This window comes from Pseudovibrio sp. W74, from assembly GCF_001623085.1.
Lineage (GTDB): Bacteria > Pseudomonadota > Alphaproteobacteria > Rhizobiales > Stappiaceae > Pseudovibrio.
This window is the reverse complement of sequence record NZ_LMCJ01000008.1, coordinates 288,382-346,052: the sequence shown is the minus strand read 5'-3', so window position 1 is coordinate 346,052 and position 57,671 is coordinate 288,382. Positions and strand designations below refer to the sequence as shown.

Genomic DNA, 57,671 nt, shown 5'->3' with positions numbered 1-57,671 from the left:
CACGGCAGCGTAGACGCTCAGCAACTGGCAGAAGACCGGCCCTCTATTTCTTATTGGGGTCTCGTCGTTCGTCGCTTCATCCGTAACAAATACGGCATGGTAGGTTTCATCGCCTGTATGCTGATCTTCCTGACAGCTATTTTCGCGGGCTTCATCGCGCCGTATGGACCGCAAACTGCCAACCGGGCAGCGCTGTACTCACCACCGCAAACGCTCCATTTCTTCGCGCCTGATGGCAGCCTGACAACGCCGTATGTCACGGGCTTCAAAGAAGAAATGAACATGCAAACCTTTGAGATCACGTTTATTCCTGATTTTGATAAAATCTCGCATGCCGCTTTGTTCGTGGAAGGAGAACCCTGGCAGTTTCTGGGTCTCACCTTCACAACACATCTGTTCGGCACAACAGATGGCAGCAAGTTCCATATCCTCGGCACTGACAATCTGGGCCGTGACGTCTACTCACGCATGATCTTTGGTACACGTATCACACTGCTCATGGCGCTCATGGTGATGGGGGCCGCTTGCGTGATCGGGATCATTCTTGGAGTGAGTTCAGGATACTTCGGTGGCCTGTATGATCTTGTGGTCCAGCGAATGGTCGAGTTCATCAAGGCCTTCCCCGATCTCCCGCTTTATCTGGCTTTGGTCGCCTTGTTGCCGCGCCGTGCGGAACCGGTCACGATCTTCATCATGTTCGCCTGCATCCTCGTCTTGCTCAGATGGGCAGATCTGTGCCGCGAGCTGCGCGGGAAGGTCTTTTCCATGCGCAATCTGGAATACGTCCGCGCAGCAGAAGCCGTTGGCGCCTCAAGTAGCCGTATCATTGGCGCACATATCGTTCCCAACACATCTTCGCACATCATTGTCTGGGCAACCTACCAGCTACCCGAGATCATTCTTCTGGAGAGTTTCCTGTCGTTTTTGGGCGTGGGCATTCAGCAGCCGATGGTGTCCTGGGGCAGCATGCTCAACCAGATTCTCGACTTCCAATCGTTTAGCGCTGCGCCGTGGATGATGGCTCCAGTCGGCATGATCATCATTTCCGTACTTGCCTTCAACGCCGCTGGCGATGGCCTTCGTGATGCAATGGATCCCTACAGCAATGCCTAGTATCGACCAAACACAACACAAAGACCTGCTCACCATCCGCGATGTAGCCGTCACCTTCAAAACAGTGACCGGAACCGTTGAAGCGGTGAAAGGAGTGAGCTATGCCGTGGCAAAAGGCGAGACATTGGCCATTGTCGGGGAGTCCGGTTCCGGCAAATCGGTCACCGCCCGCGCAATCATGGGCATGCTCGCCGAAAACGCGACACTGGCTCAAGGTTCCATGATCCGTTTCGAGGATCGAGACCTGACGACCACGAGTGAGTTGGAGCTGCAAAAGATCCGCGGCAATCGCATCTCCATGATCTTTCAGGAACCTCTGACAAGCCTCAATCCAGTGTACCGGATTGGGGACCAGATCATTGAGATGATCCGCTCACATCGCAAAATCTCCAAGACTGATGCTAAAAAAGAAACGCTCCGGCTGTTGGATGAGGTGAAGATCCCAGACCCAGAGGCCAGATTCAGTCAATATCCGCATCAGCTTTCCGGCGGTCAGCGCCAGCGTGTCATGATCGCGATGGCACTGGCAAACGAGCCTGACCTGCTCATTGCAGATGAACCAACCACCGCTCTTGACGTGACTGTCCAAGCTGAAATCCTCAAACTCATGCGAGAGCTGCAAGAGCGTCACCGCATGGCGATCATCCTCATCACACATGATCTGAATGTGGTGCGTCAGGTGAGTGACCGTGTCTGTGTGATGCGCGCAGGAAAGATTGTTGAAACCGGACGCACCCATAAGGTCTTTGAGACACCATCTCATCCATATACTAGGCACTTGATTGAAAGTGAGCCATCCGGTGTGCCAGATAAACTGGAGGAGGGCCTCGATGAGCTATTGGATGCAGATAAGGTCCGTGTCACGTTCACCTCAAAACATGGTGGCTTGTTCAGGCGCAAAACCAAAGAACTGGTGGCCGTCAACGACATCTCGCTCAACATCAGATCAGGCGAAACGCTTGGCATTGTTGGCGAGTCAGGTTCCGGAAAGTCCACATTGGGCATGTCCATCCTTCAGCTCTTAAAAGCAGATTCTGGCACTATCACCTTTGATGGAAACAGGGTCGACAACCTCACCAGAAAAGAGCTGAAGCCTCTCAGAACTGATCTGCAGGTTGTGTTTCAAGACCCGTTTTCCTCGCTTAATCCCCGCATGGTTGTGGGGGAGATTGTGGGTGAGGGCCTTAAGGTCAACGGCATCGGTGGAAGCCATAAGGAACGGCAGGTCATGGTGGCCGAAGCGCTAGATGCTGTGCAGATGCCACGCAGCACCATGGACCGCTTTCCCCATGAGTTCTCAGGAGGTCAGCGCCAGAGGATCGCTATCGCACGCTCCATCGTTTTAAAGCCGAAATTCATACTGCTGGATGAGCCGACCTCTGCGTTGGACCTGTCCATTCAGGCGCAGATTATCGAGCTGCTGAAAGACCTGCGAGAGAAGCTGAAGCTGAGTTATCTCTTCATCAGTCATGATTTGAAAGTGGTGAAAACACTCTGTCACAACGTCATGGTGATGCAGCACGGAAACGTTGTCGAAGCTGGCAATACGCTCGATGTTTTGCATCGGCCGCAGACAGAATACACACAGCGACTGGTCTCAGCGGCTTATCTGTAAATGTTCAGGATGGCGGCGATAACCGTCGCCATCAAACTCTAGTGTGCAGCTTTCAGCCTTCTCAATGCGTACCAAAGCACACCAACCACCAGCGGCACAGATGCGGCCATACCAACAGCCGGATCAAGCGGGGAGCCAACAGCCTTGGCACCTTTCAAAGCGTATCCGATCAGGCTGATGACGTAGTAAGAGATAGCAGCAATCGAAAGCCCTTCCACCGTCTGCTGCAATCGAAGTTGAAATTTTGCACGCTGATCCATCGACTTCAGTAAGTCTCGGTTTTGTCGTTCAAGCTCCACATCCACCCGGGCGCGCAACAGACCGACAGCTCGTGTCAGCTTTCGCGAAAGGTTGGCTTGTCGCTCTTCAATAGCACGGCACGTCTGCATAGCTGGCGCGAGCCGGCGGTTGAGAAAACGCCCAATCATGTCGTAACCAGAGAGGTTGCTCTCCCCAAGAGTGTCCAGACGCCGCCCGACAATATCGGAATAGGCCCGTGTTGCCCCAAATCGGAAAAGGCTTTCCATCGCAGAAGCTTCAAGATCTGCCGCAAGAGAAGAAAGATCTGCCAGCAGCTCCTCGTTGTGCGCCAGAGAATGTGCTTCTACGTCTCCTGAATTGCGCAGTTGAGCGGTTATGCCCACGAGTTCCTGCTCAATGCGGCTTACAGCGGTCTGCTGCTTCCGCGCTTCATAAAGCCCCAACAAAGAGAGAGTCCGGTAAGTCTCCAGTTCCAGAACACGCCGCACGGTTGCTCCCAGTTCCAACGGAGACAGCCCATGATCCAGCAGCAGAAATGAAACAATGCCATCATCACCGGCCTTGAAGTCGGTGACCAGCGTCGCACGTCCTTCAATGATTTGGGAAACACTCAGGCTTGCCAGATCAAACCCATCAGACAGATCTCCAGCCTCGGGATGTTCCGCAGCTTTTATCGTAAGCTGAACGGCTGCAATCAGTTGCCCCGGAGGGGTGAGCTGGCCCTTGGCAAAGAGAGAAACATCTTGTGCGCAAAAGCTTGAGGGAAGAGGCTGTTCCACAGCATAGGTAGAAAACTCGCTGTGTTGCTCCCAGCGTAAAGAATAGCCTTCAAACGTCTTATGGAGATAGTGCTCTGAGGCTTTTGAAGTGGTGCTCGTTTCCTCTGAGATAAAACGAAGCGCAGCTTGCTGTTCTGCTTGCTTGTTATCCTGTTCGACCATGAAGGCATACTGCAGAATTTGCCACTCCCCATGCATGGGGACGAAGGGACGGGCATGAACTTCTGCAAGAATGGCCTGGCGCAGCGGATGTTCGGGAAGGTACCGCGCAGTACACGCCTCCTCCAACATGTCATCAATCTTACCCAAAGCGTGCCCCTCATGGTCTTTAAACCAGAAAGTCCAAGTGTGGAGCAGGCAACTCTGGTGATCTACATAAAAATACGTATTGCGCCGGATTGTCGCAGAAGGAGCCGGAGACGTTGCAATCAAGATGAAAACTAACTCGAATTCTTCCTGTTCAGCACAGCTAACCCTAAGAATTGTAAAGTACACACTGCGCCCGAAACATCACCTTTTGAGGATTTGAAATGAAAACGCCACTTGTTGCGCTCCTGCTGGCCTGTTCCGCATCCTATGCTTCGGCAGAGACTGATTTCCCTCAAAAAAACAACAGATGGTTTGAGGCCGCAGAGACGGAGATTGAGAGCAAACTTGCTCAGCAGCCGATCACCAAACCGGCTAAAAATATCATTTTGATGATCGCGGATGGCAACGGCATCTCAACAAACTATGCAACGCGGGTCTTTCAGGGGCAGCAAAATGGATTGCTGGGCGAAGAAAATGTTCTGCCACAAGAGGCCTTTCCGCACAGCGCACTGGTCAAAACCTACAATGTGAACGCCCAAACGCCAGATTCTGCGGGAACCGGTACAGCATTCCATTCAGGCGTGAAGACCAAAGCCGGTGTCCTCGGTGTCGATGAAACACTAAATGTTGGTGACTGCTCGGCTGTCGAAAGCGCCAGTGTCGCAAGCATTGCAGAAGTGATGGCTGCAGAAGGCAAGGCGGTCGGCATCATCTCAACTGCAAGCCTCACGGACGCAACACCAGCCTCAGCCTACGCCCACGTCGCCAGTCGCAGGTTTGAAGACGATTCTGACGTGCCAGAGGGATGCGATGTGCCGGATATTGCAGCGCAGCTGCTTGAGCAGATCAAGAACGGCACCATTGATATCGCTTTTGGAGGAGGGCAGCGCCATATGCTGCCTGAAACCAAAAAGACCATCGAGGGCACTGCTGGAAATCGCAAGGATGGACGCAACCTGATCGAGGAAGCCAAGGCGTTTGGTGCATCTTATGCTTGGAATGAGGCTTCCTTTAATGATCTTGATCCGTCTGGAGATAAACCTGTCCTTGGCGTCTTCGCAGCAAACCATATGCAGTATGAGTATGACCGGAAAGATCAGCCCTCCCTGGCCGAAATGGTGAAATGGACCATCGAAGCGTTGCAGGATAATGAAAACGGCTTCTATCTTACGGTAGAAGGTGGTCGTGTCGATCACGCCAATCATGCCGGAAATCTCTATCGTGCCCTCACAGACGGTGTCGCATTCGCGGACGCTGTCGCCATGGCCAAAGAAATGACCAGCGATCAGGACACTCTGATCATCGTCACTGCGGATCATGCCCATACTTTGTCGTTCAACGGCTATTGCGGACGCGGTACGCCGATCAACGGGCTGTGCATGGGCATCGACAATAATGGCGTCAAACACACCAATGAAATGCACCTGATGCTGGATGGAAAACCATACTCTGTCGCCAGCTATCTCAATGGTCCCGGCTCAATTCTCACAGAAGAAAACAACTGGTTCGGCACGCGTTCAGTGTTGTCACAGGAAGAGGCAACAGACCCAGACTTCAAACAGCAATCCTTGCTTCCAACGCCCTCAGAAACCCATTCGGGAGAAGATGTTGCGGTCTATGCAAGAGGTCCATGGGCGCACTTGTTTGATGGTACAATCGAGCAGAATTACATCTTCAATGTCATGAACTACGCTGCAAACGCCAAAAACCGCTAGCATGATAAGGAAGTGTTGTCGTGATGCTTGGTTATATCATGTAAGCGGCGATCGTTAACTTCAGCCTGAGCCCGCGGAATTTTATCGGGGGTTCAGACCAGTTTTGCCTCGAAATGCACACTGACCTGACGTAGGTTTCGGGCTCATTTGATAACTGTGAGTTCCGATGATTGAGTTCGAAAAGAATTTGGAAGCGGCGCTGAAAGCGCACGATCAGAGTGATGATGCCAGCCATGATCTGTACCATGCACGCCGCGTAAAACTGGCAGCGCTGGACATCGCTCAGCGTCGCGGTGAGGGCGATGAGGAGGTGCTGATCGCAGCTGCCTACTTGCATGACCTGGTCAATGTCCCCAAGAACTCTCCGGACCGTGCAAAGGCTTCCAAGCTGTCAGCTGATGCCGCTGAACCGATCCTGATTGAGCTGGGTGTTTCTGCAGCAAAAATCGAGAAGATCAAGCACGCCATTGAAGCGCATAGCTTTTCAGCTGAAATCGAGCCGCAAACGATTGAGGCCAAGATCCTGCAGGACGCAGATCGTCTGGAGTCCCTCGGCGCAATCGGCATTGCCCGCACTTTCTATATCGCCAAAACCATGAACTCTAACCTGTTCCATGGTGGCGACCTGTTCGCCAGCGACCGTGATCTCGACGACAAGACATTCGGCGTTGATCATTTCGCCCTCAAACTGCTCAAACTGCACAAAACCATGCAAACCAAGGAAGGTCGTGAAGTCGCGCGCGAACGCACCGACTACATGATCGGTTTCCTGAAACAACTGGCCGCAGAAACAGGTTTTACCTATCCGGAAGGCGATGACCTCTGGATCGAAGAGGAAGCACCGAAAGTCGCGTCCTGAGAACTCAGTCCTGATAGGATTTGAGAGCTGGGAATGTGATGTCTGGGTCCTGGATGGTCTGTTCAAACGGGCCGTCCGGGTGCAACATCGTCTTCAGCAGATTTGCTCCCAGCAAAGCACCGGCCTGCCGAATATCCTCGCTGATATTGTCGATCTGTGGATCAATCTGATGCAGCGTTTGTGAACTTGATTTCACAACCGCATCAAAATCCCGCCCACGCTCTTTACCTGCCTGCCGATACCCGTTCGCAATCGCAAGGAAAGAAGTCTCACCGGGGCAGATAAATCCATCCGGTGCATCGCTGGTTCCAGCAATCGTCTGTGCCCATTCAAAGATCTCCGGCATATCTGAATCAAGATTGATGCCTTCAGGAATGTAGCACTGCAAACCTTCTTGCCGAATAGCCCGCATATACCCGTAATTCAGATGTTGATAGAACGTGAAATGGTTGGGCGGTAGAATAACGCAAATCCTGCGCCGTCCTTTTTGCATCAACCGCAAAACAGATTCGTAGGCGAATTTCTCGTTGTCATAATCCACATATGAGTGTTGATAGCCGAATTCAGTGCGTCCATGTGTGGTGAACGGAAAGCTGCGCTCCCTCAAAAAACGCACCCGCTCATCAAAAGGCCTCGTCCGCGAAAAGATGATTCCGTCAGCCAGCTTGTTGCGAACAATGTATTCAACAGGCTCAATCGGATCACCGCCAAGGAACTGTGGTGTCACATTAAGATGGTAGTCCGTACCAGCCAATGCATGAGCCACACCTGTGATCAGCGAGTTCCCAAACCCCAGAATCTCGTTATGGGGGTCAAGAATCAGTGAGATTACTTTAGTCTTTCCGGTGCGTAATCTTTGCGCAGCACGGTCCGGAACATAGCCGATTTCTTCAGCAACTTTACTTACGCGCAGCCGGGTTGCCTGTGCAATCTTTTCATCACCCTGAAGTGCCCGCGAGACAGTTGTCACCGCAAGGCCGGTGATCTCCGCAATTGTCTTCTGCGTAGGTTTCGAGGTGGTATGAGTGGAGGAATTTGGCGGTTTTTGTGTCGACATGTGAAGCCAGTTACCTCCCGTAAATCAGTTAGATCTTCGTTATAACGATACAACAAAATAGGTGAGTATCATTTGATACAAAAAAGATCATTCAAGTCAATGGGTTCACTTTTTGCATTGACAGATCCGATATTTGTAACGTTATAAGTACTATGTTAGTCGTATTTTTGTGTAGAAATTTTAAGTTGTGATCGGGAGGCAACACATGCACAAACTACTAGTAAAAACCACATCGGCTCTGGCTCTGTTGGCAGCAACAGCTGCTCCATCTTTGGCAACAGACGTGGAAGTCCTGCATTGGTGGACAGCAGGCGGTGAGGCAGCTGCGCTTAACGTTCTGAAGCAGGATCTGGAAACTCAGGGCATTGGCTGGGCAGATATGCCTGTTGCTGGTGGCGGCGGCGAAAGCGCAATGACTGTTTTGCGTGCACGCGTAACCGCTGGTAACGCACCAACAGCCGTTCAGATGCTTGGGTTCGACATTCAGGACTGGGCAAAAGAAGGCGCTCTGGCAGACCTCAACGCTGTTGCAGCTAAAGAAGGCTGGGACGAAGTTGTACCTGCAGCACTTCAGCGCTTTGCAAAGTACGATGGCAAGTGGATTGCTGCACCAGTAAACGTGCACTCCACCAACTGGGTATGGGCAAACAAAGCAGTTCTGGATGCAAACGGCATCGCAACTCCAACCACTTGGGAAGAGTTCACAGCAGCGCTTGAGAAGCTGAAAGCAGCAGGCGTAACGCCGCTCGCACACGGCGGTCAGGCTTGGCAGGATGCAACTCTGTTTGATGCAATCGTCATGGCCACTGGTGGCGCAGACTTCTACAAAGCTGCCTTCATTGATCTGGACGAAGCTGCTCTTGGTTCCGACACCATGAAGGAAGCGTTTGATCGCATGTCTGTTCTGCGTGCAAACGTAGACGACAACTTCTCTGGTCGTGATTGGAACCTTGCAACTGCAATGGTCATCAACGGTGAAGCTGGCTTCCAGATGATGGGTGACTGGGCAAAAGGTGAGTTCCTCGGTGCTGGCAAAAAGCCAGGCGAAGACTTCCTCTGCTTCCGTTTCCCTGGCACTCAGGACAAGGTAACCTTCAACGCTGACCAGTTCGCTATGTTCGATCAGGGCGGTGAAGTGTCTAAAGAGCAGGCTGCCCTTGCAAGCGCAATCCTGTCTCCTGCCTTCCAGTCTGCATTCAACGTGGTGAAGGGCTCCGTTCCTGCACGCACAGACGTTTCCGACGAAGCGTTTGATGCATGTGCAAAACAGGGCATGAAAGATCTGGCTGCAGCTGCTGCAAGCGGCAACCTTTATGGTTCCATGGCGCACGGTCACTCTGCACCAGCATCTGTTAAAAACGCCATTTATGACGTTGTAACAGCACACTTCAACGGTGAGTTCGATTCCGCTACCGCTGTTGATGAGCTGGTAGACGCTGTCTCCATCGCTAAGTAATTTTAAGTGGGGCCGACGATGTGTTGGCCCCATTTTTCCCAAAACAACATAGAATCTGGGGGCAGGGATCATGGTCGATCAGACCAACTCATCCGTTGCCATGGCCGCTGACTATGCGACGCCAACGGCAGTAAAACCGGACCTGCGGACAAGACTCCAAAATCTCATTCCCAAACTGGTGTTATCACCCTCGTTGGCTTTGATCTTGGTCTTTGTCTATGGATTTATCATTTTCTCCGTATACCTTTCCTTCACAGGAAGCCGTATTCTGCCAGTCTATGACTGGGTCGGACTGGAGAATTATGAAAAGCTGTTCCGGCTACGGCATTGGTCCATTGCCATCAAAAACCTTGGCATTTTTGCAGGTTTGTATATCGCAGTCTGCACAGCTATCGGCTTGGGTCTTGCGATTCTTCTGGACCAGAAGATCCGCGGAGAAGGCTTCTTGCGTCCAATCTTCCTGTATCCGATGGCACTCAGCTTCATCGTAACGGGAACAGCATGGAAGTGGTTTCTCGATCCGGGCATCGGCCTTGAGCACACAATGCACTTGTGGGGCTGGGAGAGCTTCGAGTTTAACTGGATCAAGGACCGTAACTTCGCCATCTACACGGTTGTGATTGCAGCTGTCTGGCAAACAAGTGGCTTTGTTATGGCCATGTTCCTGGCCGGACTGCGTGGCATCGATAACGAAATCCTGAAGGCCGCACAAATCGACGGGGCATCCAACTGGAACATGTATCGCCGGATCATTATCCCGCAACTGCGTCCAGCCTTCCTGTCAGCTTTCGTGATCCTGTCTCACCTTGCCATTAAGTCCTACGATCTTGTCGTGGCACTGACGGGTGGTGGACCGGGCAGAGCGACGGAAGTACCGGCGACCTTCATGTATTCCTACACCTTTACCCGCAACCAGATGGGCATTGGCGCCAGCTCCGCTGTTATCATGCTTATGACCATCGCTGCGATTATGGTGCCTTACCTTTATGCCGAACTGCGGGAGAAAAAATAATGTCCGTAGCCTCGACAGATAATGCCATCAGCACAGGGCGCATCACCCGTGCATTCATTTACCTGATGCTGATCCTGTTCGCGACATTCTACCTGCTGCCGTTTGGCATTATGGTTCTCAACTCCGTTAAGCCTCTTTCAGAGATCACTGGCGGAAACATGATGTCACTGCCTCAGGTCTTCACGCTGGAACCCTGGTTCAAAGCCTGGAACAGCGCGCAAATCGGCGTAGAACCGACAGGTCTGAAGCCGTACTTCTGGAACTCCCTCAAAATGGTGTTTCCGGCAGTTACGATCTCAACCGTTCTGGGTGCTTTGAACGGTTACGTGCTGACCAAGTGGCGCTTTAAGGGTGATACCATTCTGTTCGGTTTGATGCTGTTTGCCTGCTTCATTCCATTCCAGATCGTTTTGATCCCAATGGCGCGTGTGCTTGGCTTCCTCGGCATTGCAGGGTCAACGCCGGGTCTGGTGCTGGTGCATGTGGTTTACGGCCTCGGCTTCACCACGCTGTACTTCAGGAACTACTATCAGGTGTTCCCGACAGAGCTGATCCGCGCAGCTCAGATTGATGGGGCAGGGTTCTTCCGCATCTTCTGGCGCATTATGCTGCCAAGTTCCGGTCCAATCATTGTTGTCTCTGTCATCTGGCAGTTCACCAACATCTGGAACGACTTCCTGTTCGGTGCCTCGTTTGCTGATCTGGACAGCCAGCCAATGACGGTTGCGCTGAACAACCTCGTCAGTTCGTCAACGGGCGTCAAAGAATATAACGTTCATTTTGCCGGAGCGATCCTCGCCGCATTGCCGACACTGCTCGTGTACATCGTGGCTGGCCGCTACTTCGTAAGAGGCCTGATGGCCGGATCGGTGAAGGGATAAGACCTATGAGCTTTCTGAAAATCAACAATGCGACCAAGTCTTACGGCTCAACCAAGGTGCTTCACAACATCGATATCGACGTGCAGGAAGGGGAATTCCTCGTGCTCGTCGGGCCGTCCGGTTGCGGAAAATCCACTCTGCTCAACATGATTGCTGGTCTGGAGGATATCACCTCCGGCACCATCGCCATCAAAGGGCAGACCATGAACGGGGTTCACCCGTCCAAGCGTAACATCGCAATGGTGTTCCAGTCCTATGCTTTGTACCCGAACATGACGGTCGGTCAGAACATCACGTTCGGTCTGGAAATGCATGGTGTTGCCAAGCCAGCGCGCGAAAAGGCAATGAGCGACGTTGCCGAGATGCTGCAGATCAAACCGCTGTTGGGCCGTAAGCCGGGCCAGCTCTCCGGCGGTCAGCGCCAGCGTGTGGCCATGGGCCGTGCATTGGTGCGTGATCCGGATGTGTTCCTGTTTGATGAGCCACTCTCCAACCTTGATGCGAAACTGCGCGTTGATATGCGCACGGAGATCAAGAAACTGCACCAAAAGCTTGGAACAACCATTGTTTACGTGACACACGATCAGATTGAGGCAATGACGCTGTCCACGCGCATTGCTGTCATGAACGGTGGGTACGTACAGCAGTTGGGTACGCCAAAAGAGATCTATGACAACCCGGCAAACCTGTTTGTCGCCAGCTTCATGGGCTCTCCAAGCATGAACCTTGTTCCAGCTAAGGTTGTTGCTAGTGGTGATGGCATCTTCGCCCAGCTTCCAACGGGCCTCAGTGATCAGGTGAACCTCAAGTTCTCCAATCCGACCGAAGCTTTGAAAGGTTTTGATCAGAAGGAAATCGTGCTGGGCATCCGTCCAGAAGCGATCACCGACCCTGAAGGGGCTGACCGCAAGGCAAACCACATCGAGCAGATCACAAACCGCGTCATCGTAACGGAGCCAGCTGGTTCTGATACCTACGTGATGTCATCTCTCGGCGGCAAAGACTGCAATGCACGCATGCGTGCGGATGCACAGGTCGTTGCCGGGCAGGACGTGCCATTCGCGATCAATATGGACAAAGCCATCCCGTTTGATCCTTCCTCAGAAATGCGCATCGCGTAAGTCTCAGGAATGCAGAATTCTGAAAGCCGGGGTGGAAACACTCCGGCTTTTTTGCATCAGCGTTCCAGCTCTGCAATCTTCTCATTCATCAGAGCGTGCCATTCAGGCTGGGTGACCTCAACAATCTCATAGTTCCCCATGGCGACACTGCAAAAGATCACATCTACCGGCAGGACCCGCAGGTTTTTCAGTGAGGTGACGAGCTCTTGCTTGTTGCCGCCATCACTGGACATGACCAGTGTTTTGAAACGGCCATTGTCCAGATAGATCGTGTCACCGGTAAACAGATAATTCTTGCCAGTGGGTGAGGGGTAATAGAAGCACAGGTTGTTGTCCGTATGCCCCGGAGTGTAAATCGCCTGAATTCCGTCAGAGCCCACAAATGGCCCTGAACCCCTTAAAAGTAAATCTGGCTGGACATCACCACTAAAGAACTTCTGAATGTTTTCATGTCCGATCAGCGTTGCACCAAGAACGAACTTCAGCTCGCTCAAACCCTCAGTGATCTCGTGATTGTGCGTGAGATAATGCTCATTGACTCCACCTAACGCGCGCAACTGCGCCGCCTCATCCAAATTCTCAAAGGCTGAGATAAGGATGTTTCTGGCTGGCGTTTTTAAGAAATATGCATGCGAGAGGAGCGTTCCGAACCGCTTTTCGAGCGGGACTTGCCACAGGTCCGCGTAAATCTTGTTCATCTGCCATTCCTCATTGGGTCTTGATTACTGTCATGATCTCTTTTAATTCCTCAAGTAATGTTGAGGTCAAGGCGAAAAATAGAGGAATGACAATGGTCTCCTTGCAAGGGTTAACCGTCGGGCAGGTCGCAGAGCGCAGTGGCATCGCAGTCTCTGCTGTTCACTTCTATGAAGAAAAGGGGCTCATCAGCTCCTGGCGCAACAACGCAAACCATAGAAGATACTCCGCAGCCGTCCTGCGTAAGATCGCCGTGATCAAGGCCGCGCAAAAGCTGGGCGTGTCTCTAAAGGAAATCAAAGCGGCCATGGATCAACTGCCCAACGAGAAGAAGATCTCGGCAGCGGATTGGGCCAAACTCTCCACGTGGTGGCAGCAGGATCTGGACAACCGCATTGCAGAGCTTCAGGACCTGAGAACAGGCCTTAACGAATGCATCGGCTGCGGTTGCCTCTCCCTGACTGACTGCCATCTCCTCAACCCGGAAGACAAACTCAGCAGTGATGGAGCAGGTGCCCACTTACTCGGGTGGCGTCGGAAAATGCCAGCAGAAGAACACTGACTCAGCGGCATCAGACATGTGCAGTCATGAGCTGAATCTGATTCAGAACTTTAACTGCAAGGAATTACAGCAGGGCAGTCCCCACACTCATCCCACCGCAGACAAACAGCGTCTGCCCGGTGATGAAGCTGGACTTGGGATCAGCAAAGAACATAAAGGCATTGGTGATGTCCTCCACCGTGCCGATGCGGCCAACAGGAATACCATCCGCCAGCTTTTGCTCTTGTTCACTGCCCTTAGGAATGATGCCCCAGAAATTGTCTGTCTTCACTGGACCCGGTGCCACCACATTCACCGTAATCTGATGCTGTGCCAACTCCAGCGCCCACGTCCGCGCCATCCCGATCATACCAGCCTTGGAGGCACTATACGCCGTCCGTGTCTTTGCTCCCAAAGCAGCACGGGAACCGTTAAACAACACCCGTCCGAACTGCTTCGCCTTCATACTCGGCAAAAAGGCTTTGAGCAGCGTCAGCGCTGATCCCAGATGAAGTTGGGCAAGTCCGGCAATATCCTCAGCCTCGGCATCCTCAATCAGGTTGGGGAAGATAAGCCCCGCGTTGTGAATGAGATGCGTCACGTCATGCTCAGCCGCAATCGCCTCAGCAGCAGCGCTCACTTGCGCCTGATCCAGCAAGTCCGTCTGATGGAAATGCAGTTTGGGATGCGTAAACTCAGGCTCGCGGCGAGATAGGCAGATGACCGTATAACCAGCCTCCAGCATCTCTTGAGCCAAAGCAGCCCCAATGCCCTTGTTGCCGCCTGTGATGACCGCTGTGAATTCTTCTGACATCAACGGCCTCCCTTCGGCACCAGCGCCAGAACGCGCAGCGGGCTACCTGTCCCGTTTTTGATCTTCAACGGGGCACATAAGATCATGGCACCCGTGGCAGGCAACTGGTCCAGATTGCACATGCATTGCAATCCATACTTGCCAGCTCCGTGCAGATAAAAATGCGCCGGATAGGGAGGCGTATAATGCACACCTTGGCCCGCATCCGTCCCCACAGTCTCTGTCCCAAACCCGCGAATACCGCGTTCCTCAATCAAAAACCGAATTGCGTCCGGTGTCGGTCCGGGTGAATGTGGCCCGTCATCGCGCATATTCAGATAAGCCGCACCACGGCGCTTGCTCCAGTCTGTGCGCATAAACACCCAGCTGTCCGCCGGAATCCGCCCATGTTCAGCTTCCCACCCGGCAATGATCTCAGGCGTCAGCTCAAAATCATCATCCTGTGCAGACCCTTCAGAACAATCAATCACCACCACTGGCCCGACAAAGTGTTCAGGGGGAATGGAGTCCACCGTGTTGTTGGGTAAATCCCTGCCGGAAATCCAATGGATCGGCGCATCAAAGTGCGTGCCTGTGTGTTCAGAACAGGTGAAGGTGTTCCACTTCCACGCTGGACCGCGATGATCATAGGCGGAGATCTCTTCCATGCGAAAGCGCGCGCACTGCCCAAACTCGGGTGGCAGCACGATCACCGGAAAATCCGGATCAAGCGTATGCGTCAGGTCCACCACTTCCACATCACCGGAAAGCAAAGCAGAGCTCAGCAGCTCAACCGGGTTCACCAGTTTCTCTTTCAAGGCTTCCATGGTCACAGTGCCTCCAGACTTGTCATTTCTTTTTCAAGCACCTTCGGGCTCTCCATGAACTTGCGCCGGATGTCCTTGGCAATGTCACCCACATACACATCCTCCAGCCCTGCTTGCAGAGCTTTCACCAGCTCCCGCGCCAACGCACCCGCAGGCACCTTGGGCGGAGGCAAAGGCTGATGCCATTCATCCTCTGTCGGCCCGCAATACACATTCACCACCCGCACACCAGAGGACGCCATTTCCGCCCGCAAACATTGTGAGAGCGAATGCGCGGCTGCATTGGAGGCGGAGAAGCTGCCAAAGCCGGGGTTGCTGACCAGCGAGTAGACGGAGAGTACGTTCACCCACGCCACAGCACTGTTCACCCCATCCGCACTGCGTCCGGCCATGGCAGGGGCAAAGGCCTGCGCAAGCCGCATCATGCCGAAATAGTTGACCTGCATCTCATCCATAGCAAAGCCCACGTCCCCACGACCCTGAATACCACCGGGCCGCACAAAGCGGGCATTGTTGATCAAAATATCGACCTTGCCACCAAACTCGCCGGCAAGTTCTTGAACGGAGGAAGTGTCAGTCACATCTAAAGAAACCAGCTCAACACCCTGAAGAGACTCAAGTTTGGCGCGGTCAGGGTAGGGGCGCCAACTCTCAGCCTCTCCAACAAACACCGCAGAAGCTCCAGCCTCCAGCAGGCTCTTTGCCAGCACATGGGCATTCGGATTGCGTGCATCTGTGATCAGAACGCGTCGGAACTTCGGATCACACGTCAATTCACGAAGCTGCATATCATCCTCCTGCAACTGGGCTCTTTCCATGGGCAACGCCAGCAAAACGCTCTGTCCGGATTTATCGAGCCGGTTGATCAGCTGCACCTCATCCCCCACTGCTACCTCACTGTGAAGGTGACACATAACGGAGGGGCCAATTTCCAGATGCACTGTCCCAAGCCGCCACGGTGTACGCTCACGGAAATACGTGTTGGTGCTTGTACGCACAGTAGACGTTGCAATCAGCTTTCCGCGCGACGACACATCCTGCCAAACGAGCCGATCAGACAGACAGGAACTGCAAGCATCCCGCGCAGGGTATTGAACAAACCCACAATCCGGCTCTGCGCAGACCTGCAGCATAAATCGCCCCTCAGCGGCAGCTGCGGCCATAAATAGTGCAGAACGGCTACGATAATGAGAAGGCAATGTGGGTACGCGGGTGCGTACCTGCGGGTTCTTTTTGGGTGGTTTTTGAAGCGGTGTGACCATCAACGCGCCCCTTCCAAAATCGCCGCACTGGTGCACACGCCGCGGTCGTAGTTGATTACCCCAAAGCCGGAAACCAAAGCCCGCTTGGCATCCGCCACCTGCGTTGCCCCAGCCGTGCCCGTCACCTGCCGGATTGCCTCAACAAGCCCAATGAACCCGCCAGCAGCTCCGGCCTGACCAGCAGACAGCTGTCCGCCGGAGGTGTTGTGCGGAAAGTCACCGGAAACGGTCAGGTCTTTGTCCGCAATAAACCGAGCCGCTTCACCTTTCGCGCAAAAACCCAGATCTTCCAGCTGCATCATCACGATGACTGGATAATCATCATAGGTCTGAAGCAGATCCACGCTGCCTGGCCCATGGCCTGCCATGCCGTAAAGCTCATCAATATCCATCTCCCAGCCACCACGCATCTGGATTGGGTCTTCTGCAAAAGCATTGTGCCGCTCAATGGTCGCGCTGATATGCGCATGCGGAATCCCAGAGGCGACCGCATCTTCTTCGCGCATCACCAAAAAAGCTTCAGCACCAGCAACAGGCATCACGCAGTCAAACAGGGTAATCGGATCACTGATCTCACGCCCTGCCAGATAAGCCTCCATGGTCAGTGGCTTCTTCATCACCGCATTCTCATTACGCAACGCATTGTCCCGCTGAGAAACGCAGATCCGCCCAAAATCTTCGCGGCCCACGCCAAATTCGCGCATGTAATAGTCAGTCAGCAGCGCAAAGCAGGCATTCGGCCCGCCAGCGCCATAAGGGTAAGAGGCATCCTGCGCGAACCGTGAAAAGCTGGAGAGCATACGCCGGAAACTGTCCACGTGGTTGGTATCCCCCGCAACGCAAGCCACCACAGAGGCATCTCCGCATTGCACCGCCCGCGCAGCCCGGCGTAGCGCGCTTGGGCCGCTGGCGCCGCCCTGCGGAATATGATCCAGCCAACGCGGAACCAATCCCAGATGCTGGGTCAGGCCAACAGCCGTGTCAGGAAACAGCGAGAAGCTGGCGACAGAAAACCCGTCAATGTGGCGCGGTGTAAGACCGGCAGATTTGATCGACTTTCGCAGCGCTTTGGCAATCCACCAATGCGCGGTCTCTGTTGAATAACGTTCATAGGGCGTGCTGGCAGGTGCTGCCACGACAACCCCGTCATACCCCATGCGTTTGCGTGGCTTGATCATGAAACCAACTGCCTCCGCTTCAGGTAGATTGTGTCGAACGCCTCTGATGTTTCAAGCAGTTCAAGTGCCATCTGCTTTTGGGCTGCCCGCTGGATCTTCTGCGTGCCGGTTAGCTTTAAAGAGCTGCAAAACGCGATGTAGCCGGGCACTTTGTAATAGGCCATGCGCTCCAGCCCCCAGCGCACAATCGCTTCTGCAGCATCCTTCGTTTGTTCGCCGCGCCAGACAATCGATGCAAACACCTCATCCCCGCGAATGGCATCTGGGACAGGACAAACAGCAACCGCCTCAATATACGGATGCTGCATCAAGACGGACTCCACATCCACCGCTGCAATGTTCTCGCCACTGCGCCGGATCACATTCTTCTTGCGATCAACGAAGAAGAAATCCCCATCCTCATCCTGCCGAACAATATCACCCGTATGAAACCAGTTGGCTTTCCATGCCTCATCGGTCGCTGCTTCATCCTTGAAGTAATGCGAAAAGAACCCGACACGCGGATCATCGCCCTTGCGCCGTACCAGCAATTCTCCGGGCTCGGTTCCTGTAACAGGCACACCGTCATTACCCATAATGCACACATCCATCTCAGGGCCAGGCTTACCAAGGCAGTTCATGCCGCGCTTACGAGGCTCCTGATTGGCAGCAATCACAGATCCAGCACCGGTTTCCGTCATGGCCCACGCTTCCACCAGAGGAATACCAAAGCGCTCCTCAAACGGAACATGCAGCTTGGCATCAATGCCCGCCCCAAAGCCAAAGCGAACAGAATGGGCTTTGTCTTCCGGCACTTCTGGTAGGCTCATCAGGATTGATGGCATAACGCCCAGATAATGCAGGCAGGTTGCACCACTATCCCGCACATTCTGCCACCAAGAACGTGGGTGGAACCGGTCCAGAACTGTCAGGCACCCGCCAACAGCAATCATCGACATGGCAGAATAAGCCATCGCATTCATATGGAAGATGGGCAGCGGCGTAATCATCCGCTCGCCATCCTCATTCAGCGCACACGTGCCGCCTGCATTGGCGTACCAATGCCCCGCTTCCAGAAAGTAGCGGTTAGCCAGCACACAGCCTTTCGGGCTCCCGGTGGTGCCAGAGGTGTAGAGCATCGCCGCAGGGTCTTCTTGCGCAAGCGAATAGATCTCATCTGAAAGTGTGCGCACAACGGGCAGGGCATCATCCAGTGTGGCACAGGCAAAACCTAGCCCGCTATCTCGCGCAGCTTGCTCCATATCCGCTTTGCGCTCACGTGTTGAGATCGCCAGAACAGGCTCTGCATGTCTGCCGATGTATTCAAGCTCAGAGCTTTGCAGGTCAGGATTGATCGGAACAATCACCACACCAAGCGCATTCAGGGACAACCAGTGCAGAAAGAAGGCGGGGCGGTTTTCAAGCAGAACCAGAACACGGTCTCCAGCTTGAAGGCCAGCTTGCCGATAGCGCGCTACCGCACCCTGCGCCTGAACCAATGCTTCTGCGTAGGAGGTCTCTCCAGCCTCAATGCCGTAAAGCTCGGCAGTCTCAGGCAACGCATTCACAAACGGACGATCTGGCCACTTTTCAGCTGCATCACAAAACGCGCCGAAAACAGATTTATGCTCAATCATTCAAACAACCTGTTTTCTTAAATGAACAGCTGGATGTTGCCAAAGGCAGCATCACAGTTGAGCAGATCAACCCGCTTCAGTTTAATTTTCAGCTCGTCCTCCACCATCTCAAAATGATGGTGCACGGTGGCTGCCAGCAAGAACTGGTCATCGAGCCGCGTCTCCACATAATGAACGGCAGTGCGGGTGATAAACTGGCCCGCCTTCGGATCAAAAGCCTCGATGCTTGGGCGGTTCAAAACATGAGAGCAGCGGCTCTTGGGTTTTTGCGAAAAAGTGCGCAGGCCATTGAGGCGCTCAACACGAAGTTTCCGCAAAAATGCATCCTCATACATAAGCGAGGTCATGTTTTTCGGGTTGTCCTGCTGATAATCCAGCGGCATCCAGTAGTAGCTGTCAGAGCCCCAAAGCTCCAGCCACTCATCAAAGCGGCCTTCATCAATCACCCGGGCTTCATGGTAGACAAAGTCGATCAGGTCATCACGCGTCGGTAAGGTCACGAGCTTCGGCCTCCATGCTTGCAACAACAAACTTCTTCCAGGCGTGGAACTGATTGCGCATCTGGCGTTCCGTCGTCCCGTTCTCAACGGCTTCTTCATCCAGGTTTTCGTCAGCATCATAAAGGCGCTGCACATTCACCCACTCAAGTTCCTGAGAATGCAGGCCTTCCTGCGCACGCTCATACATCTCCAGATCATCGTGCCCAACAATGGAGGTTGGTGCGTTGATCAGGCGGTTGTACATGGCCGTGCGCTCAAGCAGCATGTCCGGTGCATCAACAAGGCGGAAGATATAGCTTTCAACCAGCGTCTTATTGGCGGCCAGTGGAATGAACACACGCAACTGCTGGATAGGGCCTTTGATCATGATGTTCGGGAAATAGACCGTGTTATGCCGGTTCTCACCCAAAATAGCCTTGGCACGTTCTTCGCCATAGGCCTCCACCATCATCTCCAGATAACCCGGAATAGCAGAGTAATCCGAGTGAATGGAATGATGCACACCTGTATGACCATGACCATTCGGCCACGTGCGAATACCCATATCCTCAAAGAACTCGTAGGGCGACATGAACGGCGCAATCACCTCCATCGCCATAGGCGTTTTGGTGTTCTCGTCCTTGTCTATGCTCTCCCAGATCTCAACCGCGGTGCCAGCTGAACTTTCATGAGCAACCATCGGGTGACAGGTGTCCGTCTGGTTATCGACCAGCATCTTCCAGTTGCAATTGTGCATGTAGCGCAGCGGTGGGCCAGCCACCTCTAGCTTCCCAACCGGAGAGCGGTCCACCATGTTATCGAGAGAGGAGAGGGAGCCGCCGAAGTACTCCTCAAAGCTGATGCCCTCTTGGTTCATGCGCACAAAGATAAAGCCGCGATAATTCTTCACCGCACCCACAGGCGGCAGACCGCTTTGCCCAGCCTCGCTCTGCTCAAAACCGGTGTCTTTGTACCCCTTCTTCAGCGGGATCGCGAGCAGTTTGCCATTGGTGCGGAACGACCACGCATGGTAAGGACAGCGGAAAAACTTGCCCGTATTGCCTGTACGATCAATGACGATCTTGGTGCCTTTATGCGGGCAGCGATTGTGCAGCACATACACCTCGCCATCCGTATGTCGTGCCAGCAAAATAGGCTGGGCAGCAACGTCGGTCGCGAAATAATCGCCAGCATTGGGCACCTGACTTTCATGCCCCACATAAACCCATGTGGAGGCAAACAGATGCTTCATTTCTAAGGCAAACACTTCATCGTCGATATACAGATCACGATGAACCTCAGCAGGGCGCACAAGGTCTGCCACCACCTGCGGATTATCTTTGTATTTCATGGTCATAAGCTCCCCTCCCAAAAAGCTTAGAGCGCATACTGACCGGAGCTAAAAATGCGTCCCTCCGGCAAATACGCAAAATTATCTTTTACAAATCCAGCACCAGTCGTTTGGACTTGGCGCGCGATACGCAAATATGCATCACGTCACCAGCCGCTTTCTCATCATCACTCAGCACCACGTCCCGGTGGTCTGGTTCACCCTCAAGCACATCCACCTGACAAATCCCGCAGTCCCCGCGTTGGCAATCGTAAACAAGGTCCACGCCGCCGTCTTCCAGCACATCCACGATGGATTTATCCTGTGGCACCCAAAACACCTCGCCAGAGGATTTCACCTCCACCTCAAACCCGTCACTAACATCATCGCCTGAAGACGCAGGGCTTGCAAACAGTTCAAAGTGGATTTGCTCTTTGCCAAAACCAGCAGACAGCGCCGTCTCGCGTACGGCTTCAATCATTCCCTTCGGACCACATACATAGATATGGCTGCGAGCATCGAGCGTTGGAATGAGAGCGCCAAGATCCAGACAGCGCACAGGATCGTCATCACTATGAATGTTCAATGCATCACCGCAAAGATCCGCAAGCTCATCCCTGAATGCCATCCCGTCCAGCGTGCGGCCAGAGTAGTGCAGGGCATAGGCTTTGCCTGCGCGCTTCAACGCAGCAGCCATGCTGATGATCGGCGTCACACCAATGCCGCCTGCAACCAGAACAACCGGTCTGTCGTCTGCAATCAGCGGAAAATCGTTCTTTGGCACGTCAACCTGAACAGTGTCACCCACCTGCAAAGAATGCATGTAAGCCGAACCGCCACTTCCGTCTTGCTCCAAAAGTATACCGAGCATGTATCGTTGATTCTCGTAGGGTAAGTTTTCACCAAAATCGATCAGAGAATATTGACGAGAAGAACCATCCTTAAGTTGAACTGCGATATGTGCACCAGCTTCAAATTGCGGAAGCTGCGCATTATCTTCGGCTTTGAGAACAAACTGTTTGATTTTTGGGGCGGCCGTCCGAACCCCCTCAATAATAAGTGTTTTCATGCTTTTTGGCGTCCTCCCTCAGAGCCAAAACAAGGAGAGTCTCCTCTCGCATAAATGAGAAATATAATATGCGATATCATATAAAACAATGTCAATGCATGAACTGGAAATAGTTTCCATTTCATATTTGTGCTTGATTAACCCACGGTATGTGTGCACATTTTTCTTATTCATCCTGTATTCTCTGGGGAGGGAGAACATGAATAAGAAACTCAAGATATTTGCAGCTGCAACTATTACCGCGCTCTCTGTCAGCGCATCTGCCATGGCGCAGGAAACCGTATTGCGCATGTCCAGCTGGCTACCACCGGCACACCCGATCGTAAAAGGCATGATGGTGCCTTGGGCGGCCAAAGTGAAGGAAGTCACAGAGGGACGCGTCTCTGTGCAAATCCTCGACGCACCGCTCGGCCCGCCACCAGCGCACTTTGACCTCGCCGCAAACGGCATTGCGGATCTCACCTACGGCGTGCACGGTTACACACCGGGCCGCTTTAAACTCACACAGATTGCAGAACTGCCTTTCCTTGCAACGGACGCCACCAGCCTGTCCGTTGCCTACTGGCGTCTCTATGAAAGCACGCTGGCAAAAGCCAACGAGCACCGTGGCTCAAAGGTTCTGGGCGTCTTCACCCACGGTCCCGGCCTGCTTTACACAACCGACCGTGCCGTCTCACCTTTGAGCGAGCTGAAAGGCGCAAAGATCCGCGTTGCTGGCAGCATCACCAACCAGCTGGTTCAGGCTATGGACATGGTCGCTATTCAGGCACCAGCACCGCAGTCCTATGAGATCCTGTCCGGCGGCATTGCTGACGGCATCGTGTTCCCGACTGAATCCATCCCGTTCTTCAAGCTGGATGGCCTGCTTAGCAATGGCCTGCGCGTAGAAGGTGGTCTGTACAACGTCTCCTTCTTCTTCATCGCCAACAACGCCAAGTTCTCCAGCTTGTCAGAAGCGGATCAGAAAGCCATTGAGGCCATCTCTGGTGAAGCCTTCTCCCGTCTTGCGGGCGCCGCTTGGAACGCTGCGGATGCATGGGGTCTGGAGCAGATGGAAGGCAAAGTGACCATTCACGACGCCACCGCAGAAGAGCGTGCTCAACTGGAAGAAGCCACCCGTCCAATGTTTGACGGTGTTGCCAAATCCTACGGCGAAAAAGGCATCGACTTTGAAGTTGCCATGGACATGCTCCAAAAAGAAGTTGCAGCGGTTGCCTCTGAAAAATGAGTGGGAATCTGGTTGATTTAGCAGCGCGCGCCCGACGAAAGCTTCGTTCGGGCGCCTCTGTGCTCTGCGGAATACTGCTTCTGGCGCTGGTCGCAGTAACGGTCATTGATGTGATTGGCCGTTACCTGTTTTCAAGCCCATTGCCCGGAGCGCCGGAATATACAGAACTGCTGCTCATGGCGGTGATCTTTACAGGCCTTCCAGCGGTGTGTCTGGATGACGGGCACATCACGGTAGACCTGTTCACCTCCAAGTTCAAAGGCGGAGTAGCCGCCCTGCAAATGTTCTTTTCACGCATGTTTGTAGCTGTGGTCCTGTCCGTTGTGGCCTGGGAGCTCTGGCAACACGGAACGCAGCTTGCAAGTTATCAGGAAGTGACGGTGTATTTACGCATCCCTCTTGCTCCATTTGCAAAAGCAGCCGGTGTCATTTGTGCGTTTTGCGCATTCATCACATTCGTGCTTGCCGTTTTGAGAATTCCTAGAGGTGTTGGGGGCGGTTCCTGATGGAATGGTATCTGGGTCTTGCCATCCTGATGGCATTGATTTTTGTAGGCGTGCCAATTGCTTTTGCAATGGCTGCCGTTGGTTTCTTCGGAGTGGCGTCCATCATTGGATTGCCTCCTGCTTTTCACCTTGTCGGACAGGTCTATTTTGACAGCGGTCGAAGCTACACCCTGTCGGTCGTGCCCCTGTTCCTGCTCATGGGCAATCTCATCGTCCAGTCTGGCATCGCCAGTGACATGTATACGGCGGCAAACGCCTGGTTGAGACACCGCAAAGGCGGTCTGGCCATGGCAACCATCGTTGCCTGTGGCGGCTTTTCCTCGGTTTGCGGATCGTCTTTAGCAACCACCGCAACCATGGCACGCGTCTCTCTGCCAGCCATGCGCCGATTTGGGTATTCGGACCGCTTGGCAACATCTTCCATCGCAGCAGGTGGAACGCTGGGTATTTTGATCCCGCCCTCCGTCATTCTTGTGATCTACGGCATTCTTACACAGCAAAACATCGGCGCGCTGTTCCTGGCTGGCATTTTGCCGGGCCTCGTCGGCGTCATCGGCTATATGCTCGCCGTGCGCTTGTCGCTCTTCATGTTTAAGGAGGAGCTGGAAGTTCAGAGCAAGCTGCCCCTGATAGAGCGGATCATCGCTCTGCGCGGTGTGTCATGGGCATTGCTTTTGTTTGTCTGTGTGCTGGGGGGCATCTATCTCGGCGTCTTCACAGCCACTGAAGCGGCTGGCATCGGAGCAGGCGGAGCACTGGTTCTGACTGCAATGCGGGGCAAACTAACCTATCGGGAGACGCTCAACACCTTATTCGAGACAGCCAAAACCACAGCTGTGATGTTCTTCATTCTGTTCGGGGCGCTCTATTTCCTGAACTACGTGAACATTTCCGGTCTGACGACGGACCTGCGCACATGGGTAAACGCCCTTGGCGTCGGGCCCTATGCCATCATTACCATGATCGTGCTGATCTATCTGGTGTTGGGGTGCCTGCTGGAAAGCCTGTCTATGGTCACGCTCACAGTGCCGATTCTCTTTCCAATCGTCACAGGTCTTGGGTTTGACCCGATCTGGTTCGGTATCTTCGTCATTATCGTCACGGAAATGAGTTTCATCACGCCTCCAATTGGCATGAACGTGTTTGTTATGCGCTCAGTTGCGCCTGAGGTGCCGGTCGAAAAGATATTTGTCGGTGTAGTTCCATTTGTTGCTATGGATGTTGTGCGCTTGATCCTGCTAATTGCAGTTCCGGGACTCGCACTTATCATTCCGTACTCAATGTAGCGCGACAAAAACAAAAGAAGAGGCTGGCCGGTGGACGCAGACCTGAATGAAATCGACACTCATGAAAAGGAAACCGGCTTTGTAGACGGTTACCTTTTGTATCTGCTGGCATCGGCAAGCCATCTGGCAAGCGGGCAGTTTCACGAAGAAATCCGGGGCGCAGGCGTACGCGTCCCGGAATGGCGCGTACTGGCGTGTCTTCGAGACAATGACGGCCAGATGGTCACTCAGTTGGCCCGCTTCGCTTTGATGGAGCAATCTCACCTCACTAAAACCATTGATCAGATGACAGAAAGAGGGCTGGTGACACGCCGCTCTGATGAAGCAGACCGCCGCCGTGTCCGCATCTTTTTGAGCGAGAAGGGCAGGGAACTCGCCGGTCAGCTCGTCACGCAGGCCAGTGCTCATGAAGAGCGGTTGATCCGTCAGCTTGGCATGAATGATATTACGCAGGTGAAAGGTTTTCTCTCTCGCATGATCGAGACTCTCGAAAACAATGAATGATCACATATTTACGCTATAATCTACAGGATTGCAGTTGATATAAATATGTAAATGCATATAATCACTTCAAGCTCTACGAGAGAGGTGGGGCTTGTTCAAAAAAGAAAGAGTGCACCACATGAACGAGATTCTCGGTGATCAAGCTCCCGAAACTGAACAGGACGGACAATACTCAAAACCTGTATCCACGCCGAGAACTCTGGGAGAGGTCGGGCTGGGCCATTTTGCGCCCTATCTGATGAACCGGATTATGGGCAGATACAACGAGAGTCTGCGCGAAAAACTGAGCAGATCAGGGTTGTCGGTCGCCAAAATGAGAGCACTTGCTGTGTTGTCAGTCGTGGACGGGCTGATGATCAACGAACTCTCGGTTTATTCGGTGATCGAACAATCGACTTTGAGCCGCACGCTGGACGCGATGGAAAAGGAAGGCCTGATCCACCGCAAGGCCAGCGAGCAGGACAACCGCGTGCGCCATATTTTTCTGACAGAGGCTGGACGGTCTGCCTTTGCTGAGATGTGGCCGCATATGCGCGACGAATACAGCACAATGTTCACTGGCGTCTCGCAAGCCGAGCATGACGCCTTTTTGGTGACACTACGCAAGGTGCTGGCAAACATACGAAAGCACGACTTCTAGGGCGCGTTTCTCTTCATTGAGTTCGCACCAACTGGATCTGTCATGCTTTCTGGGGAGAGAGAATGGCAGAAAGATCTTTTGTCAAAGAGGTCGAAAAACTTCGCGCAGGTGAGGGCGAAGTGTTCCGCGGTGAAGGCATTCTGGCCATCACCAAAGCACTGCTGGAAAATGGTGTTGGCTATGTTGGCGGCTATCAGGGCTCGCCCATCAGCCACCTCATGGATGTTCTGGCTGATGCGCAGGATATTCTTGGCGAGCTGGGCGTGCACTTTGAAGCCAGCGCCAGCGAGGCTGCCGCCGCCGCCATGCTGGCCGCGTCCGTTCACTATCCCATTCGCGGCGCAGTCACCTTCAAATCAACAGTCGGCACCAACGTTGCCTCTGACGCATTGGCAAACCTGTCGTCCGGCGGTGTCACCGGTGGTTCCCTTGTGATTGTCGGAGAAGATTACGGCGAAGGTTCTTCCATCATGCAGGAGCGCAGCCACGCCTTTGCAATGAAAAGCCAGATCTGGCTGCTCGATCCGCGTCCCAATCTGCCATCCATCGTCAAAGCTGTTGGCGATGGTTTTGAGCTATCCGAAGCCTCCAACACACCGGTTATGCTTCAGGTGCGCATCCGCAGCTGTCATGTCCATGGCGAGTTCACCACCAAAGACAACAAGCGCCCATCCATGAGTGTGGCAGAAGCGCTGGAGAACCCAAAGCGTGACCTGAACCGCATCGTCTTGCCCCCAGCCTCCTTCCTCCATGAACAGGAGAAAGTGACAAAGCGCTTGCCTGCCGCGTTGGATTATATTCAAACGCATAAACTGAACGAGCTGTTCGGCCCTCAGGGTCGCAATGTCGGGATTATCCTGCAAGGCGGTATGTATAACGGCGTCATCCGCGCATTACAGCGTTTGGGCCTTGCCGACATCAACGGCGAAACGCAAATCCCGCTCTACGTCATGAATGTAACCTATCCGCTTGTTCCAGCTGAAATCACCGAGTTCTGCCGCACCAAAGAGGCCGTGCTGGTGGTGGAAGAGGGCTATCCTGATTATCTGGAGCAAGCCGTCGGCGCCATGCTGCAAAAGGAAGGCCTCACCACCAAACTGGAAGGGAAAGGGCCATTCCCCGAAGCTGGTGAATATACCGGACAGGTGATGCTGGACAGCATCCAGACCTTCCTTGCAACCCACTGCGATGCGTTGCCCGGCAAAGGACGCGCACCAAACACACCTGGAGCCCTGCCAGATATCAAAGAGCTGCAAGAGGTCGTTCCCATGCGCCCGCCCGGGTTCTGCGTGGGGTGTCCGGAACGCCCAATTTTCGCTGCCACCAAACTGGTGGAAGATGAACTTGGCCCGCATCACATAGCTTCCGATATCGGCTGCCACCTGTTCTCCATCATGCCCCCTTTTGGCATTGGCTCCACCACCATGGGGTATGGACTAGGCCCGGCCTCGGCCTCTGCATTCAACACAACAAAAACGGATCGCAGGTCCATCTCGTTCATGGGAGACGGCGGCTTCTGGCACAATGGCCTGACCACCTCTATCGGCAATGCGGTCTTCAATCAAAATGACGGCGTGATCGTCATTGTCGACAATTACTATTCAGCGGCCACAGGCGGGCAGGACATCCTGTCCTCAAGGGCAAACAACAAAAGCAAGTCCACCAAACACCCGATCACCGAAGCGGTGAAAGGCGTCGGTGTCAAATGGGTTCGTCAGCTTGACCGCACCTATGACGTCACCCAGATGCAATCAATCCTGAAAGAAGCGCTGACCACTGATGTCAAAGGACCAAAAGTCATCATCGCGTCTTCAGAATGCATGCTCAACAAACAGCGCCGCGAAAAGCCGATCATCAATCAGGCCGTGAAAGAGCAAAAGCGCGTCGTCAAAACCCGCTTTGGTGTTGATGAAGATGTCTGTACAGGGGATCACGCCTGTATGCGCTTATCCGGCTGCCCGTCGCTGACAGTCAAAGATCTGGATGACCCGCTGCGCGATGATCCCGTCGCGCATATCGACCAGAACTGCGTGGGTTGCGGCAATTGCGGGGAGGTTGCGGACGCCGCCATCCTCTGCCCATCCTTCTATCAGGCCGACACCATTCACAACCCAAGCAAAACCGAACGCTTCTTCAGTAAGATACGCGGTCGCATCATTTCTGCGCTGCAAAACTGGCGAGAGCGCCGATCTCTGATCATTGAGGAGGCATAAGTATGGATATCGACACTCAATGGCAGGCTTTGGGAACAGGCGAGGATGAAACCCGCACTATCACGAAAATCGCTATTTTCGCTGTTGGCGGGCAGGGCGGTGGTGTCCTCACAGACTGGATCGTCAACTTAGCTGAAGCCAACGGCTATAAAGCCCAGTCCACCTCTGTCGCAGGTGTCGCCCAGCGCACGGGCGCAACGATCTATTACGTTGAAATGGCACCAGACACTGGCAAAGCCCCCGTCTTCTCTCTCAGCCCAGCGCAAGGCGATGTCGACATCGTCATTTGCGCGGAGCTCATGGAAGCAGGCCGCGCTGTTATCCGTGGTTTCGTGACTGCTGATAAAACCACGCTCATTGCATCATCTCACCGCATTCTGGCGGTCTCGGAAAAGATTGTGCCGGGCAAAGGGGAGCAGGACAGTGATGTCGTCCTCTCTCGTCTCGGAAATGCCTCCCAAAAACTGGTCGCCTTCAATATGGAAGAGGTCGCTGCAGACAATGGCAGCGTGATCTCCTCCAGCCTGTTCGGCGCACTTGCCGGTTCAGGCGCATTGCCATTTCTCAAAAGCACCTATGAAGACACCATCCGCAAAGGCGGTAAAGGCGTCAAAGCAAGTCTGGCCTCCTTCAATGCGAGCTTCGAGCACGCCCAGTCATCAGCTGCTGCTGGAAGCGCTGGTACCAAGCGACCAGAACAACCAAAGTCTGAGAAGGCACTCACAGTCCGCGGGCCTGAGAAGAAACGCGCAGCCTGGCAACTGCTTTTATCCCGCATTGAAGCGCTTCCAAAACAGGTTCACGAGATGGCGCTGGCAGGGCTGCGCAAGACCGTTGAGTTTCAGGATCTGGAATACGGTGAGGAGTATCTCAATCACCTCGAGATTGTACTCGCAAGTGATACCGAAAATGGCAATTGGGAGTTCACCAGAGTTGCGGCCAAGTATATCGCAAATGCTATGTGTTATGACGACACGATCCGTGTTGCCGACATAAAAACGCAAAAAACACGCTTGCAACGCGTTGAAAGGGAAGTCCAGTTAGGAGCCGAAAACCAGCTGGAACTGACCGAATATCTCCACCCGCGCATGGAAGAAATCTGCGGAACTCTGCCAGTTCGACTTGGTAAATGGGTCGAAGCCCATCCTAAAGTGTTCAACTGGCTGGATAGAAGGGTGAACAAAGGGCGACGCATAAGAACGCACTCCGTTCGAGGCTTCCTCAGCCTCTGGCTCATCAGCAGTCTGAAACCCTGGCGTCGCCGTTTTCTGCGCCATGAAATTGAGACAGAACATCTCCAGAACTGGCGGGATCTTGCGATTAAGACCGTGTATTCGGACTATGATCTTGCTGTTGAGATCCTCACTTGCCGCCGGCTCATCAAAGGATATTCGGACACACATAAACGCGGGCACTCCAAATTTGACCGGGTTCTTTCCTCTCTCACACTCCTGAAAGACAGAAAAGACGCCGCAGATTGGCTCAGACGTCTCAGAGAAGCCGCGCTTTTGGATGAAAAAGGCGAAGCTTTGGAAGGTGCAATGAAAACAATTCAAACCCTCTGATTGAAAACAGGGGGAAAGAATGTCGCATTTGAAATTTTTCCTCCGATTATAATTAATGTATGCATTTGTGTGCCTTAGCGAAAATACGGTGTTTTTTTGAGCGCACAAAATGCGCGTGCAAGGGGCATATTGTCATCATCCGAGGACAGGTGAACGCATTAGATTCAGGCATACACCTGAATGCAATTTTACTTATGCGAATTACTCAAATGACGCCAAAGTACCTCTAGGTCAGTGATATACGCTTGGGAAACAGTGTGTTGACTGCATATATTAGAATGCGCGTATATTGCGTGAGCTGCAGGTCTGACGAAGAGCCAAAGCTGATTAATAGGAATTCAGTGAAAAATCCTATTTAATATAATTATTTACAGCGCCGCGGCAGATTGTTGCACGCTCACTGGGGTCTCGCGCTATTAAACTGAAGTCGTATTCAGTATCGCTGCGTTATTATGGCGCGCAGGATGTGTATTAAAACGTATGGTCTTAAAATTTTAACATAAGTATATCAGGTCCCCGTCCTAGAGAGATTGGGAAATTCTCCTAGGGCACATGAGTGTGCACATGGGGAAATAAAAGAAATGTCAAGCATCAATGCGACCGAAGTCGAAGTCGCCCCGAAAGAAACGGTTAAATATACAAAAGAAGATCTTACCTGGTCTTTGTCCATGTTCGGTACCGCCGTCGGTGCCGGTGTTCTGTTTCTTCCAATCCGTGCAGGTCTTGAAGGCTTCTGGCCGCTGATCCTGATCGCAGCTCTCGTAGGTCCAATGACCTACTTCTCTCACCGCGCACTGGCTCGCTTTGTTCTTTCCTCCAAGAACAAAGACGCAGACATCACAGACGTGGTTGAAGAACACTTTGGTAAAGCAGCAGGCTTGCTGATTACCTTCTTCTATTTCTTCGCGATTTACCCAATCGTGTTGATCTACGGTAACGCGATTACCAACACCATCGACAGCTTCATCGTCAACCAGTTGGCAATGCCTGCAGTTCCACGCTGGCTCCTCTCTGGTATTCTCGTTGCAATGATGATGGGCGTCATGATCCTTGGTCGCCGCCTGATGCTCGTCGCAACTGAGCTTCTGGTGTACCCACTGGTGATCATCCTGTTTGGTATGTCTGTATACCTGATCCCATCCTGGTCATTTGAAGCCATGAGCTTCGACATGATCCCGGAAACCGGCACTTTGCTGACAGTGGTGTACCTCACCATTCCAATGCTTATCTTCTCCTTCAACCACAGCCCAGCCGTCTCCTCCATGGCTCTGGCTCAGCGCGAAGCACATGGCGATAACGCAGTTGCAAAGTCCGACATCATCTTGAAGCGCGCATCTGTGATGCTCCTCGGTTTCGTTATGTTCTTCGTATTCAGCTGCGTTCTCGCACTGACACCTGAACAGCTGATGGAAGCAAAACAGCAGAACCTGCCAGTCCTGTCTTACCTTGCAAACGTGTTTGACAGCCCACTGATCTCTTTCATGGGGCCACTGGTTGCGTTCCTTGCAATCTTCTCTTCCTTCTTCGGTCACTACCTTGGCGCAAAAGAAGGTCTTGCAGGCATTGCTAAGAAAGCTGCTCCAAAAGCTGTTGAAGGCTTGGGCGAAAAGAAATTCAACACACTGCTTGTTGCATTCTTCTTCTTCTCCGTCTGGGGTGTTGCAATCATCAACCCATCCGTTCTTGGTATGATTGAAGGCCTGGGTGCTCCGTTCATCGCAGCAATCCTGTTCCTGATGCCAATGTACGCAATCAAAAAAGTCCCAAGCATGAAGAAGTACGACGGTGCGCTGTCCAACATCTTCATCACCATCATGGGCATTGTCGCAATCTCTGCGATCGTAAAAGGCCTCTTCTAAGAAGGCCAACTAACAAAAATGAACCGGTGTCTTCGGACACCGGTTTTTCTCTCCCACTGAGGTTCACGTTATGTTCAGCGTTTTTGACATCTTCAAAATCGGTGTAGGTCCATCCAGCTCCCATACAGTCGGGCCTATGAAAGCGGCAAAGCAGTTCATTGATAGCCTGCGTGCTCAGGATAAACTGCGTGATGTGACGCGTATTGCAGTTGACATATACGGCTCTCTGTCTCTGACAGGCAAAGGCCACCACACAGACACAGCAATTATTATGGGGCTTGGTGGCAACTCTCCGGAAACCGTTGATATTGACAGCATTCCAGAGTTCATTCAGCGCGTAGAACAAACTGGTCGCCTCCCGGTTGGCATGCATTGCCACGTGGTTGACTTCCCGAGTGATGCGATCACATTCAACCGTCCAGCACTTGAGTTGCACGAAAACGGCATGTCCATCCATGCCTTTGCAGGTGGAGAAAAGATCTTCTCCAAAACCTACTATTCCATCGGCGGTGGGTTCATCGTGGATGAAGAGAATTTTGGTAAGGCTTCAGAAAACGAAGTTTCAGTGCCGTATCCATACAAATACGCTTCAGAATTGCTGGAGCATTGCCGCCAAAATGGTATGAGCATTTCCGCGCTTGTTCTGGAGAACGAAAAAGCATTCCGCAGTGAAACAGAACTGCGTGAGAGCTTTGGTCGTGTCTGGAATGTGATGCGCGATGGCATAGAGCGTGGCAGCAACACGGAAGGTCTGCTGGCAGGCCCGCTCAAAGTCCCACGCCGTGCAGCAGCACTACGCCGTCAGCTGACGGCAACAGAGCGCAGCAGCAACGATCCTATGGCGACGGTTGACTGGGTCAACATGTTCGCGCTGGCCATATCAGAAGAAAATGCAGCAGGTGGCCGAGTTGTAACAGCACCAACCAATGGTGCTGCAGGCATCATTCCTGCGGTTCTCGCGTACTATGACAAGTTTATCGAACGTCTTGAGCCTGAGCACTACACAAAGTTCTTCCTCGCCTCAGGTGCCATTGGAGCGCTGTATAAGACCAATGCATCCATCTCCGGTGCAGAAGTTGGCTGTCAGGGTGAGGTTGGTGTTGCGTGCTCCATGGCAGCAGCAGGCCTTGCAGAGCTGCTGGGTGCGAGCCCGGCTCAGGTCTGCATTGCAGCTGAAATCGGTATGGAGCACAATCTGGGCCTCACATGTGACCCTGTTCTCGGACAGGTTCAGGTGCCTTGCATCGAGCGCAATGCAATAGCCTCTGTAAAAGCGATCAACGCAACACGTATGGCTATGCGCCGAAACTCAGATCCATGTGTTTCTCTCGATAAAGTCATCGCGACCATGTACGAAACCGGCAAGGACATGCTGGCAAAATACAGAGAAACCTCACAGGGTGGTCTTGCGCTTAAAGTGGTGCCGGTCGCAGCAGAGTAAGCAGCAACCAATGTGTTTAAGATAGGAAAGCTGGCCTTTAGGTCAGCTTTTTTTTGTTTTGCTCAGCCATTTTGCGGAAACACTTAAAACTGCAAGAACACTCGGAACGGGCCACTAACCCATGTTTGGTACTCCCAAAAGAAAAAAGGGAGAAACCCATGAAATCCTTGCTACTGGGTGCAACGATCATCGGATTGGCCATGCCGACAGTCCTCGCTCAAGACAAGCCTGTCACGATCGTCAGTTACAACGTGCAAAATCTCTTCGACACCATTGATGATGAGAACAATCCACGAGATGATACCTACCTTTCCAAAGAAGCAAAAGAAGCCCGTGGTAAGGATCATGAAGACGCTTGTGAGAGCTATAATGATAAAGGTTCCCACTATTACAAACAATGCATTGAGTTGAACTGGGGCGAGGAAAGCTACAAGCAAAAATTGATGACACTGGGCGCTGTCATTCGTTCCTTCCCGGAAACACCGGACATTCTGGTTTTACCTGAAACAGAAAACAAAAAGGTGCTTGATGATCTGGTCAACAAAGCACTGGCCGGTCTGGACTATACCTCTGTCATTCAGCTGGACACCTCCAACAATGAGCACAATCGGGGTATCGATGTTGGCATCATCTCGCGTTTGCCGCTTAAGGGAGAGCCGGAGACAATTAAGGTGTTTGGCGAAGATGGCGACAATCCCCACGATTGCCAGCCAACGCGGGATATTGTGAAAGCTCAGTTTGAGATGCCAGACGGCGAAACAATGCATGTCTTCGGTGTTCATTTTCCATCTGGCGCGGCCTATCAATGCCGGAAAGATGCGATGGAAGTGCTGAACAAGGAACGCGCAAAGCTTCCTGATGACGCAAATGTGGTTGCTGCTGGTGATTTCAATTTCAATTGCACAGACATTCAAAATGGGGAGTTTCAGGCCCTGGCGAGAGAAGGGAACTGGAGTTATCCGCCTGAGATAGTCGGGTGTGCAGCCCCGGGCAGCGCATTTTACTACAAGGATCAGAGCTGGTCCTTCTTGGATATGATCCTCGTTTCTGGTGCATTGCGTCCGGATCAGGACAGTAACAGTACATGGTTTGCTGATCTGGGCAGCTTCCACACAGTTGTCACGCACCCGAGCCAGTACGCACAGGATGCAAGAAACAGAGTACGCCCGAAGCGTTTTAATCCAGACAATAATCAGGGCGCCAGCGATCACTGGCCAGTCCTGATGCGGTTCCTGAAACGTTTCTGATAGTCGCTTACAACACTGCAAAAAAAAGAACCGGCCTGAACATTCTGGCCGGTTCTTTGCTGTTTAAGTTACGGGGCGGATCAGGTCTTATAGAGCTTCAGATCTGCCGTGATTTCACGGTGTACGAGCTCAATTTGCGCTGACATCGCATCAACAACGGCTTCCATTTCTGAATGACGTTGCCCTGCAGACCACTTCTCGATCTTGGGGTTTTCCGGCTTGTCTGTCACCGGAGAGTAGGCATCCAAAGCCTTCTTCAGGTTATCCAGCTCGGTATCAACCTGTGTGGCATAATCAAACACCGCTTTCATACCATCCGGTTTGCTCAGTTGCTCATCCCGCACTTCTGGGTACTTGAATGGGTCGCCATTGCAAAGGTTATGCAGCTCCTTGATGGAACGATCAATGTTTGGTGTCAGACAACTGTCTGTGGCCATTCGTGGATAGGCTCGCGTAGTAGCTGCCTTCTTGAACAAGAACCAGGACTTCAGGGTCAGATCAGGCGTACAAGGATGCCAGTTCTCCACCTTTGGTACGCGGCGCAGCACAACAGGATCATCGCTGTAAAGCGTCTCAAAGTACCGCACAACTGCAGAACATACATCTGTGCTGGAAACCAGCACCTCCGGCGTCAAACCACTGTTCCGGCCAACCTGACGGGCAATTGGGTCTTTTTCCTCCACAATCCCGTAGGCAAGCACACACTTGGCAAGCGTGGAATTGCCTGCAATCGCAGCACGTGCCGCTTTACGGTTTGCAGGGTCCATCCGCGCTTCCTGATACTTCTTCCAGCCATAAATAATCTTCGCGCGGCCATAGGTTTTATAACCGAAATCAGATAGCGCACGGCCCATGTTCATACCTGCCGAGATACCGGCTGAAGCCTGTGTCGCATCAGCCAAGCGCGCAATTTCAGCGGCAACACCAACAACGGAGAAGAAGGTGTTCAGCGTCTTCTGGCTCACCTGAATAGCGGCCTGTGTATGTCGCTCTTTGATGGCATGGTAATAGACCGAATTACTTGCTTCAGCCATGTTGACGTTCTTACGCCATTTCTCGACCTCAGCAGATTTCTTCGCCAACGCGATCGCATCGATGGTCAATTTTCTGATCGCTTCTGCAAGGCCTGTTGCTGGGAAGATCGTTGTGACAGCCTTCACACCACCACTTGCAATGGTCTCGATCATCTTGATCTTCATTTGAGAGGCTTTGATATCAGCAAGCAGAGTGTCGATGGCCTTCAAAGATTTCTCAACGGCCTTTTCATCATTCGGATCATCAGGTGAGGAAGCTTCTGCAATAAGATCTTGCAGAGCCTTGTGCTCTTCATCTGCGCGCTTCTCGATTTCGTCCATGTAAGCTTTGCGCTCTTTGGGATCAGCAAGCTTTTCCTTCAGACTAGCAAGCGCATTGCCTGTTTTTTCTTCTTCGATCTTTTTCAGCGCAGCTGCTGTATTCTTCTTGACGATTTCGGCGTCTTTTTCATCGCGACCTGGCTTCTTCAACTTATCGAGACCACCAGTCAGCAGAGCGTTGACATTTGCCATAATGTCTTCGTCAGAAAGAAGCTCCATGCTCTTCTCAACGCTCTGGACACCCGCACTTGGACCAGCAAGTTTCAGCTTTTTCTCAAGAATTTGCTGCGGTGTCAGACCCTCAGTCTCAGCCTCGCCTTCTTCAGTCAACTCACCTTGATCTGGCTGAATCTTACCCGTAATGGCATCACCAATGGCATCAGAACCAGTCGCGCTGGCAAGGTTTGCTAAGCCTCCTGTGAGGGCTTCTGCAAAGGCTTGATAGTCGCCATCAATCAACGCTTTTGTCGCTGTACCGGCATCAGTCGTTGCAATCATTGCAGCTTTAAGCGCTTCACCAACAATCTCGGGAGTAGTGGATTCCGTACCGCTCAACTGCGAGCCTGACGAAATTGCCGTGGAGAGGGAATCTGCCAGGGTTCCGATGATGGACATCACCGCTTCTTGCTTGGCGTCTTTGTCAGGAGCTTGTGTAGCCTGCAAAATTTTCTCTGAAACGCGTCCGCCAGCCATAGCAACATCAATCAGGCCAGAAACACCTTCAAAGATATTGCCGTGGTCATCCTCGCCTTTGCGGTCAGACGCGGATTTGTCAAAAGCAGCGCCAGCAGAGAGAACCTTTTTGATCTCTTCACCAATCATCTCGCCAGCTTCGTTCGCAAAGCTCAGCTTATCTGCGGCTGTTTTGCCTTTCTGCTCAGAAAAGACAATACCTTTTTCCGCAGCTGCAAGACCAGTGTCGAGCAATGTAGTGGTTGCAGTAAACAATGCACGCTGTTCAGCCACCCAATTGGCGTCCTTTGAGAGATTTTCTCCCAGCGAGTTCAAGGCTGAATCAATATTGGTTACTTTCTGAAGCTGATCTCCATACTTCCCGGCATCTTTTGCTGCTTTGATGACATCCTCTGAGCTTGCATTCGCATCCATGCCAAGAGACTTGCGCAAATCGCCTGTTACTTGGCCTTTCTGATTGTTCAGGACATCCTGTTTGGCAGAAATCTGGTCTTTGTCAGGTGCATCACCTGCAACTGTATTCAGATTGGCCAGAGTGATTGCATTGGATCCGATAGATGAGGCAAGCGTCACGACATCACGCGCAAAACCAATGGCTTCTAACGTATTTTCGTGTTTAGAAGCGGTTTCGCTATGTTCATCGAGCTTTTGCTCATAGATTTTTGCACCGCCCTTGAACATCTTCTCAAACTGGCTGTAGCGGGATGGGACCAGGTTTGATGGAATGATCCCTTCACGAACCAGCGGAGTCCAGAGTTCACGTGTGATGTCCTCTTCCGAGAACATCTCATTACCATCTTTATCTTTGGCCGCGATCATCTCTGCCTGTCGTGCCAGAATACGTTCAAAGGAAGCGTTAAGCTTCTTCAGCGTTTCAGCATTGATCTCGCCGCTATCAGCGCGAATGTCAGCACGCGTGTCTATCTCGGTCTGCATGTCCCCGGTCATCCAGGGCATCTTTGTGCCAGAGCCGGGGAGCTTGAACCATTTTTCATTCCGCGCCAGCGTTACTTCAAAGTTCTGTGCCTCGCGAATGGTTTCTTTGTCTCCATCCAGCTTGGCCATAATGTCGGTCAATCGTCCAGCTTTGGCTGCAACACGTTCGGCATTTTGTTCAAAATTGCCGGCGCCTTGTTGCGCTGTTTTGAGCCAATCGAGCTGTTTTCCGGTAAGGGGCATGACAAACTCCAACGTGTTCAGGAGAACGGGTTAAGAACTATAAGTCTTCACATCTGCTCTGGCATCGCGGAGGATCAACGTTGCTTGTGCTCGCAAAGAATCCGCGACTTCCATCATTTCGGTATGTAATCGGCCACCCGTCCAAGCCTGTGTCTTCTTGTCTTTTGGTTCAGCAGTGACTGGGCGATATCCCTTGAACTCCAGTTCAAGAGTCTCAAGATGCTTTTGAACATCCTGAGCATAGGTCAGGATCTTTTCCTGCCAGTTATCTTCGGAAATCATGTCATCCCGAACAGAAGGGTAGTTGAACGGATCTCCACCACACAAGGTGTGCAGTGCCTTCAAAGCTTGCTCGATAGCTGGTGTCTTACAGCTTTCTTTAGCCATCAAAGGATAGGCTTTCTTGGTTGCTGCACGTTTAAAGCTGAACCAGCTCTTGAGCGTCAGATCCGGTGTTCCAGGGTGCCAGTTTGCAACCTTCGGAACACGCCGCAGGACAACAGGATCTTCACTGTAAAGCGTCTCGAAATACCGCACCACCGCAGCGCAAACATCACTGTTTGACACCAGGACTTCGGGTGTCAAACCGCAGTTGCGTCCAACTTGCTGTGCAATCGGGTCCCGTTCTTCAACAATGCCGTAGGCAAGCACACACTTGGCAAGTGTCGAGTTCCAAGCAATAGCCTCACGGGCCTTCTTGCGGTTCTCTGGATTTTTGCGGGCATCAAGATACTTCCGCCATCCAAAAACGACCTTAGCGCGTCCGTAAGTTTTATAGCCAAAATCAGAGAGCGCCTGACCCATGTTCTTTGCAAGAGAAAGCCCCGTAGAGGCTTGCGTTGAATCTGCCAGGCGCGTGGCCTCTGTAGCCACGCCAATGATAGATAGGAAGGTATTGATTGTCTTCTGACTGACTTGAACCGCGGCCTGTGTATGGCGCTCCTTACAAGCGTGGTAATAGGGCGAATTGGCGGTTTGAGCCATTTTCACGTTTCTGCGCCACTTTTCAACTTCAGCAGCTTTCTTACCAAGAGCAACTGCGTCAAACGCAAGTTTTCTGCAAGCCTCAACCATGCCCGTTGCCGGAACAACACGCACCAGAACCTGAACACCACCCTTGGCAATCTTTTCAATCAGCTTATACTTCATTTCAGAGGCTTTGATGTCAGCAATCAGTCTTTCGACCGCTTCCATTGATTTCTGAAGAGCCTTCGTGTCTTCAGGATCAGGAGGAGGGGAAGCCTCCTCGATCAGGTTTTTTAGCGCTTTTGTTTCTGCTTCCACATCCGCTTCGAGCTTTTCCATAAACTCTTCGCGTTCTTTCTTGTTGGATTGCTTCTTCTTAAAATCGGCAAGTGCGTCCCAGGATTTCTTCGCTTCCATCTTCTGAATGGCAGCATTCGTTCGCTTTACCGTTTCAGCATCCATCTTCTTCTTGTCATTTGCCTCACGGAAGGCATCCTGCATTTCACGCATATTATTCGTGATTTTGTGCAAGTATTGTGGATCATGAAAACCATCAAGAAACGCCTCGCGCTCCGTTCGTTTAAACGTACAACCAGATCGTTCCAGCTTGCGATCCATAAGTTCGCGGGCTGAGAGCTCACTAAGTTCTTCTTTTTCCTCATCAGTGTTGAGAGGAAGATCAGGCTTGGCCATTGCGGCGAGGGGGCCTGTGGTAGCAGAAGAAGCTAGCTGCATTAAACCTAGAACAAGGGATTCAGAAAAGGCTTTGTAATCCTTATCTTTGAGCGCTTTAACAGCAGTGCCGGTGTTGACACCTAAGACAAAAAAAGCCTTGATTGAAACACCAATGAGTTCGGTCTGGTCATTTTCATTTCCAGGACCAGGCCCAGGATCACCGTAGGCATATGCTTTGCTTTCATCCTTGAGAGTCAGTGCAGAATCTTGTTTACCCGTATCGATATGGCCTTGAACGTCACCTGCTGCAAAAAAAGCCTCAGCAAGGGAGTCTGCGATAGAACCGGCAATTTGCAAAACCGCATTCTCTCGCTCTTTGTTCGTTTTTGCTTGCGTTGCTAAGGCAATCTTCCGCGCAACCTGGTTGGCTTCAATCGCGACACTCACAGCACCTGCAGCATAAGAAATATTCTGGAGCGTATCCTTATCTGCAGCGCCTTCAAATTCTATCTGGTCGGTGGTTTGGTGCTCTTCTTGCTCGTAGGTTTTGCCTGTTGCTTCCAATGCAAGCTTAAGTTGGCCAGCAACGATATCAGCAGCGTCTTGGGCAAAGGCGAGTGTGTTTCTTGCGTTCTTTTGTCTTTCCGAAAACTGGATACCTTTTTCTGCCATGGCAAGACCGCCATCCAGCAACGACGTGGACATCGTCAGTAAAGCTTTTTCCTCTTCGAAAAGCTTGTTTTGCCCCATCAGCTGCTCAACGAGCTGTGATTGGGCTGCTTCTACATTCTGGTAGCTTTTGATCTCGCAACTATATTCACCACGTCGGGCTGCCTCTTCCAACACCTCTGCATCCGAAGTGTTTGCACCCATTTTAAACTCAGTCCGAAGGTCTCCGGCAATCTGATCCTGCTTCCCTTTCAGGACCTGACGTTTGGCTGCAATTTCGCGTTTTTCTGCCAGTGAGCGAGATTGGTCTTCAAAGTTGGCAATGGTCAGCGCGCTACTGCCAAGACTTCCGGCCAGTGAGACGACATCACGCGCAAACCCAATGGCTTCAAGCGTATTCTCGTACTTTGATGCCGTTTCACTATGTTGCTCCAGCTTCCCTTCATAGATCTCAGAGGCACCCTGGAACATCTGCACAAATTGACTGTATTTATCCGGAACAATGTTGGAGGGAATGATCCCTTCACGAACCAGAGGTGTCCAAAGTTCCCGTGTGATATCTGCATCACTGAAAAGCCGTGTCTTCCCATCCTTCTTCTTTGCCGCAATCATCTCGGCCTGCCGCTCGAGGATTTTACCGAAAGCAGCATTGAGCGCATCAACATTTTCAGATTGAATGAGAGGCGTTTCAGAAGTCACGTCCGCGTAGGAATCAACCTCGGTTTTCATGTCGCCGGTCATAAAGTCCATTTTGCTTTTTTGCAGCTTACGCTTAAAAACATTTGGACTTCGGGCGAGCTCAATTTGAAAATCCTGAGCTTGGTGAATAACCGACTTATCTGCATCCAATTTAGCTAAAATATTGGTCAGTTCTGCAGATTTCTTCTCTTCGTTTTCACTATCAGATTCGAAGTTCTCCACGCCGCCTTGGGCCTGTGAGAGCCAGTCAATTTGAGACGGAGTTAACGTCATGACAAACTCCAGTGTGGGATCGTTTTCGATCCTTCTTGTTTTATCTTAGCCGCCGAGAGAGAGCAGCTTCACTTCCAGCTGAATCAGCTCAGGACGCAGTATGTTCAGATCATTCGGCAGATCGCTGAAGGGGTGTCGCATATAGAGCTGAATAGCCTGACTGTTGTCCAGTTGCGCAATTAGTGGCCGCACTTGCCTTAGGGCATTTTCGCGGGCTTTCTTGCGCTCTTTCAGGTCTTTAGATTTGTCAGCAATAGCTGCAACTTGCTTAGGCAACTCTGCAAGGGCCAACGGTTGAGAAATGCACGACGAGAACTTTCGCAAAGCAGCGACATCCACCGCTTCTTCACCGGCATCCTGCTTGTCTTTCACTGCATTGACAAAAGAGCTGTCGATATACTGCTTGGCTTTGATCAGGCGTGCGATGCATTTATCAGAAAATGTCGAGATGTCTCTCGCAATGTCCTCTCTGAAGCCCGTAATTTCACCACGCATCGCATCCAGAGCACCTTCCAGCTCTTTCAGTTTAGCAAGGTTTTCTTTGTGCGTATGAGAAGCGTCGGACTGATCTTCCAGCTCCGCGATTTCCATGCGAAGTTCTTTCAAACGAGATGTATCAAACTTGCTGGGGTCAACGCGATCAACACCCTTGTAGTAAGCAAGGATACGCTTGATGGAGATATCTTTTGACGTCATCATATCCAGCTCATCTTTAAGCGGGCCGGATTTAGTGAGGAAGGCGTTCTTAGCTTCCTTCTGATCTTTCTGTCGGGCAACACCCTTCTTGTAATCGACTTCCAGTTTTTTGAAGTACTTCAGCTCTGCCTTACTGAAGCGATCTGCATCTGTGATTTTCTCGCCTCTCTTCTCCATCTCAGCAAGCTTGTGAAGATGGCTCAACTGGCCTTCCAGTTCGTGGACAAAACGGTCAACGCGGAAGATCAGGCGGTTCGCCAGATCAAGTGAATGGGCAAGTTCGTCATTGGTGGTTGCGTTGTAGGCAAGGTCTTTCGCTTGATCGAAAAAGACGTCCAGATCACCATGATATTGCTTGATCTCATCTGGCGCGAATAGAGAACCAACCATCTTGGCAAGGCTGGGATCTGCTTTCCCCATTTGTGCGAGCAGTTTTGGTATCTCTGTAAACTGGTTCTCGATGATCTTAACTTTGGTGTCGAACAACTCTCGGTTTTTGACGGCCTTACGAACACCTTCTTCGAGTGGGTGTAATTGCTTGGCTTCCATCTCAGTGCATGAAGCCAGTGCTTTTTCGATGTTGATGGAGAGGGCTTCTTCTTCCAGTTCATCGATGTCATCCGTGAGGCGTAACCGTTCTTCGATGTAATAAGCACCTTCCTTACCTTTCGAGATCTTGTCGATTTTCTCGCGTAGCTTATCAAGGTTTTTAGTCAGCTTTTTATAGGCACCGGGATCCTTCTGGATACCGGAAAGGATGGCTTCAGCTTTCAGGAACTCCTCAACAGCAATATCTTCCACACCCGTCACACCGGATGCTTTCAACTCATCAAGAAAGTCAAAGGTTTGAAGAAGACTGTCGATGGTTTTGCGCGGAATTTCCTTCGCATCTTTGGGGCGACGTGGAATTTGGATCATCACGTCCTGATTCAAGCCTGGGACATCACCTGCGCGTTTGATCGCACGACGTTCATCAGGTTTGGTGACCAGATTTCCCTGCTTGTCGTAAAGGACCAATTTTTTCAAATCATCGCGGAAGCGCTCTGTACGCTCACCAAGCTGCGCCGCATCCCACCGCGCTTCTTTTCTCATGCTGTTCTTGTGTGCTGCGGAGGCCTTGAGTGAACTAAGCAGACTGCGAATGGTCGGGACCGTTCTTGAGGCGTCCGACATGTAATTATCAAGTGTGGTTTCAATGTCGCCAGCAGCGTCCGCGACACCGGAGTTGCGCAAACTTGTCGCCAGCTTTTGAATATGGTTCTTGAGCTGATCAAACTCCCCAACCGCAGCCATGGCCATCTCATTCTCATAAAGCAGGATTTCCCAGGCAGGATCGTCTTTGGGCACCTTCGCTGCTCTGACGTCCTTCAAGGTTTTTCCAAGGCGTGTTGCTGGTCCGGAAAATCCAATGCCGGTCATCGATTTGATACCCTGACCAACTTCCATGACATATGGCTTCAACTCAGCCGGAACAGGAGGTTCTGCTGGTTTGCTCTTGGCCGCGGCTACAACGCCTTGCCAAAGCGTCTGCATATCATCAACGGTGGATTCGGCATCTATCAGACTGTTATGTGCACCATCCGTGTCTTTGGTTTTGATCTCCAAAGCAGCGGTTTGAATGAGCGCTTTCGCATTTTCATAGCTTTTGTCAAAAGCAATTGCTTCGCTTGGATAATTTTCAAAATCCTTTTTATGTCCGTAAATAGAATTGAGACGTTCCAGAAGCTGCTTACTCTGGCTTGCAAGCGCTGCCAAAGCATCAGCATCGGTGTCTTCATTCTCATGAACAAAATGGTCTTTAACGTCGGCTTTTAACTCAGAGAGTTGCGCGGTGACATCTTTGAGTTTTTCATCACTCTCTGCTTTTATGCGCTCAGCAGTTGCTTCTGTAACAGCCGCTTCGACTTTTTTGTCGTCTTCAGCTTTTGTCTTAGCTGTCGCCTGTGCAATCTCTTTCTCTTCTTTTTCTTTGATTGCTGCGGCTGTCTCACGCTCAGCCTCATCCTGTTCCTTAAAGGTCCAGCCGAGTGCTCTATAAACTGATTTCACCCACTCAAGTTGTTGGGGCGTTAGTTGATCGTCAGACATTCGAGGCTCCAATTGGTTTTATTATTATCGAGAACCACTAAACCTGTATTTTAGGTATTGAGCTCCTTAGGACAGGTGAAATTCTGAAGCAGCCTGGCTGAGAATGGATTGTTCACGCTGTTGGCCATGAGGTTGAAGGTGGCAAATCGATTTCCAAGCGTAAATCTCACCTTGTATTGATCGGGTAGCTCAGTTTTTGTCACGCTTGCCTTTTCCAATAAACGAAAGAGGGACCATGGTCCGCTGAGATTGATGGAGTTTGATTCTCCGGCAATCGCAGGGAAAAATGCGAGACTTGCAGCTGGTACACCTTCGCCAGGCCAATTCAACTCAATCGGGCGTGTTGGACCATGCGCATAGCTCACTGTTGTCCCATCCACGGTGAGGGCAACTCTGGTTGATCCGACGTCCAGATCCAAGGGTGTCATCGTGAATGCAACAGATGGTTTATCCCCCCCATTTGCGAAATATGCGTTGCGAATATTGTTAGCTTTTTCGAAGACTTGAAGGCTGTCTTTTGAGACATCAATCTTGGCGTTGTCACTCTCTCTCCATTTCCACGGTGTGGAGGAGGTATCGACGAATGACTTGATGTTGGTATTGAAAAACGCTTCAATCTTGCCACCCGGTTTGAACAGGGTCGAAAAGTCGTCCAGCATCACCGAAGCTTGCTGACCATTTGCCACTGGATAGCGGCCAGAAAGAGCATTGCTGCACAATGGTAAAACCTCAGAATCCCAGGCTGCATTGATGGCCTTTTGAGCATCGTTTACGGTAACTTGTGAGGAGAACTGAAGCATTTCCAGTATCCAGCTTTGCAGCGGCATAGGAACGTTAGGTGCTTCATCTTTCAGTGTTTTAACCGCATCACTCCCGCCGCCAAGAATATAGCTCAGGGTGTCTTGCTGAGTGTTGTTTGCCAACAAAATCCGGTTAAGTTCACGATAAAGATCAGTGACCTTCATCAACAAAGCGTCGAGCGGAGTGGTGCCACTCCCTGACCCTAACGTGAAACTATCAAGAGGCTCAAAGCGCGCCTGCACAGAAGTGCCCGGTGGAACCGGTTTCGGGCCACCTTCACTCGTCGGAACAGCTTCACCAAGCACTTCAACAAGCTGCTGCTGTCTCAGGTTGGTGGTCGCGCGGGCTTCTTCCTGCGCAATACGAGCTGCTCCGCCTGCAACGTTCTGAGCAACACCGGTAGCGCTGGATGGAGCTTCAGTCCGTGTAAGCTGAGTTTGCTCAGCCACTGAAACGAGAAGATTACGGATAGGTGAATTCGGGCCGGAAGCCGTATTAATGACGTCTGTCGCCTGCGACAGGCTTGTGAACTTCACAATGCGCAGGTCAGCCAGCATCGCATCCCACATGCGGGCGTAGTCATCCAGATAAAGCCCTAAAACGCCACGTTCGATACGGGTGACAGTCTCTTCCTTGTTTTCCAACTGACCGTTTGGACCGAGCACCCAGCTTTCTCGAACGAAGCTCTGAATGCTATCAACCAACTGAGGAAGGAACACACCACGGAAACCTTCATAAGTGTAAAGGCCAGGAATACCTTCGCTCAAAGGTTTGCCTGAGGACCGTGTGAAGACCCGAGTTACAGCAGAGCCTGCAGCTTCGTCAGGACGCCACTCCGGAAGACTTTGAGCGGCTTGTCCTGCTTTGATAAAGGAATAAGCCAGCTCCGCGATTGGAGTTGCATTCAGAATCTCTCGAACCTGACTAACCAACTCTGTATTCACATCAATTCGGACCTTAAAGGGCTGGTCCAGCAACGCTGCAAGATGATTTGAAAGTTGGTCGCGCTCTGTCACTTGCCGAGGGTCACTGTAAAGGGACTGCCAATCAGTTTCTTCCCAACGCTGAATAACCTCCGGTTCCAGCGGACCTTTGTCTGCCAGTTCCAGATAAATCCGCAAGGCTTCAAACAGGAATTCTGGATTGTCGATGTTTGCGACCATTTGCTGCTCAAGGCGGAGCATCATGCGTGGTCGCAAATAGCGCTCTAGTCCGTTGTGATAAAGCGCATCCGCATCCTCTGAAACATTCGGAATCTGGTTAAGGCCCCAACGCTCATTTTGAGGTGGTTTCTCCTGCTGATCTGCAAAGCCGCCTGGCAGGTCTCGAAGGTAGTTCAACAACGGCAACACAGATAGATAGTTGGCATCATTGACACGGACAGCATCAATTCGGTCAGCAAATTTGGGGTATTCTTTCAAGTCAGCTTGGGCACGGTTGATGATGTTTTCCTGGTTCATCTCATAGCTGATGACCCAAACCGTTGTTAAAAATGCAAGAACGATCACACAAGCAGCAAAAGAGAGACGCTTGCGGATCTTCTGCTTGCGCATCACCTGCTTGCTCTCGCCAGCAAGGTTGCCTTCGCCAAAAATCAGGTCAAAGAACAAGCGCTCCAGAAAATAAGCATGTTTCTCGTAGGGAGCAGAGGGAAGTGCCTGTCGGCCAATCCCATAGGCATGCGCAATCGAACCTGCAAGCAAATCAACAGGCTGGCCTTCCTGGGTTGCAGAGGTGAAATAAACCCCACGCAGAAAGCTTCGGTCCTCATAGCGATTGGGTCGGAACATCTCGGTCAGGAAATCATTCAGCACGGTTCGCAGCGAGGCCATTTGTTGCGGGAAGCTGAAGATCAGACTTCTGTGCTGTATGTCCGTTTCTTTATTCAAATAGTCGTAGACGCGCGAGTTGAGCTGCTCCATGAGCAACTCATATTCCTCATCAAAATGACTGATCGCGTTCTCGGAGGATTTGCCGTCATCAACGGGGAAAGTCATACCCCAGGCTTGATGGCGCTCATCCCTGCCAAGAACTTGGAAGTAGTCGGCAAAACCGGCGATCAAATCCAGCTTAGTGAACATGACATAGATGGGAAAGCGAAGGCCCAGTTGCTTCTCAGCTTCCTTGAAGCGTTGTTTGACCGTCCGCGCCATATCCAAACGCTGATCCGAACGCATTGTTGCGAGCTTTGCAAGATTGATCGCAATGATCATGCCGTTCAGCGGCTGACGGCGGCGGTTTTTCTTAATCAATGAAAGCAGTGTGTTCCAGCCAGAAGCATCGATGACCTCATCTTGGTCCTGCATGGTATAACGGCCAGCGCTGTCAACGATGATCGCGTTGTTGCTGAACCAGTATTCGCATTCTGCAGTGGGCTCAATCGTCGCTGCATCCACTTTCTGGCCCAGTTTGTGAGCCAGTGGAAACTTCATTCCAGAACGTAAAAGAGCAGTGGTCTTGCCAGATTCCTCTGGCCCAATCATCAGATACCAGGGCAGCTGATAGATCACCTTGCGGCCTAGTTTACCATCGACACTCGCCGTTTTGAGAATGTTCAGACTCTTCTCAACCTTGCCAGAGACCAGCGCTGCTTCATTCTTCGCCAGCTCTTCAGGGTCGACTTCAGGCTCTTCTTCTTCCTCTTCTTCTTCGTTCTTGGCTTCTGCTTCTCTTGCTCGCCGGGAAAGGCGTCCAATATTGATCGCGGCCCAGATCATCAAAAGGCCCATGACGATCAGCATACGAACGACAGCCATCGCAAAAGGTTTTGCGCCGAAGATCGATAGACTTGGGCCATAAATCCAGATGACCGCACACAATATTAGTGTGATGAGGAGCGTAACAAACCAAAAGGGGAAAAAGCGTTTGAGTTTCTTCATTGCTGGCCTCCCTGGCCAGAAGGCGGAATAAGCGTAATATCAATGCGCCTGTTTTGAGCACGCCCTTCAGCTGTTGCATTGGTCGCAATTGGATCAGCGGATCCTCTGCCGATGGCTTTGACACGTGTCTTGTCTGTCAGTCTGACCTTGATGAGATCTGCAACTGTTTGAGCACGCGCCTTGGAAAGTGCAACATTGTTCGGATAACGGGCATTTCGAATTGGAATATTGTCTGAAAAGCCAACTACATTGATGGTACCAGGCTGCGTGTTCACCGCTTCAGCGACACGATTGACGACTGGAATAAAGCGGGCAGTGAGCGTATCTCTAGCAGTTGCAAACATGCCAGAACCTGTCAGGCGTATCACCACGTTGCCTTGCACATCCATCACGACGACAAGACCCTGCCGGATCTCAGGAGCAAGGAACCTGCTAACTTGCAGATAAGCAGGCAACGTGCTGTTACGAACGACTTGAGGTGAGGAAGGTGTTCCAGGTGCTGCCTGTTGTTGTGGCAAGTTCGGTAGAGCTGCTCGTGGCGGTGCAGGTTGGTGCGTCAGATCAATTGGGCTTGTGTTGATTAAAGACTCATACTGGAACGCAATGTGCTCACTTTTCTCTCCAAGCCAAAGCGCAAGCACGGCATAAATCAGCAGGGCGAGGAGTGCTGCTCCAAAGAAGATACCCCACACCGGAATAGACCACTTTAAAGGCCGATACGCATCTTCAACACCTCTCCAGTGAGGTGAAAGATCGGTTTCCTGATCTCCTCGCAACGAGCGAATGAGGCGTGATATGCCATAGCGCAGGCGCGACATCGTATTGCTGCCTTGCGGCATGATCCGCAAGCGTCCTTCAAACCCCAAAGAAATACAAAGATACAATAATTCCAGAAGATCTTTGTCACGACTTGGGTTGGCCTGCGTCTTCCTCAATAGATCATAAAATCGATCGCCACCGGATACGTCCTTGTGGAAGTTACTGACAAGGCTTTGCGTTGCCCAAATGCTGCGACTACCCCATGGAGTATTGAGAATGATATCATCAAGGGTTGCACAGACCACATATCTAGCAATGCGAATGGTCTTAGAAGAAAGACCGTTTAGCATAGCGTTGTGTTCGAAAGAGCGGATCTCGGAAATAACATGGGAGCGCAGGGCATTCACATCACGATGTTGAGCGTGATTTCGCAAGCGGGCAGCTAGGGCCAATAAACTGGAGGCTGCTTTGATAAGAGGATTATTCCCAAGTGGGACAAACTGAATATCATCAGCGCCAAGGAACCAATAGCCCGCAGGCGTTTGCGCCGGAAGGTTGGTACTACCGGCGTCAGGATGATCAGGATTGGGAGCATCAGTCGAGATGACAGTGTCGACTGAGTCCACCGAAAGGGCAGTGAAATCCTTCTTTGCCATAATCTCAACTCCTCAGTCCGTTAGCCGCTTATTGCTCTCTGATCGCCCAGAGTTCCATCACAAGTTTCGGGAAATCACCCGCGACATGCATCGCCAGACCGCCAGAAACACGGATTTCGTCCCAATGTGATGAGGCCGGATCCAGTTCGAAATATGCTGTGCCCGTGTGGTACGGGATCTGCCTTGGCGCGACTGGCAGTTGCTTCACTGCGATGCCGGCCAAAGCGGAATTCACAAAGTCTCGGATCTGTTCGACAGATCCAATCGTAATCTGCCCCGGGAAGTGTCGATTGATCACTTCCGATGGCAGGTCAGCACTAACAGCAAGCACAAACCGAGCCGACTTGATCAGGCTGCGATCGAGCAGCATGCCAACACGAACGCCGTACTTGCGCTCTTCCAGCGGTATCGGCACGGCAGTCTGTTCCAGAACAGCAGAAAGGTGCTGTCGCAAATGAGCAATCACAGGAGCAAATGTCTCTGTCAGGGCTTCGTGCCGATAAGGCTGAAGTGTTGAGGGACGCCGGGCTGCCGCTGTAAATGTTGCAAGCTCACCAACCAGCTGGATCGAAATCCGGTACAGCGCTTCAGGATGGAGCGAGGGTGTTTGCGCAAAGTGGGCGTAGAGTGGTTCATAGCGATTGACGGTCTGCAAAAGCAGAAAGTCCGAAATCTCTGCAACACCCTTACTGCCGGAGTTCGAAACACGCCCTGCAAGTGCATCTGCCCGGTGGCTCAGCATGCCCCAGATCTCGCGAATGTATCCATAAAGCACTGAGGAGGAATGTGAGGCGAGGCACGTGGAGATGTACTCGTCATCTAAAATAACTTGCTTATCTGCCCGTACTTCAATCACACGAGCGATAGGCAAGCAGATCCAGCCTTCCAGATCCTCAAAGTCGAACTTAAAAGAGAACCGTAGCCGACCAGTTTCCATCTGGACGCTGGCGTCACTGCCGGTGATTGCATCTCGCGCCTCGGATTCATGCACCACATAGCGCGCAGCGGTTTCTTGCACACCTGGATATTCATATTCGTAGGCACCAGGTTGGCGAATGGGCAATGCAAGATAAACGACCGAGTTTTTTACGCTTTCAGGAACTGGAATAGACGCAGGAGCGTCACATTCCTGTGGCATTTTAAAAGGCGTACCATCCGGCATCAGACCGCTGGCAAAATTGAGTGCAAACTGGCCCAGTTTCAGGGCTTCCTGATTTATTTTCATCTCTGTATGGCCCCAGGGGTGAGGGCGAATGCTCGAGATAGTGTCACTGACCAGCTGTTCCAGATAGCGATCATGCTGCTGAAAGTGCTGCGGCTGTAGAAACAGACCTTCTGACCAGACAACTTTGTTATGAGTGGTCATTAATAGAACCATCCTTCTTTTACTGTCTTGTCGGGCTGCAGAGTAATTTCAAGCTTGCTCAAATACGCAATGAGGCTCGATGGCTGATTGTTTGGAACCATAATCACCGAACTCCATGTTCCTGTATCCACTTTCCGAAAGGCACCGAGCACAGCGACAAATGCCACACTGGGGTCAACCTTGACTGCTACCTTCATGATCTTGTCGGGAGCTATGAAAACTTCCTTCATAGCAAGCAGGTTTTTGCCGAGAACCTGGTCTCCTTTTTCAAACAAAGTGAAAAAGTCATGAGTTTTAAACTCGGCATCAGACGTAAGGTAAAAGATCTTCACCTGAACAGGCGTCGACATCCCATCTGCGTTCTGGTTCAACTCCTTGTCCGCGATGACTGTCGTCGTGATCATGACAGGCATCGGCATCTCGGCGGAGCAGGAGGCCAGACCGATACTCAAAAGCAAAATGTACGCAATGCGTTTGATGTGGCTAATCGTCATTTGGTTTACGAGCTTTGTTCTGAATGTCTTTTTTCGGGGCTACATCCCAGTCCTCAGGAATGGTCTGGTGATGCGTTCTGGGCAATTTAAATGAATCGGATTCCGTGCGGTTGTGATCCCACGCACTTGCACCTTCCTCACTCGAAATGCCGCTTTCACTTTCAAACGGTACTGAGCTGGAATATTTGTATCCTTCAAATCCATAACTAACTGGCGGAATAGGTTCTTTCCCAGCGCTGGCAGGGTAGGAGTCCAGTGTTTCAGTCGCTTTTCTGAGAATAGATTCTGGAGACTCCAGTGGGTCATTCAGAACCTCGGAAAGTTCGTCTTCAGGGGTAACGATCTGGTCATCGACCCAGTCGTCATCCTCCATGTCGAGTTCTTTAGGAAGAAGATTTGCAAGTGGATCAGGGTTCTCAGGTTCTGCAAGAAAGTCATCCACTTTCAGACGGGCATCAGCATCTTCTGGCAACATTTGTGCGCTGATGTAATAGTTTCCGACCCTGATAACATCGCCATCCTGAAGGCCACAGGCCTCACCGTTGGGAACTGGTTCGTCCCAATCATTAACAAAGGTTCCATTGGAGCTGGTATCGACGACGCGGTAGGCCCCGTCGTTCCACTCAACGACACAATGACGGCGCGAAAGCTGGTTTGCAGGATCGGGAAGAATCCAATCCGCACTGCTTCCACGTCCAATGACGCAGCGTTCCTGTCGCAGTATGCGCGTGCATTTTCCTGTGTCGACCAACTCATGCCCCTTGGTCAAAATGAGTACTAAAACCATGCTCGTGTTATCAGTCATATCCTTAGCCCCCGATTAAAACTGTGGGCCAGCCAAGGATGATGGTGCCGCCGTGAGCCGTGACATCCAGCATGCGCGCCGCCGGCAGTCCGGCGATCAAAGTGGTGACACTGCCTTTCATAATTGTATCTGGGGGCCCAACACATACGCACATGTCAGTCATGCGCGCCGCTGGTAAGTTTCCGATCAAAACCGTCGGTGCTCCAAGAGATATCGGGCCTCCAACGTGAGGAACGATACCGGTCACCATTGGACAGACGTGCATGTCTGTCATGCGTGCTGCTGGGAAACTCATAGGGCCTCTATTTCATTATCTGCGAGTGCTCGTCCCAACTTGTAAGTTTTGACTAAGAACTCTTCAGGGTCCTCCACGTTACTGTCGTATACAGACAAAACTATAGATGACCCTACAGCAATACTAGTTAGGTTTTCTGGGGGAGGTGCAGGGTCAAATTCGGGAGATCCCATACTACCGCCACTCCAACCAGCCGCTGCCGCGGCAAGAGAAGCGGCGCTTTTATAACCTCCGTCATCAGCAATTTTCATTGCTGCACGGCGCAGGTCTTCTTCGGGTTTGCGGGCCCAGTCTTCGGCGGCTTTCAGCGCTATTTCGTCTTCATCGGGTGGTTGACTACCTTCCGGAAAGGTAGCTCTGCTGACTTGACTGGCCCACCACACTGCACGTGGTTTACTCAGGGCGTGAGCGAGAACCTTAATGGCGTCTGACATGAGCTCCGCTTCTGCTAAGGTATCCACAACTTCGATAGAAGGCTTCTGTCCCTCTATCAATGGTACTGCTTCATCTCCAAGCTCTAATGGTCTCTTTTCCAGTAGGTCCTTGTAGGAGTTGAGGAGCAGTGTAGTATTTGTCACGCTATTTTCCATAATGCGCCTCAGTTAATCTTGACGAGAGCACCTTGTACCGTCGTGATGCCAGCACCTTTTAAGGTGGTCAATGTCCCGTCAACGGTCGCCTGAACATCACCCTTTACTGTCACCATCAAGCCTTTCAACTCTGCCTGAGCGGCTTCAAGTTTGAGCGAGCTGGGGCCAGCGGTAAGGGTGATGGACATGGGATCCATTTTGATCGAGCTGCCACCACAGGTGAGCTCAATGGCTTGGGTTCCGGAGACCTTCACCGATCCTGCAGATGCGTCCACTTTCACATCGCCGGTTTGCGAGGTCACACCGATGTCTTTCATGGCTTCAACAGTCTGCGCACCTTGCTTCATGGAGATGCTCTGGTCGCCGCTCTCAACTGTAATGGTATGGTTGCCAGATTTGACGGAGAGGGCATCGTCTTTTTCGACGGTTGTGGTTCGGCCACCGGTCTTGATGGTGTAGGTCTCGTCACCCTGATCAACCGTCAGACTGCGATTGTTATAGATCTCGATTGTCTGGTCACCATCTTCTTGCTTATCGAAACCAATCTTGACGGTTTCATTGTTTTTGACGGTACGCTCGTAGTCCTTCTCAGCCGTGAGTTGAACGAGTTCCTCATCTTTCTTGTCTTCAAACAGGAACTCGTTGTTCCCGCCACCTTCCTTGGATGTCTCGCTCTTAAGCGTAGACTTTGTGGCTTCACCGGGCAGGTCATAAGGAACAGTCTGCTCTCCATTGTAAACACTGCCCACAACAATAGGTCGGTCGGGATCACCATCTAAGAAATCAACGAGGACTTCCTGCCCAACACGGGGAATGTGGAGACCGCCCCAACCTTTACCTGCCCACATTTGCGCTACACGCACCCAGCAAGAAGATTTGTCATCGTTCTGTCCGTCACGATCCCAATGGAACTGCACTTTGATCCGGCCATACTCATCGGTCCAGATCTCTTCACCATCCGCGCCAGTAACAACTGCGGACTGCAAGCCATTCATATTAGGCCAGGGTGTAGTAGAGGCTTTACGGTATTGAACGCTGGAATCGACCGCCTCAATCTCATAGGTGATTGCGTCATAAAATTCCTGCTCTTCATCGCGCGCAAACTCGATGGAGACCTCACAGATCGCCTTCGTGATCAGGTATTCTTTTTCCTGATTTGGGTCGTCTGAAAACTGATCCAATTTGAAAAGGTATCCGGGTCGCAATCCACGTACGTTGCCGCGAGCATATACCTTAGCGTAAGCCGCACTAGCCTCTTCAACGCGCACCTTGGCTCGCTTTTCACCTACACTGACTTCCTCGTAATGGCCGGGATACATGTAACGTGTGCGGCCAGAAAGTTGGTGGGACTTCTTTTCGCTAGCATTAGCTTTCAAATCACTCGTGGGCTTAGTGAAATCATAGTCATTGATTTCAACTTCATCCGTCTGGATCTCTTCATTGTGTCGCCAATCCCAAAAGTGATCAGCTCCGCGACGGAAATGGTCTTCCTCAGAATAAAAGGGAAGGCTGGACTCGCCTTTGATGTCTTCATGAGCGCTATAGGAATCTGCCAATACCATGGTGTGTTGACCGTCCTCATGCTCAAAGTAATAATAGATCCCTTCCTGCTCCATCAGGCGGCAGATAAAGTTGAAGTCGGTTTCTTGAAACTGAGCGCAATAGGGCCGGGGATCATAACTGTCACTCAGCTTGTTTTTGAAGTCGGTAAAACCAGCTTCCTGAAAGACTTCCTTCAAGATGTCTGGCGTCGACTTTTCCTGGAAGATCCGGCAATTGCTAGTGAGGGTCAAAAACCAAAGCCACGGGCGTACAATAAGCCGGTAAGTTGAATAGCCATGATCTTGTCCCGTATAGATGGCTTTGGTTACAAACCCATTCAGATACTGGTCAGAAGACAGGCTTGTGCCGGACACTTTTTTCATTTCAAGCGTAAGCGTCTGCCCAAGCATCTTATCAAGGCTCAGGTCATGCTCGAATGATCGGCAATCTACGACCATTTCGTAGAGCTCACTCATTTCGCTGGTCATCTTCATCTTCCAAAGGTGGAAGCTGTCATCTCCACCATCGAAGCTGATCGTGAACAGCCGATTTTCAGTTACTTTGCTCGCACACATTCCAGGACCTGCCTATTTCTAAAACGTTTCTCGTTCGGTCTCAGGCGTTGAAGCTGTCTGAGGTCAGTTTGCGATTGTCTCGTTCCATCCGTTCAACAATGCTGGGATTAAGGATCCAGGGCATGGAGCCCCCGGTATTCTCCCAATTCACGAGAACTTCATCCCAGGTTTTGACGGATTTGATGAGCACGGGGAAGCTGAGTGGCTCTTTGCCAAACAGAATCTGGTCAAGGTAAGCGGCGCCGCGAACAAGATAATAGTTGCCGCCGTACTCCATGACGTAAATCTCAGGTACTTCTTCTATCTCAATGAGTTCGGCCATTTGAAACTCCATTATCAATTGTTACAGATCAGCAAGCAGTGCTTCGAGTTCCGGATCCATACCCTCTTCATCCGCTTCTTCCTCATCATCTGCTGAAAGATCGGCTAGGAGGTTGTCCAACTCTGTTGTGTCGTGGACAGGCGCAGGCGGGGCAGCTGCTGCGGCTGGCGCAGGTGCTGGTGCCTCTTCAACTTCGTCTTCTTCGACCTCTGCCGCTTCAGGTTCACTCACCTGAGGCTCTGGCGGATCAGCCTCAATTCTGAAGATGGTTTCGGGTGTTTTCTTAGGATCAATGATGGTCTCGACAACAACAGCACCTTTTGTTGCCTGAATGCCTGGGGTTAAGCCGTCGCCACCACTGATGCTGACACGCGCGCCAGCACTTGGGCTTGGTGTCTCGGCAGCTTTGGTCACTGCAATCTGATCGCACCAGCGTCCAGAAATTGTGTCACCGGCCAGGCCATTAAGAGAGGCAATGCGAACTTCGGGCTGCCCCTTCATAGAGACAATAGGCATCCAGCTCTGTCTCATTAGTGGCTCGACGCTGCGATGACTGATCATGCGATCAGTACAGGGCAGGGCAACCTGATCACCATACTGGTCGTGAACGTAGTGGAAGGGCATTTCATTGAGTGTCAGGATCGATCCTGGCTTCATGCCGCCGCCATTGGTTTCATAGTCTTTTGCAAGCACAAGACCAATCAGGGCTGCAGGGTTGCCCCACAACATGGCTTTCAGGCCAACTTGCTCGTCAAACTCTTCAAAGCTGAATGCATCAATGGGGTCGGTTTTTGCGCCATAAGGCATTCGAAGCATGAAGCGTGGCAAGCTCAGGCCAATGTAATTGCTTTCTGGCATGGCACGCAGACTCTGCCACGTCTTTTCGGTAATCTTAGGAAGCTCAGCAAATTTTCTGGTGGCATTGTTGCGATCCAGAGATGTCAGGAAAGGTGCGTGCGCATGCGCACAGATCTTTGACATACGCCCCAGAAGCTCTGCATGAGGTGGTGTCATGTCGAATGTGTAAAGGCCAACAATTGCACTCGGCGTGCCAACACCTTCATCCTGCAACGCATTTTCCACGAAGAGACGATATAAACCTGTTTCTTCAAGCTTGTTGGTGGCGCTGAGGTCTCTTGCAAAATCTTCCGCAGAAATGTCATAGAGCGTTATCTTGAGTGCTGTTGAGGTCTCAATTCGGCGTGACAACATATCAATAACGCGCCAAACACTCTCAAGAGACTGGAAGTCAGCGTTTTGAAGGATTTTACGCAGTGTTGTGGTCATCACAGTCTCGATGATCTCAAGGTAATCATCGAGCTGTGGGTTGTCGGCTGGAGTAATGTGGGGCGAGACAATCTTACCAATCAGATCTGTAAAGTCGTCGGCCTCTTCATGTTCTTCAACGGGGCGATCAATGAGAGCTGAAAAGTCACTCAGCTTCTTGTCAACTGGAATGACTGATCCACGCGAGTTGCGCTGTGAGACAGGCTTTTCGCCTTTGTTCTCCAGCCACTCATCAATGGTTGCAGCCGCATTGCTGAAAGTTCCGGGGTTCTTGAGGGAAGAACGCAGCGCCTTCAGCTCATCAAATATCTCGAATTCATCGATTATTTCGTCAGGGTGGAAGTCTTCAATGCAGTTCGGTTCAAACCGAATGACTTTTTCATCACCAGCAAGGTCAAGTTCAATGTTGATCTTGAATCGGGCAGGGAGATCTTCTGCGGTATCGACATCAACGTTATGCCCCTTGAGCACAGCAAGCTCATCAGCATTGTAAAGAGCCATACGGTTGGCACGACCAGAAAAATCACCGATCACGGCAAGATGGAATGGACTATCCAGCGTGATGTTGAGCTTTGGGGCTTCACATGTGACCTCGCCAAAGTCGGGCTCAAAAACACTTGCAGATGCACCTTCAGCGGTTTCACCTTCTGTGGGAGCATCACTTTCCTCTATGATGTCATTGAGCAGTGCGTCAAGATCATCGTCCTTGTCAGAGTCACTCATCAGAATCTCTCTTATTGGTTTCTATCTGGTCCTCAAGACGTTCGAGGGTTTTGATTACCTGTAACTGCGCAGCTTCCAATTGAGCGGCGATTGCACGGTTTTCTGCGGATACGAGCAGGCGAAGGCGTTCGACGTCTTCACTGTGTTCTTCCTGATAGATGCCCTGCATGGAGCTGACGATCAGACCGATAAACAGGTTGAGCACCGCAAATGCAGTCAGGAAGATAAAGGGTATGAAAAGAGCCCAGGCGTAGGGATAGATCTTCATTACGGGACGTACGATCCCCATGGACCAGCTCTCTAACGTCATGATCTGGAACAGCGAGTACAAGGATCGGCCAATGTCCCCGAACCAGTCGGGGAAACTTGCGCCGAACAAGCCAGTCGCCATCACCGCAAACACATAATAAATCAGCGCCAGAACGATCATCACGGAGAACATGCCGGGCAGCGCGTCCAACAGCGCCTGCATCACTTGCCGGTATTGTGGCAGGAAGGACAGGACACGCATGGCCCGCATAACCCGAAGGGCACGCAAAACGCTGAGATAACCCGACTGTGGGAGCAGTGAGAAGCTAACCACTGAAATGTCGAAGATGTTCCACCAGCTTTTGAAAAACCGCGTGCCAAACGCCATGATTTTCAGAACAAATTCCAAGATGAAAAGTCCGATAATCACATCATCAAAAATGATCTGACCATCTCCGGTCAAGCGTCGCACGGAGGGAGACGTTGCCAGCCCCAGGCTGATGGCGTTGACAACAATCAAGATGAGAAAGGTGTACTGAAAGGCATCAGAACGAACAATACGGCGCAAAGTAAGACG

44 protein-coding genes (2 of these 44 only partly in view) are annotated in these 57,671 nt (G+C 51.7%); 19 read left to right on the top strand and 25 right to left on the bottom strand.

The annotated features are described in order from the left end of the window. Both PsW74_RS07820 and PsW74_RS07815 read left to right on the top strand, forming a co-directional pair. Positions 1–1,113, top strand: partial view of an ABC transporter permease gene (locus tag PsW74_RS07820; protein ID WP_063288506.1) — the 3' portion only. It extends 30 nt beyond the left edge of the window; the window shows 1,113 of its 1,143 coding nt (coding positions 31–1,143); the start codon falls outside the window, past its left edge; the stop codon is at positions 1,111–1,113. Beyond that, positions 1,106–2,728, top strand: a complete 1,623-nt coding sequence (locus PsW74_RS07815) for an ABC transporter ATP-binding protein (protein ID WP_063288507.1) — start codon at positions 1,106–1,108, stop codon at positions 2,726–2,728. The genes PsW74_RS07820 and PsW74_RS07815 overlap by 8 nt, the downstream gene beginning before the upstream one ends. 38 nt (positions 2,729–2,766) lie before the next feature. On the opposite strand, the gene PsW74_RS07810 is transcribed toward PsW74_RS07815, so the two are convergent. Continuing rightward, positions 2,767–4,077: a DUF3422 domain-containing protein gene (locus PsW74_RS07810; RefSeq protein WP_063288508.1), complete on the bottom strand. Its 1,311-nt coding sequence runs from the start codon at positions 4,075–4,077 to the stop codon at positions 2,767–2,769. Positions 4,078–4,298: 221 nt separating this feature from the next. Here PsW74_RS07810 and PsW74_RS07805 point away from each other — a divergent pair, with 221 nt between their 5' ends. Next, positions 4,299–5,792: an alkaline phosphatase gene (locus tag PsW74_RS07805; RefSeq protein WP_063288509.1), complete on the top strand. Its 1,494-nt coding sequence runs from the start codon at positions 4,299–4,301 to the stop codon at positions 5,790–5,792. A 166-nt stretch (positions 5,793–5,958) separates the two neighbouring features. Then, on the top strand, positions 5,959–6,651 hold the full coding sequence (locus tag PsW74_RS07800) for an HD domain-containing protein (RefSeq protein ID WP_057465294.1): 693 nt from the start codon (positions 5,959–5,961) through the stop codon (positions 6,649–6,651). 4 nt (positions 6,652–6,655) lie between these two features. Here PsW74_RS07800 and PsW74_RS07795 read toward each other — a convergent pair whose 3' ends face one another. Further along, complete coding sequence (locus tag PsW74_RS07795; RefSeq protein WP_063288510.1) at positions 6,656–7,708, bottom strand: LacI family transcriptional regulator; 1,053 nt, start codon at positions 7,706–7,708, stop codon at positions 6,656–6,658. A 205-nt stretch (positions 7,709–7,913) separates the two neighbouring features. Here PsW74_RS07795 and PsW74_RS07790 point away from each other — a divergent pair, with 205 nt between their 5' ends. The 4 genes from PsW74_RS07790 to ugpC all read left to right on the top strand — a co-directional run bounded on the left by PsW74_RS07790 (position 7,914) and on the right by ugpC (position 12,178). Then, positions 7,914–9,164: an ABC transporter substrate-binding protein gene (locus PsW74_RS07790; RefSeq protein WP_063288511.1), complete on the top strand. Its 1,251-nt coding sequence runs from the start codon at positions 7,914–7,916 to the stop codon at positions 9,162–9,164. A 100-nt stretch (positions 9,165–9,264) separates the two neighbouring features. Continuing rightward, positions 9,265–10,176, top strand: coding sequence for a sugar ABC transporter permease (locus tag PsW74_RS07785; protein ID WP_057465399.1), 912 nt, complete (start codon positions 9,265–9,267; stop codon positions 10,174–10,176). After that, positions 10,176–11,057 carry a carbohydrate ABC transporter permease gene (locus tag PsW74_RS07780; RefSeq protein WP_057465290.1) on the top strand — a complete coding sequence of 294 codons (882 nt, stop codon included), beginning with the start codon at positions 10,176–10,178 and terminating at the stop codon, positions 11,055–11,057. Before PsW74_RS07785 ends, PsW74_RS07780 begins: the two co-directional genes overlap by 1 nt. Before the next feature lie 5 nt (positions 11,058–11,062). Further along, entirely contained in the window at positions 11,063–12,178 is a 1,116-nt protein-coding gene (gene ugpC / locus PsW74_RS07775) for a sn-glycerol-3-phosphate ABC transporter ATP-binding protein UgpC (protein ID WP_063288512.1), read from the top strand. Between the two features lie 56 nt (positions 12,179–12,234). Here the strand turns inward: ugpC and PsW74_RS07770 are convergent, their stop codons facing one another. Then, a complete protein-coding gene (locus tag PsW74_RS07770) occupies positions 12,235–12,876 on the bottom strand; it encodes an MBL fold metallo-hydrolase (RefSeq protein ID WP_063288513.1) in 642 nt (213 codons plus the stop codon). A gap of 92 nt (positions 12,877–12,968) precedes the next feature. Here PsW74_RS07770 and soxR point away from each other — a divergent pair, with 92 nt between their 5' ends. After that, complete coding sequence (soxR, locus tag PsW74_RS07765) at positions 12,969–13,436, top strand: redox-sensitive transcriptional activator SoxR (protein ID WP_063288514.1); 468 nt, start codon at positions 12,969–12,971, stop codon at positions 13,434–13,436. 64 nt (positions 13,437–13,500) lie between these two features. Here the strand turns inward: soxR and PsW74_RS07760 are convergent, their stop codons facing one another. From PsW74_RS07760 to PsW74_RS07725, 8 genes are all read right to left on the bottom strand, one after another. After that, positions 13,501–14,229: an SDR family oxidoreductase gene (locus PsW74_RS07760; protein WP_063288515.1), complete on the bottom strand. Its 729-nt coding sequence runs from the start codon at positions 14,227–14,229 to the stop codon at positions 13,501–13,503. Then, entirely contained in the window at positions 14,229–15,035 is an 807-nt protein-coding gene (locus PsW74_RS07755) for a cyclase family protein (protein ID WP_063288516.1), read from the bottom strand. Before PsW74_RS07755 ends, PsW74_RS07760 begins: the two co-directional genes overlap by 1 nt. A 2-nt stretch (positions 15,036–15,037) precedes the next feature. After that, entirely contained in the window at positions 15,038–16,297 is a 1,260-nt protein-coding gene (locus PsW74_RS07750; protein ID WP_063288517.1) for an SDR family NAD(P)-dependent oxidoreductase, read from the bottom strand. Beyond that, positions 16,297–17,475, bottom strand: coding sequence for a thiolase family protein (locus PsW74_RS07745; protein ID WP_063288518.1), 1,179 nt, complete (start codon positions 17,473–17,475; stop codon positions 16,297–16,299). The genes PsW74_RS07750 and PsW74_RS07745 overlap by 1 nt, the downstream gene beginning before the upstream one ends. Next, positions 17,472–19,091 (bottom strand): AMP-binding protein, encoded by a 1,620-nt coding sequence (locus tag PsW74_RS07740; RefSeq protein WP_063288519.1) that lies wholly within the window; start codon positions 19,089–19,091, stop codon positions 17,472–17,474. The genes PsW74_RS07745 and PsW74_RS07740 overlap by 4 nt, the downstream gene beginning before the upstream one ends. Positions 19,092–19,108: 17 nt before the next feature. Beyond that, a complete protein-coding gene (locus PsW74_RS07735; protein WP_063288520.1) occupies positions 19,109–19,591 on the bottom strand; it encodes an aromatic-ring-hydroxylating dioxygenase subunit beta in 483 nt (160 codons plus the stop codon). Next, positions 19,572–20,927, bottom strand: coding sequence for an aromatic ring-hydroxylating dioxygenase subunit alpha (locus PsW74_RS07730; protein WP_063288521.1), 1,356 nt, complete (start codon positions 20,925–20,927; stop codon positions 19,572–19,574). The genes PsW74_RS07735 and PsW74_RS07730 overlap by 20 nt, the downstream gene beginning before the upstream one ends. 82 nt (positions 20,928–21,009) lie before the next feature. Beyond that, positions 21,010–21,969, bottom strand: a complete 960-nt coding sequence (locus PsW74_RS07725; protein ID WP_063288522.1) for a PDR/VanB family oxidoreductase — start codon at positions 21,967–21,969, stop codon at positions 21,010–21,012. 199 nt (positions 21,970–22,168) lie between these two features. Here PsW74_RS07725 and PsW74_RS07720 point away from each other — a divergent pair, with 199 nt between their 5' ends. From PsW74_RS07720 to PsW74_RS07675, 10 genes are all read left to right on the top strand, one after another. Then, positions 22,169–23,197, top strand: a complete 1,029-nt coding sequence (locus PsW74_RS07720; RefSeq protein WP_057465278.1) for a TRAP transporter substrate-binding protein — start codon at positions 22,169–22,171, stop codon at positions 23,195–23,197. Further along, positions 23,194–23,703 carry a TRAP transporter small permease gene (locus tag PsW74_RS07715; RefSeq protein ID WP_063288523.1) on the top strand — a complete coding sequence of 170 codons (510 nt, stop codon included), beginning with the start codon at positions 23,194–23,196 and terminating at the stop codon, positions 23,701–23,703. The genes PsW74_RS07720 and PsW74_RS07715 overlap by 4 nt, the downstream gene beginning before the upstream one ends. Further along, positions 23,703–24,989 (top strand): TRAP transporter large permease, encoded by a 1,287-nt coding sequence (locus PsW74_RS07710; protein ID WP_063288524.1) that lies wholly within the window; start codon positions 23,703–23,705, stop codon positions 24,987–24,989. Before PsW74_RS07715 ends, PsW74_RS07710 begins: the two co-directional genes overlap by 1 nt. 30 nt (positions 24,990–25,019) lie before the next feature. Continuing rightward, positions 25,020–25,493 (top strand): MarR family transcriptional regulator, encoded by a 474-nt coding sequence (locus tag PsW74_RS07705; RefSeq protein ID WP_063288525.1) that lies wholly within the window; start codon positions 25,020–25,022, stop codon positions 25,491–25,493. Positions 25,494–25,611: 118 nt separating this feature from the next. Then, a complete protein-coding gene (locus PsW74_RS07700; protein WP_082830504.1) occupies positions 25,612–26,133 on the top strand; it encodes a MarR family winged helix-turn-helix transcriptional regulator in 522 nt (173 codons plus the stop codon). Positions 26,134–26,195: 62 nt separating this feature from the next. Beyond that, positions 26,196–28,346 carry an indolepyruvate ferredoxin oxidoreductase subunit alpha gene (locus tag PsW74_RS07695; protein WP_063288526.1) on the top strand — a complete coding sequence of 717 codons (2,151 nt, stop codon included), beginning with the start codon at positions 26,196–26,198 and terminating at the stop codon, positions 28,344–28,346. A gap of 2 nt (positions 28,347–28,348) precedes the next feature. Then, on the top strand, positions 28,349–29,911 hold the full coding sequence (locus PsW74_RS07690) for an indolepyruvate oxidoreductase subunit beta family protein (protein WP_063288527.1): 1,563 nt from the start codon (positions 28,349–28,351) through the stop codon (positions 29,909–29,911). A 581-nt stretch (positions 29,912–30,492) separates the two neighbouring features. Then, on the top strand, positions 30,493–31,770 hold the full coding sequence (locus tag PsW74_RS07685) for an aromatic amino acid transport family protein (RefSeq protein ID WP_057465273.1): 1,278 nt from the start codon (positions 30,493–30,495) through the stop codon (positions 31,768–31,770). 70 nt (positions 31,771–31,840) lie between these two features. Continuing rightward, positions 31,841–33,211 carry an L-serine ammonia-lyase gene (locus PsW74_RS07680; RefSeq protein WP_057465272.1) on the top strand — a complete coding sequence of 457 codons (1,371 nt, stop codon included), beginning with the start codon at positions 31,841–31,843 and terminating at the stop codon, positions 33,209–33,211. A gap of 158 nt (positions 33,212–33,369) precedes the next feature. Next, positions 33,370–34,458, top strand: a complete 1,089-nt coding sequence (locus PsW74_RS07675) for an endonuclease/exonuclease/phosphatase family protein (RefSeq protein ID WP_063288528.1) — start codon at positions 33,370–33,372, stop codon at positions 34,456–34,458. A gap of 80 nt (positions 34,459–34,538) precedes the next feature. On the opposite strand, the gene PsW74_RS07670 is transcribed toward PsW74_RS07675, so the two are convergent. The 14 genes in view from PsW74_RS07670 to PsW74_RS07605 are tightly spaced (at most 50 nt apart) and all read right to left on the bottom strand, a layout consistent with a single transcriptional unit that may run on beyond the window. Next, positions 34,539–37,685: a hypothetical protein gene (locus tag PsW74_RS07670; RefSeq protein WP_063288874.1), complete on the bottom strand. Its 3,147-nt coding sequence runs from the start codon at positions 37,683–37,685 to the stop codon at positions 34,539–34,541. A 30-nt stretch (positions 37,686–37,715) separates the two neighbouring features. Beyond that, entirely contained in the window at positions 37,716–40,967 is a 3,252-nt protein-coding gene (locus tag PsW74_RS07665; RefSeq protein WP_063288529.1) for a hypothetical protein, read from the bottom strand. Positions 40,968–41,012: 45 nt separating this feature from the next. Further along, positions 41,013–43,751, bottom strand: coding sequence for a hypothetical protein (locus PsW74_RS07660; RefSeq protein ID WP_063288530.1), 2,739 nt, complete (start codon positions 43,749–43,751; stop codon positions 41,013–41,015). Between the two features lie 50 nt (positions 43,752–43,801). Further along, positions 43,802–47,431 (bottom strand): type VI secretion system membrane subunit TssM, encoded by a 3,630-nt coding sequence (gene tssM / locus PsW74_RS07655; RefSeq protein ID WP_063288531.1) that lies wholly within the window; start codon positions 47,429–47,431, stop codon positions 43,802–43,804. Next, a complete protein-coding gene (icmH, locus tag PsW74_RS07650; RefSeq protein ID WP_063288532.1) occupies positions 47,428–48,846 on the bottom strand; it encodes a type IVB secretion system protein IcmH/DotU in 1,419 nt (472 codons plus the stop codon). Before icmH ends, tssM begins: the two co-directional genes overlap by 4 nt. Positions 48,847–48,874: 28 nt before the next feature. Continuing rightward, positions 48,875–50,212, bottom strand: a complete 1,338-nt coding sequence (gene tssK / locus PsW74_RS07645; protein ID WP_063288533.1) for a type VI secretion system baseplate subunit TssK — start codon at positions 50,210–50,212, stop codon at positions 48,875–48,877. Next, on the bottom strand, positions 50,212–50,706 hold the full coding sequence (tssJ, locus tag PsW74_RS07640; RefSeq protein ID WP_082597106.1) for a type VI secretion system lipoprotein TssJ: 495 nt from the start codon (positions 50,704–50,706) through the stop codon (positions 50,212–50,214). Before tssJ ends, tssK begins: the two co-directional genes overlap by 1 nt. Beyond that, positions 50,696–51,511 (bottom strand): FHA domain-containing protein, encoded by an 816-nt coding sequence (locus tag PsW74_RS07635; RefSeq protein ID WP_208981864.1) that lies wholly within the window; start codon positions 51,509–51,511, stop codon positions 50,696–50,698. Before PsW74_RS07635 ends, tssJ begins: the two co-directional genes overlap by 11 nt. 4 nt (positions 51,512–51,515) lie before the next feature. Then, positions 51,516–51,806: a PAAR domain-containing protein gene (locus PsW74_RS07630; protein WP_057465268.1), complete on the bottom strand. Its 291-nt coding sequence runs from the start codon at positions 51,804–51,806 to the stop codon at positions 51,516–51,518. Then, positions 51,803–52,396: a hypothetical protein gene (locus PsW74_RS07625; RefSeq protein ID WP_063288534.1), complete on the bottom strand. Its 594-nt coding sequence runs from the start codon at positions 52,394–52,396 to the stop codon at positions 51,803–51,805. The genes PsW74_RS07630 and PsW74_RS07625 overlap by 4 nt, the downstream gene beginning before the upstream one ends. Before the next feature lie 8 nt (positions 52,397–52,404). Next, positions 52,405–54,513 carry a type VI secretion system tip protein TssI/VgrG gene (tssI, locus tag PsW74_RS07620; RefSeq protein ID WP_063288535.1) on the bottom strand — a complete coding sequence of 703 codons (2,109 nt, stop codon included), beginning with the start codon at positions 54,511–54,513 and terminating at the stop codon, positions 52,405–52,407. A 40-nt stretch (positions 54,514–54,553) separates the two neighbouring features. After that, positions 54,554–54,835 (bottom strand): hypothetical protein, encoded by a 282-nt coding sequence (locus tag PsW74_RS07615; protein WP_063291939.1) that lies wholly within the window; start codon positions 54,833–54,835, stop codon positions 54,554–54,556. Positions 54,836–54,856: 21 nt separating this feature from the next. Beyond that, positions 54,857–56,845, bottom strand: coding sequence for a type VI secretion system contractile sheath large subunit (locus tag PsW74_RS07610; protein ID WP_063288536.1), 1,989 nt, complete (start codon positions 56,843–56,845; stop codon positions 54,857–54,859). After that, positions 56,838–57,671 carry the 3' portion of an ion transporter gene (locus tag PsW74_RS07605; RefSeq protein ID WP_057465263.1) on the bottom strand. It continues 54 nt past the right edge of the window, so the window shows 834 of its 888 coding nt (coding positions 55–888); its start codon lies beyond the right edge, outside the window; it ends in the stop codon at positions 56,838–56,840. Before PsW74_RS07605 ends, PsW74_RS07610 begins: the two co-directional genes overlap by 8 nt.

Excerpts from the sequence above, each read along its gene's own strand:
- PsW74_RS07815 (WP_063288507.1), top strand. The coding sequence starts at position 1,106 with ATGCCTAGTATCGACCAAACACAACACAAAGACCTGCTCACCATCCGC.
- PsW74_RS07805 (WP_063288509.1), top strand. The coding sequence starts at position 4,299 with ATGAAAACGCCACTTGTTGCGCTCCTGCTGGCCTGTTCCGCATCCTAT.
- PsW74_RS07800 (WP_057465294.1), top strand. The coding sequence starts at position 5,959 with ATGATTGAGTTCGAAAAGAATTTGGAAGCGGCGCTGAAAGCGCACGAT.
- PsW74_RS07795 (WP_063288510.1), bottom strand. The coding sequence starts at position 7,708 with ATGTCGACACAAAAACCGCCAAATTCCTCCACTCATACCACCTCGAAA.
- PsW74_RS07790 (WP_063288511.1), top strand. The coding sequence starts at position 7,914 with ATGCACAAACTACTAGTAAAAACCACATCGGCTCTGGCTCTGTTGGCA.
- PsW74_RS07785 (WP_057465399.1), top strand. The coding sequence starts at position 9,265 with ATGGCCGCTGACTATGCGACGCCAACGGCAGTAAAACCGGACCTGCGG.
- PsW74_RS07780 (WP_057465290.1), top strand. The coding sequence starts at position 10,176 with ATGTCCGTAGCCTCGACAGATAATGCCATCAGCACAGGGCGCATCACC.
- ugpC (WP_063288512.1), top strand. The coding sequence starts at position 11,063 with ATGAGCTTTCTGAAAATCAACAATGCGACCAAGTCTTACGGCTCAACC.
- PsW74_RS07770 (WP_063288513.1), bottom strand. The coding sequence starts at position 12,876 with ATGAACAAGATTTACGCGGACCTGTGGCAAGTCCCGCTCGAAAAGCGG.
- soxR (WP_063288514.1), top strand. The coding sequence starts at position 12,969 with ATGGTCTCCTTGCAAGGGTTAACCGTCGGGCAGGTCGCAGAGCGCAGT.
- PsW74_RS07760 (WP_063288515.1), bottom strand. The coding sequence starts at position 14,229 with ATGTCAGAAGAATTCACAGCGGTCATCACAGGCGGCAACAAGGGCATT.
- PsW74_RS07755 (WP_063288516.1), bottom strand. The coding sequence starts at position 15,035 with ATGGAAGCCTTGAAAGAGAAACTGGTGAACCCGGTTGAGCTGCTGAGC.
- PsW74_RS07750 (WP_063288517.1), bottom strand. The coding sequence starts at position 16,297 with ATGGTCACACCGCTTCAAAAACCACCCAAAAAGAACCCGCAGGTACGC.
- PsW74_RS07745 (WP_063288518.1), bottom strand. The coding sequence starts at position 17,475 with ATGATCAAGCCACGCAAACGCATGGGGTATGACGGGGTTGTCGTGGCA.
- PsW74_RS07740 (WP_063288519.1), bottom strand. The coding sequence starts at position 19,091 with ATGATTGAGCATAAATCTGTTTTCGGCGCGTTTTGTGATGCAGCTGAA.
- PsW74_RS07730 (WP_063288521.1), bottom strand. The coding sequence starts at position 20,927 with ATGACCATGAAATACAAAGATAATCCGCAGGTGGTGGCAGACCTTGTG.
- PsW74_RS07725 (WP_063288522.1), bottom strand. The coding sequence starts at position 21,969 with ATGAAAACACTTATTATTGAGGGGGTTCGGACGGCCGCCCCAAAAATC.
- PsW74_RS07720 (WP_057465278.1), top strand. The coding sequence starts at position 22,169 with ATGAATAAGAAACTCAAGATATTTGCAGCTGCAACTATTACCGCGCTC.
- PsW74_RS07715 (WP_063288523.1), top strand. The coding sequence starts at position 23,194 with ATGAGTGGGAATCTGGTTGATTTAGCAGCGCGCGCCCGACGAAAGCTT.
- PsW74_RS07710 (WP_063288524.1), top strand. The coding sequence starts at position 23,703 with ATGGAATGGTATCTGGGTCTTGCCATCCTGATGGCATTGATTTTTGTA.
- PsW74_RS07700 (WP_082830504.1), top strand. The coding sequence starts at position 25,612 with ATGAACGAGATTCTCGGTGATCAAGCTCCCGAAACTGAACAGGACGGA.
- PsW74_RS07695 (WP_063288526.1), top strand. The coding sequence starts at position 26,196 with ATGGCAGAAAGATCTTTTGTCAAAGAGGTCGAAAAACTTCGCGCAGGT.
- PsW74_RS07690 (WP_063288527.1), top strand. The coding sequence starts at position 28,349 with ATGGATATCGACACTCAATGGCAGGCTTTGGGAACAGGCGAGGATGAA.
- PsW74_RS07685 (WP_057465273.1), top strand. The coding sequence starts at position 30,493 with ATGTCAAGCATCAATGCGACCGAAGTCGAAGTCGCCCCGAAAGAAACG.
- PsW74_RS07680 (WP_057465272.1), top strand. The coding sequence starts at position 31,841 with ATGTTCAGCGTTTTTGACATCTTCAAAATCGGTGTAGGTCCATCCAGC.
- PsW74_RS07675 (WP_063288528.1), top strand. The coding sequence starts at position 33,370 with ATGAAATCCTTGCTACTGGGTGCAACGATCATCGGATTGGCCATGCCG.
- PsW74_RS07670 (WP_063288874.1), bottom strand. The coding sequence starts at position 37,685 with ATGCCCCTTACCGGAAAACAGCTCGATTGGCTCAAAACAGCGCAACAA.
- PsW74_RS07665 (WP_063288529.1), bottom strand. The coding sequence starts at position 40,967 with ATGACGTTAACTCCGTCTCAAATTGACTGGCTCTCACAGGCCCAAGGC.
- PsW74_RS07660 (WP_063288530.1), bottom strand. The coding sequence starts at position 43,751 with ATGTCTGACGATCAACTAACGCCCCAACAACTTGAGTGGGTGAAATCA.
- tssM (WP_063288531.1), bottom strand. The coding sequence starts at position 47,431 with ATGAAGAAACTCAAACGCTTTTTCCCCTTTTGGTTTGTTACGCTCCTC.
- icmH (WP_063288532.1), bottom strand. The coding sequence starts at position 48,846 with ATGGCAAAGAAGGATTTCACTGCCCTTTCGGTGGACTCAGTCGACACT.
- tssK (WP_063288533.1), bottom strand. The coding sequence starts at position 50,212 with ATGACCACTCATAACAAAGTTGTCTGGTCAGAAGGTCTGTTTCTACAG.
- tssJ (WP_082597106.1), bottom strand. The coding sequence starts at position 50,706 with ATGACGATTAGCCACATCAAACGCATTGCGTACATTTTGCTTTTGAGT.
- PsW74_RS07635 (WP_208981864.1), bottom strand. The coding sequence starts at position 51,511 with ATGACTGATAACACGAGCATGGTTTTAGTACTCATTTTGACCAAGGGG.
- PsW74_RS07630 (WP_057465268.1), bottom strand. The coding sequence starts at position 51,806 with ATGAGTTTCCCAGCAGCACGCATGACAGACATGCACGTCTGTCCAATG.
- PsW74_RS07625 (WP_063288534.1), bottom strand. The coding sequence starts at position 52,396 with ATGGAAAATAGCGTGACAAATACTACACTGCTCCTCAACTCCTACAAG.
- tssI (WP_063288535.1), bottom strand. The coding sequence starts at position 54,513 with ATGTGTGCGAGCAAAGTAACTGAAAATCGGCTGTTCACGATCAGCTTC.
- PsW74_RS07615 (WP_063291939.1), bottom strand. The coding sequence starts at position 54,835 with ATGGCCGAACTCATTGAGATAGAAGAAGTACCTGAGATTTACGTCATG.
- PsW74_RS07610 (WP_063288536.1), bottom strand. The coding sequence starts at position 56,845 with ATGAGTGACTCTGACAAGGACGATGATCTTGACGCACTGCTCAATGAC.